This window comes from Nocardia exalbida NBRC 100660, assembly GCF_000308575.1.
Lineage (GTDB): Bacteria > Actinomycetota > Actinomycetes > Mycobacteriales > Mycobacteriaceae > Nocardia > Nocardia exalbida.
The window spans coordinates 57,672-107,636 of the sequence record NZ_BAFZ01000034.1 but is presented as its reverse complement, the minus strand read 5'-3'; the positions used below and the strand labels follow the sequence as shown (position 1 = coordinate 107,636).

Sequence of the window (49,965 nt, the reverse complement as noted above, 5' to 3'; positions counted from 1 at the left end):
CGCTGCGCGACCGCAGCAGGCACGGGAAGTTGTTCCTGCGTCCGGCGCCGCCCGCTGGCGCGAACGTGCCCGCGGGCGGCTACGCGAGCTCCTACGGTCAGCTACCGGCGAGCCCGCCGAAGTCCGTGCTGTGACGATGCGCGGGTGCCGCACGCCGGCACCCGCGCACGGTGCTCAGTCGAACGACGGATCTTCCGTCCGCGTGCGCTTCAGCTCGAAGAAGTGCGGGTAGGACGCCAGTGCCACGGCGCCGTCCCAGACTTTGCCCGCCTCCTCGCCGCGCGGGATCCGGGACAGGACCGGGCCGAAGAACGCGGTCCCGTTGATGTGGATGGTCGGGGTGCCGACATCCGGCCCCACCTTGTCCATGCCCGCGTGGTGGCTCTTGCGCAGCGCCTCGTCGTAGTCGGTGCTCTCGGCGGCCGCGGCCAGCTCGGCGGGCAGGCCCACCTCGGCGAGCGAGTCGGCGATCACCGCGGTGAGGGACTCCTCGCGGCTCTCGCGTTCGTACTCGGCACGCCGGTTGTGGATGCGCGTGCCCATGGCGGTGTACAGCGGCAACAGGACCTTGTCGCCGTGCTCCTGCGCCGCGGCGATCGCGACGCGGACCGGACCCCAGCCCGTGGCGAGCAATTCCTGGTACTGCGGGGGCACGTCCTTGCCCTCGTTCAGTACCGACAGGCTCATCACGTGGAAGCGGGCTTCGATGTCACGTACCTGCTCGACCTCGAGAATCCAGCGGGACGTGATCCAACACCACGGGCACAGCGGGTCGAACCAGAAATCGACGACGTCCTTGGTGGCTTTGTCGGTCACGGGCGGCTTCCTCTCGATCACATCTGGACGGACGGCGGACACACTCGGCCGCCCTACCGAGCAACCACGGCGGCTCGCGATTCGTTCCCATCCGCGGGGCCGTTTTCCCGAGCGCCGCGCACGGCTGCCAGTAGGGTTGGTCGGCAGGAGCTTGGTTCCCTTCGGAGAAGGAGTCCGCGATGAGTTCTGACCGGCGTTTCGTCATCGTCGGCGGCGGGCTGGGCGCGGCCAAGCTCGCGGAAACGTTGCGCGCCAAGGACTTCGACGGAACCGTGACGCTGATCGGGGCCGAGGAGCACTTGCCCTACGAACGGCCGCCGCTGTCGAAGGAGCACCTCGCGGGGAAGAAGTCGCTGCCCGAGTTCACCGTCGTTCCCGCGCAGTGGTACCGCGACCACCACGTCGAGGTCCGCCTCGGCACCACCGTCACCGGCCTCGACCCCGCGGCGAAGACGATCACCCTGCCCGACGATTCCACCCTGCCCTACGACAAGCTCGCCCTCGCCACCGGTTCGACGCCGCGGACGCTGCCGGTTCCCGGCGCCGACGCGCCCAACGTGTACACGTTGCGGACCATCGAGGATTCCGACACCTTGATCGAACTGTTCGGCAGCGCGCGCCGGATCGTCATCATCGGAGCGGGCTGGATCGGCCTGGAGGTCGCGGCGGCAGCGCGCTCGGCCGGGGTCGAGGTGACCATCGTCGAACGCGCCGACCTACCGCTGCTGGCGGTACTCGGCCCGGAGATGGCCCAGGTCTTCGCCGACCTGCACCGCGCCAACGGTGTCGATTTCCGGTTCGGCGCTCAGGTCGACGCGATCACCACCGAGGAGGCCATCGCCACCGACGTCGCCAACGGCGTCCGGCTCGCGGACGGCAGCACGATCGAAGCCGACGCGATACTGGTCGCCGTCGGCGCGCGCCCGAACGTCGATCTGGCCGCCGATGGCGGGCTCGCGGTGGACGACGGCGTGCTCGTCGACGAACGCCTGGCCGCCAGCGATCCGGATATCGTCGCGGTCGGTGACATCGCGGCGCAGCAGCACCCGGTCCTCGGCAGGCGGATCCGGGTGGAGCACTGGGCGAACGCACTCAACCAACCCGCGGTCGCCGCCGCGACCATGCTCGGCGAGCAGGCGGCCTACGACCGGCTGCCCTACTTCTTCACCGACCAGTACGACCTGGGCATGGAGTACACCGGGTTCGCCGCACCGGGTGAATACGCCAGGGTCGTCGTGCGCGGCGATACGACGGCGCGCGAGTTCGTGGCGTTCTGGCTGGACTCCGGCAACCGGGTGCTCGCCGGGATGAACGTGAACATCTGGGACGTGACCGACCGGATCAAGGAACTGATTCTCGCGGGCGATCCGGTCGACCCGGAGCGGCTGGCCGACACCACCACCGAGCTGTGACGTGGATCACCGACGAGTTGTGTCGAATCCGCGCGCGTGCCTCCGACCTGCTTGCGAGCGCCACCGGGGCGCTCCACGCGGCCGGAGGCCGGAAAAGAGGACACGAATCGTGAAGTACATGCTGCTGAAGACCTACGGACCTACCGCGTACTGCGACACACCGATCAACGAATGGTCCCCGGAAGAAATCCGAGCGCACATAGACTTCCAGCGCGCGCTGGGTGCGCAGCTGGCCGAGGCGGGCGAGCTGGTGGACGCGCAGGGGTTGGCCGGGCCGGACGAGGCACGGATCGTCAATTCCGACGGCCGGTCGGCGCCGGTGGTCACCGACGGGCCTTTCCCGGAGACCAAGGAGTTCCTGGCCGGGTACTGGATCGTCGACGTGGACAGCCCCGAACGGGCCTACGAGATCGCCGCGCAGGCCTCCGCCGCACCCGGTCCGGGCGGTAAACCGATCGGCGAGTACATCGAAGTTCGCGCGGTGATGGGCGCCCCCGCCACCGAGCAATGAGCGACCGGCGTGCGGTGCCCGACGACACACCGCTCCCGGCGAGCACCGAGGACCTGCTGCGCGCACTGGCGCCGCAGGTCCTCGGAACGCTCCTCCGCCGCTTCGGCGACTTCGACACCGCCGAGGACGCGTTACAGGAAGCGCTGCTGGCGGCCGCGACCCAGTGGCCGAAGGAGGGCTTGCCGGACAATCCACGGGCCTGGCTGATCCAGGTCGCGCAGCGCCGCATGGCCGACGCCGTGCGCGCGGAGGTGGCCCGGCGGCGCAGGGAGACCACCGCCTTCGACCGCGAGGTGACCGACGCCGTTCCGGTGGACCACGACGACACGCTCACCATGCTGTTCCTGTGCTGCCATCCGGCGCTGTCGCCCGCCGCCGCCATCGCGTTGACGCTGCGCGCGGTGGGTGGCCTGGGCACCGACCAGATCGCCCGCGCCTTCCTGCTGCCGGAAGCGACCATGGCGCAGCGGATCACCCGGGCGAAGAAGAAGCTGGCCACGGTCGAGCGGCCCTTCGCGCAGCCGGGTGACCGGCGGTGGCGGGAGCGGCTCGGCGCTGTCCTGCACGTGCTGTACCTGATCTTCAACGAAGGCCACACCAGCAGCTCGGGGCACACGTTGCAGCGGACGGACCTGTCCGACGAGGCGATCCGGCTCACCAGGGCGGTGCACCGGCTGCTGCCCGAAGACCCCGAGGTCACCGGCCTGCTCGCAGTGATGCTGCTGACCGACGCCCGGCGCGCGGCACGCACCGGCCCGCACGGCGAGCTCATCCCGCTGGCCGAGCAGGATCGCGCGCTGTGGAACCGGGCGCTGATCACCGAAGGAACGACTCTCGTCACCGGCACGCTCGCCGGCGGCCTGCGTGGCCCCTATCAGATCCAGGCGGCCATCGCGGTCCTGCACGCACAGGCCGCGCGTGCCGAGGACACCGAGTGGGCCAAGATCCTGGCGCTCTACGACCGGCTCGAACAGCTCTCGGACAATCCCATGGTCACGCTCAACCGGGCGGTGGCGACGGCGATGGTGGCGGGACCGCAAGCCGGTCTCACGCTGGCCGAGACCCTCGACGACCGGCTGCCGGGGACCCACCGGCTCGACGCCGTACGCGGCCACCTGCACGAGATGGCCGGTGCGGTGGACGCGGCCATCGCTTGCTACACCAAAGCCGCCGCCCGCACGACGAGCGTCCCCGAGCGCGACTACCTCACGATCCGCGCGGCACGGCTGCGCCAGGGAACGCGGGCGAATCTCGGCGGGTGAGGCGGATGTCGAGGCTTCGCACATCCACGGTCTGCGTCGTGCGATCCGGGCGGCTCGACATGCGAGCGATCCGAAGCCCACGAGCGGCGGCGACGGGGCGTTCCCCGCGTAACGGCTGCTCCGGCGACGCGCCCGGCATGACGGCCGAGCACGCTCGGCCGAGCACGACCGGGCAGACTACGCGTGTGGCAGGCAGACACAGTGCGGGAGTCCTTCTCTTCCGCCGGAACTCCGACGGCGCCGTCGAGGTGTTGCTCGGGCACATGGGTGGTCCGTTCTGGGCGCGAAAAGACCTGGGCGCATGGTCGATTCCGAAGGGCGAGTACGAACCGGAGACGGAGGACGCGCGAGCCGCCGCGAGCCGCGAGTTCACCGAGGAACTCGGACTTCCGGTCCCGGACGGCACGTGGCGGCCGCTGGGCGAGATGCGCTACAGCAACGGTAAGAAGGTTCTCACCGCTTGGGCCGTCGAAGGCGATCTCGACCCCGCCGCCGTGGCGCCGGGAACCTTCGAACTGGAATGGCCGCCGCGCTCCGGCCGGTTCGCGCAATTCCCGGAGATCGATCGCGCGGAATGGTTCGACACGGCCACCGCGCGCGACAAACTGGTGGCCGGCCAGCGGCCCTGTCTGGACCGGCTGGCCGAGTTGCTCACCGACTGAGCGTTACCGCGGCACGCCCGCCCAGGTCCGGCCGGTGATGAGTTCGTAGGCCTCGACATACTTCTCGCGCGTCGCCGCGACGACATCGGCCGGGATCTCCGGGCCGGGCGCCTCCTTGTTCCAGCCCGTGGAGGTGGACCAGTCACGAACGAACTGCTTGTCGAACGAACGTTGCGCGCGGCCCGGCTCCCACTCGTCGGCGGGCCAGAAACGCGAGGAATCGGACGTGAGCACTTCATCGCCGAGGGTGAGCACGTCACCGTCCCAGCCGAATTCGACCTTGGTGTCGGCGACGATGACACCCCGTTCGGCGGCGTGCGCGGCCCCGCGGGTGTAGAGGTGCAGGGTCAGCTCGCGCAGCCGCTCGGCGACCTCGCGCCCCTCCTGGTTCACCACGTCCGCGAAGGTGATCGGCTCGTCGTGCCCCTCGGACGCTTTGGTGGTCGGGGTGAAGATCGGCTCCGGCAGCTGGTCGCCCTCGCGCAGTCCGGGCGGCAGCGCGACCCCGGACACCGAGCCCGTCCGCCGGTATTCCACCAGGCCCGACCCGGTCAGGTAACCGCGCGCGATGCACTCCACCTGCACCATCTTCAACGGCTTGACCCGGATGCCGCGACCGGCGAACTCCGCGGGCACGTCGGTCGCGGAGACCACGTGATCGGGCACGTCGGTGAAGTACTCGAACCACCAGTTCGACAGCTGCGTCAGCAGTGCGCCCTTGTCCGGGATCGGGGTGGGCAGCACCACGTCGTACACCGACACCCGGTCGGAGGCGACCAGCAGCAGCGTGTCGCCGTCCTCGTACAGGTCACGCACCTTCCCGGCGTGCACATGCTTCAACGTCGAGCCTCCGAATCCGTGGTGGTGAACCTGTGCTGTACCAGGCACAATACCGCCGTCCCCGAGCACGGCCGCCGCGCCGCCCGGGTCGCACCGCCGTCCCGGCGCGCAGGAGGGCCCGATCATCGAGATTTGTCGGGAAAGTCCCGCGCGGCCCGCTACGCCGAGGTGGCATTGTGGGTGTCGCCCGTGCCAGTTCTTCGACCCCGAAGGAGCCTTATGTCCGCACCCAATCTCACTCGCGACCAAGCGATCGAACGCGCCGCGACAGTGTCGGTCGAGAACTACCGCGTCGAGCTGGACCTCACCGATGGCGCGGGCGAACCGGGCGAGCACACCTTCTTCTCCCGCAGCACCGTGACCTTCACCGCGACGCCGGGCGCGAGCACGTTCATCGACATCGTGGCGCGCGGCGTGCGCTCGGCGGTGCTCAACGGCACCGCGCTGGACGTCTCCGACTACGACGAGTCGACCGGGATCACGCTGACCGGCCTCGCCGAGCGCAACGAGCTGGTGGTGGAGGCCGACTGCGAGTACTCGCACACCGGCGAGGGCCTGCACCGGTTCGTCGATCCCGCCGACGAGGCCGTGTACCTGTACTCGCAGTTCGAAACCGCCGATGCCAAGCGCATGTTCGCCTGCTTCGACCAGCCGGACCTGAAAGCCACCTTCGACCTCGCCGTCACCGCACCGGAGGACTGGCAGGTCATCTCCAACGCCGCCGTCGTGCAGACGCTCGCGCCGGAGCCGGGCAAACACGTCTTCCGCACCACCCCGAAGATGAGCACCTACCTGGTCGCGCTCATCGCGGGCCCGTACGCGCAGTGGACCGACGTCTACACCGACGAGCACGGCAACATCCCGCTGGGCATCTACTGCCGCGCCTCGCTGGCCGAGTACATGGACGCCGAGCGGCTGTTCACCGAGACCAAGCAGGGTTTCGGCTTCTACCACCGCAACTTCGGCGTGCCGTACGCGTTCGGCAAGTACGACCAGCTGTTCGTCCCCGAGTTCAACGCGGGCGCGATGGAGAACGCGGGCGCGGTGACCTTCCTGGAGGACTACGTCTTCCGGTCCAAGGTCACCCGGGCGTCCTACGAGCGCCGCGCCGAGACCGTGCTGCACGAGATGGCGCACATGTGGTTCGGCGACCTGGTCACCATGAAGTGGTGGGACGATCTGTGGCTGAACGAGTCGTTCGCCACCTTCGCGTCGGTGCTGTGCCAGTCCGAGGCCACCGAATACGCCAGCGCGTGGACCACGTTCGCGAACGTGGAGAAGTCCTGGGCCTACCGGCAGGACCAGCTGCCCTCCACCCACCCGATCGCCGCGGACATCCCCGATCTCGCCGCGGTCGAGGTGAACTTCGACGGCATCACCTACGCCAAGGGCGCCAGCGTCCTCAAGCAGCTCGTCGCCTATGTCGGCCTGGAGCCGTTCCTGGCCGGTCTGCGCGCGTACTTCGCCGATCACGCCTACGGCAACGCCACCTTCGACGACCTGCTGTCGGCGTTGGAGAAGTCGTCCGGTCGCGATCTGTCCACGTGGGGCGCGCAGTGGCTCAAGACCACCGGGTTGAACATCCTGCGCCCGGACTTCGAGGCGGACGCCGAGGGGAAGTTCGGCTCCTTCGCGGTGGTGCAGGAAGGCGCGCAGCCCGGCGCCGGTGAGCGGCGCGTGCACCGCCTGGCCATCGGCGTGTACGACGACCAGGACGGAAAGCTGGTGCGCACGAAGCGCGTCGAGCTCGACCTCGACGCCGCCGAACGGACCGAGGTGCCCGAGCTGGTCGGCGTGCCGCGCGGCAAGTTCGTGCTGGTCAACGACGACGATCTCACCTACTGCTCGATCCGCCTCGATGCCGATTCGCTCGACGTGCTGGTCAACCGCATCGCCGACATCGCGGAGCCGCTGCCGCGCACGCTGGCCTGGTCGGCGGCCTGGGAGATGACCCGCCAGGCGGAGTTCCGCGCCCGCGATTTCGTGGCGCTGGTCGAGCGTGGCGTTGGCGCCGAGACCGAGATCGGCGTGGTGCAGCGGCTGCTGATGCAAGCCAACACCGCGCTGAGCAGTTACGCCGATCCCGAATGGGCCGCGGCCACGGGCTGGCCGGAATACGCCAACCGGCTGCTGGAGCTGGCCCGCGAAGCCGAGCCGGGCTCCGACCACCAGCTGGCCTTCGTCAACGCGCTGACCGGCGCGAAGCTGTCGGCCTGGCACACCGAGGTGCTGCGCGAACTGCTCGACGGTGATCCGGCGAAGGTCGGGCTGCCCGGCCTGGTCGTCGACACCGATCTGCGCTGGCGGCTTCTCGCCGCGCTCGCGGCGGCGGGCGAGGTCGACGCCGACGGGCTGGACACGCCGGTCATCGACCAAGAGCTGTCCAACGACCCGACCGCGGCGGGCAAGCGGCAGGCGGCCGCCGCGGCGACGGCGCGTCCGATCGCCGAGGTGAAGGAGCAGGCGTGGGCGACGGTGATGGGCGACGACTCGGTGCCCAACGTCACCGCCCGCTCGATCGTCGGCGGCTTCGCGCCCGCCGGACAGGGTGAGCTGCTCACGTCCTACGTGGAGCGATATTTCGCCGAGGTCCCCGGCGTCTGGGAGCGCCGCTCCAGTGAAGTCGCCCAGACCGTGGTGGTAGGCCTCTACCCGCACTGGGCGATCAGCGAGGACGCGGTGGCCGTCGCGGACAAGTTCCTCGCGGGCGACCACCCGCCGGCGCTGCGCCGCCTGGTCAGCGAAGGCAAGGCGGGCATCGAACGCTCGCTGCGCGCCCGCGCCTTCGACGCGCAGCCGTAGCCGGAACCGGCGCTCCACCCGATCGGGTGGAGCGCCGGACTACGACAGCGAAACTACCTGCCGATCGCGGCGGCCATCACGCGCACCGCGGAGACCACGCCATCGATCAGCTGGCCCTGCCGGAACGAGCTCAGCGCGGCGGTGACGCCGAGCTGGCAGACGCGATCGTTCGCACGGTCGGCGACCGCCTTGCCCGAGCGCACCTCGATCGCCTTCTCGTTGGGCGAGACGGCGATCAGCACCGAGTGCGCCGCCTCGGGCGTGCCGGGGAAGATCGCGTCCGCGGCCGCGGCCGGGTCCTCGCCCAGATCGCCGATGTAGACGTTGAAGCGCACCTTGGTCGCGCGAGTCGCCTCGGTCAGCACGTTGTCCATGGTGAGCCGCTCTTCATCGTTGAACGGCGCTTCCTTGAACACGTCGCCCGCCTCGTGCACGCCGGAGACGCGCCCGCTGGTGGTGATGGCGTATCCGTGCGGCAAATCGGCTTCGACCACCGCGGGCCACTTAGAACCTGCCACTTGCCCGTCCTCCGATCAGCTCCACCGCGGTGGACTCGATGGCCGCATGCTGTCCATGCGGCGTTTCCGGAAAGTGGTGACCCGAGCCGATCACCTCTTCAGTGGCACTCCACAGCACCGGCGGCTGGGTCCACTTCTGGCCGAGGGCGAAGTGGACCGGCTTCTCGCCAGGCAGCGGCTTACCGAGGAACGACAATCCGGCGATCACGCCGTAGATCACCAGCGGGATGCCGGCGAAGATCAGCACTGTCTCGAGAATGCTCACGGGTCAAAGGTAGACGATCCTCTGTAGTAGTTCTCCGTCCGGTCGCGCCGGAATGCCGTCCGAGTCGACGGCACCGCCGCCGAGCTGGGAGTTTCGCCGTGTCTCAGACCAACCAGGCCGCCGCGTTGGGCGGCAGCTGGCCGCCCTCGGCCTGCGCGCTGGCCAGCAGGACGTCTCCCGGCGGTAGCTGGATGGGCGCGTCCGAGGCGTTGAGCACGCAGACCAGTCCGCCCGGTCGGCGGAACGCGAGACAGCCCGGCGGGCTGCCGTACCACTCGACCCGGTCCCCGGCGAACTCCGGACGCAGCGAGCGCAGCTCGATACCGAGGCGGTACAGCGACAGGGTGGACCCCAGCTCCTCGAGCTGAGCCTCCACGGTCAGCGGCGCCCAGTCCGGCGGCATGGGCAGCCACGGCGTTCCGGTGGTGAACCCGTACGGCGGCGAGGCGCCCTCCCACGGCAGCGGCACCCGGCAGCCGTCCCGGCCGCGCTGGGTGTGCCCGGAGCGCTCCCACACCGGATCCTGCAACACATCGTCCGGCAGGTCGTCGACGTTGGGCAGCCCCAGCTCGGAGCCGTTGTAGATGAACACCGCACCGGGCAGCGCCAGTTCCAGCAGGATCATCGCCCGAGCGCGCGCGACGCCGAGCGCGCCGCCGCCGTACCGGGTGACCTCGCGCTCGATGTCGTGGTTGGACAGCGTCCAGGTGGGGACGGCGAAGACCGGGGCGACGGCGGCGAGCGAGTTGTCGATCGCGTCGCGCACCGCCTCGGCGTCGAACGACGATTCCGCGAGGCGGAAGTTGAACGCCAGGTGCAGTTCGTCGGGGCGTACGTACTCGCCGAAGCGGGTGTTGTCGTTCACCCACACTTCACCGATGGTCACCGCGTCGGGGTATTCCTCGACCACCTTGCGGATCCGGCGGTGGATGTCGTGGACGGCGGGGTTGTTGAACCGCGGGTCGCTGTCGTCGTGCGCCAGCAGGGCCGAGACGGACAACTGGGGCATGTCGGGCAGACCGTCCGGCTTGGCCATGCCGTGCGCGACGTCGATCCGGAACCCGTCCACCCCCCGGTCGAGCCAGAACCGCAGCGTCTGCTCGAAATCGGCGGCGACCTCGGCATTCGACCAGTTCAGGTCCGGCTGTTCCCGGGCGAAGATGTGCAGGTACCACTGGCCGGGCGTGCCGTCGGGCTCGGTGATCCTCGTCCAGGCCGGGCCACCGAAGATGCTCGGCCAGTTGTTGGGCGGCTCGGCGCCGCCGGGTCCACGGCCGTCGCGGAAGATGTACCGGTCGCGTTCCGGGCTGCCGGGAGCCGCGGCCAGTGCCGCGCGGAACCACGGATGCCGGTCGCTGGTGTGGTTGGGCACCAGGTCCATGGTCACCCTGATCCGGCGGGCGTGCGCCTCGGCGATCAGCGCGTCCATCGCGGCGAGTCCGCCGAAGAGCTGATCGATGTCACGCGGGTCGGCAACGTCATAGCCACCGTCGGCCATCGGCGAACGCATCACGGGGCAGATCCACAGCGCGTCGACCCCGAGCAGTTCGAGATAGCCCAGTTTGTCCCGGACTCCCCCGAGATCGCCGACCCCGTCTCCGCTCGAGTCCGCGAAAGATCTCGGATAAACCTGGTAGAACACGGCCGACCGCCACCACGACTGAGTGGTGGGATCCACCGGCGCCGTTACGGCTGGTGCATCACTCACATCCGCAATAGTGCCAAAGTTTCGACGCGAAAGCCTTCAGGCGAAATGAGCTTTCGAATCGCGGGCAAATGTTCAGCAGCGACCTGCGCCGAGGCGAAAAACCCTGCTCTACACCGTCTCTCAGGCGCAATGCCTCCGTCACCCTGCGTTCACCAGCGAATCCGTCGTCACCACAACGCGGTAGAAAACACACTGCCGCCCCAGGGCGAACGCATTGTCAGAACGGGGCGTTCACCAAGGAGTTGGCGGCCATCTCCAAGTAGTCCAGCAGCGCCTTGCGATGCTCGTCATCCAGGGTTTCGGGCTCGATCTCGGCGACCGCGATGCGCATACACCGCAGCCATGCGTCCCGCTCGATGGGTCCGATGGTGAACGGCATGTGCCGCATGCGCAGGCGAGGGTGGCCGCGCTCGTCGGAGTAGGTGCGCGGACCGCCCCAGTACTGCTCGAGGAACATTCGCAAGCGTCGCTCCGCCGGGCCGAGATCCTCCTCCGGATACAGCGGGCGCAGCACCTCGTCGGCGGCCACCTCGCGGTAGAACGTCGCGACGAGCCGCTGGAACGTCCCCGCCCCACCGACCGCCTCGTAGAACGACGTCGCCGTCTGCTCGCCCGAAGTCATAGACCCTCTCGATTCACCGGATGCGCCGCTGTCCATTGTGCCCGCGCGCGGGGACTGCCGCCGCACTGCCCTCGCGCTGCCGCTCGGCAACCGGAACATCGCGCTGAAATGGCACTTCAGCCACAGTTAACCGGACATTGTTGAAAATCACCGTGCAATGCCCGACATTCCATGGTCAACTGGGTGACAGTCTCTGCTTTGCAGATACCACATGATCCTGCCAATCATGAAATCGAGGTCGAGATGAAGCAGCGGCACAGCGCCCGATCACACGAGGCGCGAGCGCACCGACAACTCCAGCCCGCCGACGTCCACAATCGTGGGTCGGGGGCTACTCCGCTGCACATCGTGTCCGACCATCATCCGGGTGGACATCGTGGCCATCACGACCACGGACCCCGCCCCACCGCCCCGCCCACCGAGGGCACGAACTGGCTCAAGACCAGGGTGTTGCTGTTGAACGCCACCTACGAGCCGCTCACCGCTCTGTCCGCGCGCCGCGCGATCGTCCTGCTCATCTGCGACAAGGCCGACGCCATTCATCACAGTGACGAAGGGCCGGTAGTCCACTCCGCCGAGACGGCGGTGGCCATCCCCTCCGTGATCCGCCTGCGCAGCTACGTCCACGTCCCGTACCGCGCCCGGGTGCCGATGACCCGCGCCGCCCTCATGCACCGCGATCGCTACCGCTGCGGTTACTGCGGCGGCAAGGCCGAGACCATCGATCACGTCATCCCGCGCAGCCGCGGCGGGGAGCATTCCTGGGAGAACTGCGTCGCCAGCTGCGCGCCGTGCAACCACCGCAAAGCCGACAAGCTGCTCAGCGAGCTGGGCTGGACGCTGCGAGCCCCGCTGGTCTCGCCGAAGGGCCCGCACTGGCGCCTGCTGTCCACCACCGCCGAACTCGACCCCGTGTGGTTGCAGTATCTCGGCGAAGGCGCCGCCTGACCGATCAGGTGTATTCCACCACCAGCGTCGCCCAGGTCGGCGAGGCCAGCGCCTCGAAAACGTGCGGCCGGTCACCCGGGTACGCGATGTAGTCGCCCGGGTGTAGTTCGACGGGCGCGTCGACCGGTCCGACGAGCGCGCGCCCCTCGGCGAGCAGTACATGTTCGACCACACCGGCGATGTGCGGATCCGATCGGCGCGCATGCCCCGGCTCCGCGGTGATGCGAAACAGATCGCGGCGGGAATTGGCCGGCCCCGCCGCCAGCAGGGTCGCCCGGTATTCGGATTGCTCGGCCGCGACGACCGGGCCCTCACCGGCACGAATCACGTGCACGCTCGGGCGCGGCGGGTCGAGCAGTCGGGAGAACGGCATATCCAGGGTGACGCACAGCGCCCACAGGGTTTCCAGGCTCGGATTCCCGGTGCCCGATTCCAACTGTGACAACGTGGATTTCGCGATACCCGCCCGGCCGGCGACCTCGCTCAGCGACAACCCGGCCCGAGTGCGCTCGCGGCGCAGCGCGGCGGCGATCACCGCCTGGGGTGTGGTCGTCGCGTCCCGCTCGGTCATACCCGCTCCGTTGTCCTGCGTCGCCTGTGGCGCTACGTCTTCGGTCTCACTTCGCTCCGTGGTCGTGCGAATAGCGACAGAAAACCATATTGACGGAACCGGGCGCCATGTTCACTATAAACAACATGCGTTCGATATGGCGAACACTCGATCGAGATGTGATGACGGGCATCGGGGCGGTGTGTCTCGCCGTCGGCGTGATGGGGGTCTCCTATGGGGCGACCGCGGTCGCGGCGGGCCTGCCGATCTGGCTTCCGATCCTGCTCGGGTGCGTGGTGCTCGCCGGAAGCTCGGAATTCCTCTTCATCGGCATCGTCGCCGCCGGGGGCAGTCCGATCGCGGCGGTGCTAGCGGGTTTGCTGGTGAACGCCAGGCATGTGCCGTACGGACTGTCGGTCCCCGACGCGGTGGGCACGGGCTGGCGCAGGTCACTGGGCGTCCATCTGCTGAACGACGAGTCGGTCGCCATGACCATCGCGCAGCCCGACGCGCGGCGCAGGCGGGCGGCCTACTGGCTCACCGGCGCGGGGGTACTGCTCGCCTGGCCCGGCGGCGCGGCCATCGGGGCGTTGATCGGATCGGTGGTCCCGGACACATCGGCGTTCGGGCTCGACGCGGTGTTTCCCGCAGTCCTGCTCGCGCTGGTGCTGCCGGCTCTGCGGGATCGCACCACCCTCGCCGCGGTGGGTGCGGGCACGGCGATCGCACTGGCCTGCGCTCCGTTCCTGCCCACCGGACTGCCGGTCCTCCTCGCCCTCTGTGGGGTGCTGGTCGTGGTGCGGGGGAAACCTGAGCCGTCGGCCGCGCGGGGAGCCGCGTGATGCTGGCCACCGGAATCATCGCCCTCGCCGCGGGCACCTACGCGTTTCGCTGGGCCGGGCCCGCGCTGCGCGAGCGGGTGCGCATTCCGGCGCGCGCGGTGCGCATGCTGGAAATCGGCGCCGTCGTACTGCTGGCCGCGGTGGTGGCCGTGACCACCCTGCCGATCGGCACCGCGAGCCTCGGATTCGCCGTGCCCGCAGGCGTTCTCGTCGGCGGAGTGTTGGCCTGGTACCAACGCCCCATCCTGCTGGTCATGCTCGCCGCCGCCGCGACGGCGGCGCTCCTTCGCTCGTTCGGCGTCCCCTGACGGGCCCGAACACGCTTCCTGCCACCTTTTTTCGCGAGGGGCGGCGCCGTCCCCTCCTGCCGACGGCGCCGCCCATACCATCGATCGTTCCCGAGCGTCCACGTGCTACCGGGTCCGCCTCGCGCACAGGAATAGCACCGCGTACGGCACAACCGAGCTCGATGATGACCGTCCGGAACGAATTCGATTCTCGCGAAAGGCCGGTCCGGCGCACGACGATCCGTCGTCAGCGGATCGTGCGCGCGACCGACGGCAGCACGACCGCCCAGCGGCACCAGCGGGCGACCCACCCTCGAAGCGGGCCAACGGCGCCGCGACACCCCGCGCGGGCAACCGTCGATACGCGCGACCGCGGGCAGCACACCGCCCACCGGCACCAGCGGGCGATCCACGCCCCCGAGGCGGGCCGACGGCGCCGCGAAACCGCCACATTGTAGAGCGAAAGTACTGCAAGGCAGCACACTCGGGGGTCCGGGAAGCGTTTTCGGTCCCCGAGAACCCTCGCGCGTCGGTAGCCACTCTCGCACCACTCTCCCGCTGCCCCGGGCCGCGCGCATCGACGGGACGCGGCCTCTACGCGGAAGCAGCGAGCTGGAAGCGCGCTCGACGACACGGACGTGGACATTCGAGCAGCGCAACGGTGTCCGGCCCACAGCGGTTTCCGCGCGCGGCACGCTCAATGCGGCAGCAGGGGAATCCCTCCGCCGAGCCGCCGAGCCACGGAGCCGTAGCGGGCGTCGAGCCGCAGCCAAGTCCTGGTCGCCCGGACGCGCACGATCTCGGTGGGCGGGATACGACGGGCGTCGGCCTTCTCCCCCGAATGCGGGATGAAGTCCATGGCCGTGAGGGCGAAGACGACCCGCATCGGCACCTCCACCCGGACGCCCCCGCCGGACACGGTCAGCACCGCCTGATCGAGCAACGAGGCGGGCGGTCCGTGACTGCTGCCGTGTTCCTTCGCCAGCTGCGCACCCTGCTCGGCGAGTTCCACCAAGGTGCGCGCGGGCACGTCGTCGACGTGCGCGAAACCGTCGGTGGGCGGCAGCGCGCCACGCCACGCGGAATCCATCGAGAATCCCAGGTCGATCGGACCGCCGCTCGCCGAACCGGCCAGCACGAGATCGGCGCCGACGGTCACGTCGTCGACACCGAGCTCGGCGACCACCGTGCGCATGGCCAGCGCCTCGAAACCCGTCGCCACCCAGGCCGAGACATACTTCTCCCCGCGGCGGCGCAAGCGCACCACCGCCGCCGGGTCCAGCCGCACGGCCCTGGTCAGAAACGTCGCGAGGTTCTCTCGCTCCGCCGGATCCGGCACACGCAGCACTCGTTGTTCCGCTCTCACGGCAGCTCCGCCGTCAGCACTCGACGATCATCGACGCGCGGCCACTCACTCCATCCATTCGGACAGGTAATCACGCTCGGCGTCGGTGAGCCTGCGCAATCGCTGGGCCCGCATGTCGAACGCCGCGATCTGCGTGGACGCGACCACGGCCGCGGGCGAATCGGGCTGCGCGCCCGCCGCCCGCACCTCGTAACCGATGGTGAAGTCGACCGCGCGCAACTGCTCGATCCACATGGCGATATCCAGCGGCGTGTCCTCGTGCCGCAGCTGGCCGCGGTAGCGGACCCGCAGGTCGGCGAGTACGCATCCCTCGCGCAGCGGCGCGGTCGGACGACCGTCCTCGAACAGCCACGGAATCCGCGCCTCCTCCAGCAACGTCACCATCCGGGCATGGTTGACGTGCTGGAACACGTCCATGTCCGACCACCTGACGTCCACCTTGGCGTGGAAACGCCTGGGCAGCACGAGGCTGCCCGCCGCTTTCCCAATTCCGCTCACCGAACTCGTCAACGTGGTACCTCCGATTGAGCGCCCACCCCGCTCACCATGCTCCGCACTTGCCGCGCTGCAACCGACAACGTGGCGAGATCGTGGGTTCCGGACTCGAACAATTCCGACAGCGCCGCCCTGGCTCGGCCGAGGCGGGACTGATTCTTCGACTCCCAGTATGCAATCTTCTCATCCGCCGTCTCCTCGGGGTCGCCGCCGGAGAGCACGTCGAGGGTGAGCGAGCGCAGCGACCCGTACATGTCGTCGCGCAGCGCGAGCCGCGCCAGCGCGTGCCAGCGGTCGCCGCGTTCGAGGTGGCTGACCGCCTGCAACAGCCAGTCGATCTTGAGGTGATCGTTGAGCGCGTAGTACAGCGAGCCGACCTCGTCGCCGTCCCGGTCGGTGATGTCGGCGATGTCCACGATGTCCAGCAGCGGGAACAGGTGGAGCAGGCCGAAGACCTCGGTGGCCAGATCGGTCGGCGCGCCGCGGGCGATCAGCTCGGCGGACCGGTCGGTGAGGGTCGACACGTGATGTCCGCGCAGCCATCCCGGCACCTTCGGGGCCAGCTCGCGCACGTCGGCGCGGTACCGGCTGATTTCCGAGCCCACCGCGATCGGCTGCGGCCGGTTGCTCAGCAGCCAGCGCGACGCCCGGTCCAGCGTGCGCTTCGTCTCCAGTTCGAGCAGGTCGCGCACCGACGTGGGCGCGTCGCAGGCGCGGATTCGCGTCCACGTCTTGTGCAGGTCGAAGATCCCGCTGGCGGCGGCGAAAGCGCGCACCGCGTCGGTGGTGGTGGCGCCGGCCTCCTCGTTCAACCGGTGCGCGTAGGTGATGCCGCCGTAGTCCACCATCTCGTTGGCGATCATGGTGGTGACGATCTCCCGGCGCAGCCGGTGCCGCTTGATCGCCGCCCCGAAGCGGTCGCGCAGCGGTGTCGGGAAGTAATCCGGCAGCCGCATGGCGAAGTACTGGCTGTCGGGCAGGTCGGAATCGAGCAGATCGGCCTTGAGCGAAAGCTTCACGTGCGCCATCAGATTGGCCAGCTCCGGCGATGCCAGCCCGGAGCCTTCTTCCAGCCTGCGCTTCATCTCCTGATCCGAGGGCAGCGCCTCGAGTTCGCGATCCAGGCCGCGACGCTCTTCGAGATCCTCGATGAGCCGCATCTGCACGCTCAGCATCTGCGACGCCTCGGTGCGCGAGATACCCATGAGGAAGTTCTGCGCCACGTTGTCCCGCAGGACCATCTGCGCGACCTCGTCGGTCATCGAGGCCAGCAGCGGATTGCGGTCGTCCGGCGGCAGCTGACCGCCGGAGACGACGGCATCGAGCAGGATCTTGATGTTGACCTCGTGGTCGGAGCAGTCCACACCCGCCGAGTTGTCCAAGGCGTCGGTGTTCATCTTGCCGCCGCTGCGGCAGAACTCGATGCGGCCCAGCGCCGTCGCACCGAGGTTGCCGCCCTCGCCGATCACCTTGACCCGCAACTTGTTCCCGTTGACGCGCACCGGGTCGTTGGACTTGTCGCCCACTTCGGCGTTGGTCTCGGTGCTCGCCTTGATGTAGGTGCCGATCCCGCCGTTCCACAGCAGATCGACCGGTGCGAGCAGGATGGCGCGGACCAGATCCGGCGGCGACAGCGAGACGACGTCATCGCCGAGGCCCAGCGCCGCCCTGGCCTGCGGGCTGATCGGCACGGCCTTCACGGTGCGGTCCCACACACCTCCGCCGGAACTGATCAGCGACGTGTCGTAATCCGCCCACGACGACCTCGGCAACGCGAACATCCGCTGCCGCTCCCGGTAGGAACGCGCCGCGTCCGGATCGGGATCGAGGAAGATGTGCCGGTGGTCGAACGCCGCCACCAGGCGAATGTGCTCGGACAACAGCATCCCGTTACCGAAGACGTCGCCGCTCATGTCACCGACGCCGACCACGGTGAAGTCCTGGGTCTGCGTATCGATGTCCATCTCGCGGAAGTGCCGCTTCACGCTCTCCCACGCGCCCTTGGCGGTGATGCCCATCGCCTTGTGGTCATAACCCGCGGATCCACCGGAGGCGAACGCGTCGCCCAACCAGAAGCCGTAACTCTGGGCCACATCGTTGGCGATGTCGGAGAACGTCGCGGTGCCCTTGTCGGCCGCCACCACCAGGTACGTGTCGTCACCATCGCGCCGCACGACTCGGGCAGGGGGCAGCACCTCCCCGCTCGCGCGGTCCACATTGTCGGTGACATCCAGCAGGCCGGAGATGAACGTGCGATAGCAGGCCACGCCCTCGGAACCCAGCGCCTGCCGGTCCGCGACCGGATCGCCCGTGGCCGCCGGCGGTTGCTTCACCACGAAGCCGCCCTTCGCACCGACCGGCACGATCACCGCGTTCTTCACCGCCTGCGCCTTCACCAAGCCCAGAATCTCGGTGCGGAAGTCCTCGAGCCGGTCCGACCACCGCAATCCGCCACGCGCCACCGGACCGAACCGCAGGTGCACGCCTTCCACCCGAGGCGAGTACACGAAGATCTCGAACTGCGGCTTCGGCCTGGGCAATTCGGCGATCTCCCGCGGTTCCACCTTCACCGAGACGTATTCGCGCGGCTTGCCCTCCGCGTCGGTCACGTAGTAATTGGTGCGCAGCGTCGCCTTGATCAGGCCGAGGATCGCGCGCAGGATGCGGTCCGCGTCCAGGCTGACCACCTCGTCGATCCGGCCGCGCACCTGCGTCTCCAGTTCCGCGGCGTGCTCGGCGGAGACGGTGTCGGGATCGAAGCGCGCCGCGAACAGGTCGACGAACAGGCGCGCGATATCCGGATAGGTGAGCAGCACACGGCAGATATTGGCCTGGCTGTACGGAAAACCCGCCTGCTGCAAATACTTCGCGTAGGTGCGCAGGATCGAGACGGCCCGCCACGGCAGCCGGGCGCGCAGCACGAGTTCGTTCAGGCCGTCCGCCTCCGCGCGGCCATACCACATCGCCTCGAAGGCTTCCACGAACCGCTCCCGCAGCCCGCGCACCTCCGCCTCCAGCACGTCGGCGCGCTTGGAGGACTCCAGCAGTTCCGCGTCCAGATCCCGATCGAGCGAACTGCGCAGCAGCTCCGCGCGGGCGAGCAGGCCGAAGTCGTAGATCCACCGCTCACCGCCTTCGGCGCCGTCGGCGGCCTCCAGCTCGATCTGGTAGGGCCGCTCGTCGACCACCTCGACCCCGAGGCTCTGCAACAGCGGAAGCACCTGGCTCAACGAGATCCCGCTGCCACCGATGTAGAACGTGAAGCGCCATGAACCCGGTGCCGAACCCGGCTTGCGGTACAGGTATTGGTCGATACCGCCGTCGCGCAGCCGCTCCAGGCGCACGATGTCCCGCAGCGCGCGGGGCGCGGCGAAATCCTGCTTGTAGCCCTCGGGAAAGGCTTCCGCGTACTGCTGCACCACGGCGGGGTCGAGCACCGTCGACGTGCTCACCTCGTCGTTCAGGCGGTCGTCCCAGGTACGAGTCGCCTCGGCGAGCAGGTTCTGCAGACGCAGCCGGTTGGGCTCGGAAGTGTCGGCGACGGGCGGCGTCCGCCGCGGGGCGCCGTGCTCGGCTTCCGGCATGCGCACCGTGAAATACACGCGCGCCAAATCGCTTTCGCCCACTCGCGCGGAGTAGTCGATGGATACCCCACCCAGTTCGCGGACCAGGATCTCCTGCATCTCCAGCCGCGCCCTGGTGGTGTATCGGTCCCGGGGCAGGTAGACCAGGCAGGCGACATAGCGGCCGTAGGTGTCCGCGCGCAGGAAAAGGCGCACCTGGCGGCGCAAGCCCACGCTCAGTACGGCGGTGGCGGTGCGGCGCAGCGTCTCGCCGTCGGCGGAGAACAGCTCGGTGCGGGGGAACGACTGGATCACCTCGAGCATCGCCTGACCGGAGAACGATTCCAGGTCGAATCCGCTCTCCTCGATCGCCGTGCGCACTCGGCGCTCGATCACCGGGATGTCCAGGACGTTCTCGTGCACGGCGGTGACCGTGAAGACGCCGATGAACAAGTGCTCACCGACCACCGCTCCGTTCGCGTCGAAGTCGGCGACGCTGACGAAGTACGGGTACACCGCACGATGCACGGTAGCCGGAACCAGCCCCTGCGTGAGGGTCAGCAGCGGACGGTCGCCGCCGTTGACCGGCACGTGGAAGTCGGTGCCCACGTCCGGACGCAGTACGCCGAGGCAGGTGGCGGGCAGGACAGTGGTCATCTCCCTGCCCTGGTCGGTGCTCAGCCGGTAGCGCGCGTATCCGAGAAGGGTGAAATTCCCCCCGGCCAGCCAGCGCAGCAGGTTGGCGGTGTCGGTCAGTTCGGCCGGTTCGAACGGCGCCGTCCCGGATCGCGCGGCCCGCTCCAGGTCGTCGGCCAGCTTGCTCTGCGCTTCCTTGATGGCCTCGGTGTCACCGATCACCTGCCGCACGTCGTCCACCACATCCGGCATCGCGGATTCGACCTTGGCCAGCAGCGCCGCACTGGTCGACGGGTGCAATTGCACGTGCATCCAGGATTCGCGCAGGCCGGCCGCGCCGGTGCCGTCCACCTCGTGCGCGGCGGCATGCGTCAGCCGGCCCTGCTCGTCCCGCTCCACCTCGAAGATCGGGTGGATGATCTCGCTGACGCTCACACCGATCCGGCTCAGCGACGAGCTGATCGACTCGACCAGCAGCGGCATGTCGTCGGTGACGATCTGCACCGCCGCACCGATTCCGGAAGCGTCATCCGGGTGATAAACCCGGACCAGCGCGCGACCCGGGCGACGAGTCACGGCCAACTCCAAATGCCTGCGAAAGATCTGGGTGATGCCGGTGATCGCACAGTCCACATCGCCCGCGTCGACGTGGCGGAAGTACGCTTCCTCGAGCGTCGCGAGTTCGCCGCGCAGTGACTGCGGCAAACCCGCGGCCCACGCCGCGCTGGACAATTCGGACGAGACGGTCATTTTTCGCCAACTCCCTCGGATATCGGTTCCGTAACAAAGTGACGCCGGTCCGAGAGTAACTGTGCGCCGAGGACGCGTGGGTGAATTCCCTTTCGACATGCAGGAGTTCACCGCGACCGCGCAGTTCGCCGCTCGTGTGCCGAGATCGCACGCGATGACCTCGGGCACAGCACAGAATCGGACCCGCGAACGTCAGGTGAGCGCTACAGGTCGTATCCGCGGCGGCAGCGGCGCCGCACCGGTACCTCGGGTCAGCTCGGCCACCGCGCCGGCGACCGAAGCCGCCGATTGCTCGAACTGCGCCTGCGCATTCACATCTCCACCCTAGCGAGCTACGCGCGGGTAGGTGTCACTCCTGTTTCCGCGTTCGGGGACAAAGCCTTTTCGCGCCGTCCGACCGGGAGCGTTCGACGCCCGCTACCCGGCTCTACTATCCGGCCTCGCCGCCTCCCACGGCGCACCAGCAAACGCTGGGCAGCAGCAGAAACCGCCGCCCGGCCTCCGCGCGTTCTCCCGCGGTGACAGCGGATCACGCACGACGAAATCGACTCGCCGCCATCCGGTCCGAGCGCCGCCCGCATCGAACGGTGGCGGACAGCCGTGGTCGGGCCACCGGATCGCCCGGCAAGAGGGAAAGCGAACCCGCCCGAGGTTGCGCACGAATCTTTCGCCGCTCCGGGCAGGGTGGGTGCGTCCTACGTGGTGCACCCACCCGCCGTGACGAAATCAGCCGCGGGTCAGCTTGCGGTGCGTCACCCGATGCGGGCGGGCCGCGTCCGGGCCGAGCCGCTCGACCTTGTTGGCCTCGTAGGCTTCGAAGTTGCCCTCGAACCAGAACCACTTGGCCTCGTTGTCGGAGTCGCCCTCCCACGCGAGGATGTGGGTGCAGGTGCGGTCGAGGAACCAGCGGTCGTGCGAGATGACCACGGCACAGCCGGGGAACATCTCGAGCGCGTGCTCCAGCGAACCCAGGGTCTCCACGTCGAGGTCGTTGGTCGGCTCGTCCAGCAGGATCAGGTTGCCGCCCTGCTTGAGGGTCATCGCCAGATTCAGCCGGTTGCGCTCACCACCGGACAGGACGCCCGCCGGCTTCTGCTGGTCGGGGCCTTTGAAGCCGAACGCGCTCACATAGGCGCGCGACGGCATCTCCTGCTGGCCGACCTCGATGTAGTCCAGCCCGTCGGAGACCACCTGCCAGACCGTCTTCTTCGGGTCGATGCCCGCGCGGTTCTGGTCGACGTAGCTCAGCTTGACCGTATCGCCGACCTTCACCTCGCCGCTGTCCGGCTGCTCGAGCCCGACGATGGTCTTGAACAGCGTGGTCTTGCCGACGCCGTTCGGCCCGATCACGCCGACGATGCCGTTGCGCGGAAGGGTGAACGACAGGTCCTTGATCAGCTGGCGGTCGCCGAAGCCCTTGTCCAGGTGCTCGACCTCCACCACGACGTTGCCCAGACGGGGGCCCGCGGGGATCTGGATCTCCTCGAAGTCCAGCTTCCGCATCTTCTCGGCCTCGGCCGCCATCTCCTCGTACCGGCCGAGACGGGCCTTGTTCTTGGCCTGCCTGGCCTTCGCGCCGGAACGCACCCAGGCGAGTTCTTCCTTGAGCCGCTTCTGCAGCTTCTGGTCCTTCTTGCCCTGCACCTCGAGCCGCTCGGCCTTCTTCTCCAGGTAGGTGGAGTAGTTGCCCTCGTAGGGGTAGGCGCGGCCGCGGTCCAGCTCGAGGATCCACTGGGCGACGTTGTCCAGGAAGTACCGGTCGTGGGTGACCGCGAGCACGGCGCCCTGGTACTGCGCCAGGTGCTGCTCGAGCCAGTTCACGCTCTCGGCGTCCAAGTGGTTGGTCGGCTCGTCCAGCAGCAGCAGGTCGGGCTTGCTCAGCAGCAGCTTGCACAGCGCCACCCGGCGGCGCTCACCACCGGAGAGGTTGGTGACCGGCTCGTCCGGCGGCGGGCAGCGCAGCGCGTCCATCGCCTGCTCGAGCTGGGAGTCCAGATCCCACGCGTCGGCGTGATCCAGATCCTCCTGGAGCTTGCCCATCTCCTCCATGAGTTCGTCGGAGTAGTCGGTGGCCATCAGCTCGGCGATCTCGTTGAAGCGATCCAGCTTCACCTTGATCTCACCCATGCCCTCCTCGACGTTGCCGCGGACGGTCTTCTCCTCGTTGAGCGGCGGTTCCTGCTGCAGGATGCCGACGGTAGCGCCCGTGGCGAGGAAGGCGTCTCCGTTGTTCGGCTGGTCCAGTCCGGCCATGATCTTCAGCACGCTGGATTTACCTGCGCCGTTCGGGCCGACGACGCCGATCTTGGCGCCCGGAAGGAAGTTCAAGGTGACATCGTCGAGCACGACTTTGTCGCCGTGCGCCTTGCGAACCTTCTTCATCTGGTAAATGAACTCAGCCATAAGTGTGAAGCCTATCGGTGCGTGAGATGAGGGGACGAAGCAGAGCTACCTGCCGCCGGGACGAAACCGGTCGTGCGATCAAGCGTCGACAGGCTCGGGTGCGCTGCTGCGTGGCGGTGCCGAACCGGCGGCTGCGACATTCTCCCCCGGCGCATCGCCGTCCGGTACCCGAGCTTCAGCGCTCGGCACCTCGGAAGTATTCCGCGACGGCAGGTCGGACAACCGCGTCGGCCGCGCCACACAGCGGGACAGGTCCGGTCCGACCACGGTAGCGCGCATCTCCAGGTCCCGTCGTTCCACGCCGTCCTTGCTGCGGTACTCGTGGGAGCGCAGGTGGCCGTAGGCGATGACCGGATCGCCGCGCCGCAGGGACGCGTCGACCCCCGCCACCAGCCTGCGCCAGCAGCTGACCGTGAGGTACAAGGTGCCGTTGTCCACCCATTGCCCCGACGCGTGATCCAGTCGGCGCGAATTGCTCGCCAGCCGGAAGGTGACCACCTGTTCGCCGTTGGCGAGGTCGCGCTTGACCGGATGAGTGGCGATCGTTCCGATCACGGTCGCATGAGCCTCGTACATGATTACGCCCCTTCACATTCGGATCCGGGCCTGCCCGGAATCTCCTCCCCCTCCAGGAGGCTCTTCCAGGGTGCGCCGATCCGCGGGCGTCGAGCGAGCCGATCCGGCAATGTGCACAACTTCCCAAGTTGTGAAGATTGGGCGTTTCACGCAGGCGAGATCAGAACACCGCCACGTCGGTGTTGGCACCGCAGAGCACGATGACCGGACGCTCGTCCGGCTCGGGAACATAGGCTCCGCTGTGCACCGCGGCCAGCGCCGCAGCGCCGGTCAGTTCCACCAGGATGCGGAATTCGCGCCACAGATACTCGCGGGCCGCGCTGATCGCGTCGTCGCTGACCAGCAGCGACCGCACACCGTGCCGGCGCGAGACGTCGAGGGCGATTTCGCCGATCCGCGTCGGGCCCAGCGCGTCGACGGTGAGCCCGGACCCGACGATGTCCACGGGATGGTCCGCCGTCAACGCCGCGCGCAGGATCGCGGTGCCCTCGGGCTCCACCCCGATGACCTGCTGACGGCGCCCGACCGCCGCTGCGATCCCGGCGACGAGTCCGCCGCCGCCCACCGCGGCCAGCACCGGCGGCCGACCGCGCACCTGCTCCTCGAGTTCCAGCCCGACCACACCGATGCCCGCGACCACCGCGGGCAGGTCGTACCCGTGCAGCAGCAGCGCGTCGCGTTCGGCGGCCAGCTCGGCCGCGTGCACCGAGGCCTCCGCATAGGTGGTGCCGTGCCAGAGCACATCGGCGCCGTGCGACCACATCGCGGCGACCTTGGTGTGCGGGGCGGTCTCCGGGACGACGACCGTGCACGACTTGCCCAGTCGCGCGGCGGCGAGCGCGGCCGCGATACCGGCGTTGCCACCGGAGGCGATCACGACCTGATCGGCCCCCTCGCCCGACTCCAGCAGCGCGTTGAGGCTGCCGCGGACCTTGAACGTCCCGCCGTGCTGGAGATGCTCGAGCTTCATCGTCACCGGCACCGGACCGGACGGGCTGGCCACGGACGTGTGGAAGACCGGCGTCTTGCGGATCTGCCCCGCCAGCCGCTTGCGCGCCGATCGCACGTGCGACCGTTCCACCCGCCCGACCGGTCTGTGTGGGGAGACCACGGTGGCGCGTTCACTCACTTACGCACTTCTCCATCTCGCTTGGCCAGTTCGGCGTACATCGCGTTGTATGCGGCGAGTGCGGCGTCGTTGTCGCGTTCGGCGGCTCGATCGGTGCGTTGCGCGAGCCGCTTGTCGCTGCGCGACCATTGGATCAGCAAGGCCAGCATCACCACCACCAGAGGGACCTCACCGCTCGCCCAGGCGAGGCTGCCGCCGGTGCGCTGGTCGCCGAGCAGATCGCCGTTCCAGCCGAGCCCGAGGCCGCGGTAGAACCAGCCGCCGAGCACCGTGGTCGTGCTCATCAGCGCGACGCCGAAGAACGCGTGGAACGGCAGCGAGCCGAACACCATGGCGAGCTTGGTCAGCGGTTCGACCCGCCTCGGCTTGGGATCGATGCCGATCACCACCCAGTAGAACAGGTAACCGCTGAGCAGGAAGTGCGTGTTCATCAGCAGATGCGCGGCGTGCGAGTCGGCGTAGGCGTCGAAGATGCCGCCCAGATACAGCGCGTAGAACCCCGCGACGAAGATCGCCGAGGCCACGATCGGGTGGGTCAGGAAACGCGACACCGGGTTGTGTACGGCGGCCAGCAGCCATTCCCGGGGGCCGGGCGCGCCGCCGCGGCCCGCCGGAGGCAACGCGCGCAACGCCAGCGTCACCGCGCCACCCAGCGCGAACAGGATCGGGGCGAGCATCGACAGCGCCATGTGCGCTCCCATATGCACGCTGAACATCGCGGGCGAGTACCGGCCGACGCCGGAGGAGGTGGCGACGAGCAGCACCACGCACCCGGACAGCCAGGCCAGCGTCCGCCCGGCAGGCCACGCGTCACCCCGCGCTCGCAGCCGCCGCACGCCCAGCAGATACAGCACCGCGAGCACGAGCGACAGCGTTCCGAAGATCAGATCGAACCGCCAGTCGAACATCATGCGGGCGATGCTGGGCGGCCCGGCCAGGTCGTAGCCCAGCTCCACTTCGACGGGGGTCGGAACGGAATCCGGGGGTGGCGGCGGCGTGCGGCCGAGCCCGACCGCGAGGCCGATGGTCGCGGCGAAGATCAGCACCTCGACGCCCGCGTAGCGGACCAGCGCCGAGCGGTCGCGGGGATCGGCGGCGAGGGCGGGCAAGGCGGCGCGGCGCTGGAGATAACCGAACGCGCCGAGCACCGCAAGCGCGGCGGCCTTGGCGAGCACCAGCCTGCCGTAGGTGCTGCTGAACAGCTCGTCCAGCGGCACCCGGACCCAGGAGTTGATCACGCCGCTGACCGCGATGACCGCGAACGCCACCGTGGCGGTCAGCGAGAAGCGCCGCGCCGCCAGGTCGGTGTACGTGCCGCCGCGCAAGGCATGCGCCAGCACCGCGAACAGGCCGCCGACCCAGACGGCGGACCCCACCAGGTGCAGGATCAGGCTGTTGGTCGCCACGTCGTGCGACCCGCCCGAGGACGAATGCCCGGTCAACGCCAGCGGCATCATGGTCGCGATCGCGCCGCCGAGCAGCACCGGAGTCCAGCCCCAGCGCAGCGCGAGCCGGCAGCCGACCGCGACGATCAGCGCGAAGACGACGGTCGTGCGCCAGGCCCCGGCCAGCTCGATCTGACCGATCGCCCGCCACAGACCGTCGGGCCGCAGCACCTCCCCGACCGGCCGGCCCGTGGTGTCCGAGACCGTGAGCGGCACGAGCAGCGCCGCGCAGCATGCCCAGACCACCGCGAAGTTCGATGCCCGGTGCACCGCGCGATATCCGCCGACGTCAAGCAGTCCGTTGTGCTGCGGCGGCACGAGGAAGGCCGCGAAGAGCAGCGAACCGACCGTCAGGGCCGCCGCCAGATCGGCGAGCGCCCGCACCGCGGGCAGGCCGTAGGTGGTCGCCACGCCCGGGTCGGGGATGCCGAGCAGACTCAGCGCCTGCGCCGCCGACAGCCCCACCACCAGTGCCGCGACCACGGCCGCGATGGCGCCGGCCAGCGCGGTGACCGTCGTGAACGTCGCCCCGGACCGGACAGCCTCGGCTTCGGGAGCGGCGGACGAGGTGGGGGCGGACGGCATACGACTGAGCGTAGTTCGGCGAGTAATCCGTGGCCCGGTCGGGTTTGTACCGATATCCTGACCGCGGATCACCACCGGCGCGTCACCTACTGTCTCGGGATGGCTGAAACGTTGCTAACGCTAAGAGTTTGACCACCTGGACGGTCGCTATAATCGACCCGCTGGACAGCACGGCCAATGTCGGCCATCGTGGAACCCGCTGCCTCCGTAGCTCAGTTGGATAGAGCAAGGGCCTTCTAATCCCTAGGTCGCAGGTTCGATTCCTGCCGGGGGCGCAGCACACTGGAGATCCGCAGCTATGCGGGTCTCCAGTGCTATTACCCAGGGAGCGCGAAGCTCAAACACTCGGGGATTCTCCTCCCGTGCATCTCGACCGCGGGCCATGTCCGCGGTCGACCCGAAGTTTTCGCGAGACTTGCGAGCCGGTTGCAGGGCCGGACACCGCACCATTGTCCGCCGCCGACCAGCGCGAGCGCCTGCCAAGCCTCAAATCTTCGCGGCCGAGGACGCGATGTCGTCGGCCGGCGGTGCCACGGCACCCAGGATCTCGGCGACCAGGCCGGGCGGGCACCCCGGCCGCGGTGAGCGAGGCCTCCAGGTCTCCCGCCACCAGACCGAAGGGGTGTCGCAGCACGATTACTCGCCTCACCGCCCCATCGGCACCGGTAAGACCTCCGCAACACGTCAACCGCAGACCGCCTCCATCGCTCCGGTCAACAGGCGAATGCCGTGATCGATCTCGTCGTCGGTGACCGTCAGGGGCGGCATGAGCTTGATCACCTCGTCCGCCGAGCCGGAGGTCTCCACGAGCAGGCCGCGGTCGAACGCGGCCTGGCCGACCTTCTCCGCCAGCGACGCGTCCTCGAAGACGACGCCGTGCACCAGGCCGCGGCCGCGCGCCGAGACCCCCTCGAACGCCTCGGCCAGCCCATCGAGCGCCCGTGCGATCCGCTCCCCCTTGGCGAGGGTCGCGAGTTCCAGCGCGGAATCCGACCAATAGTGCTCGAGCGCCACGCGACCGGTGACGAATGCCGCGTTGTTGCCACGGAAGGTGCCATTGTGCTCGCCGGGCGCCCACTGATCGAGTTCCGGTTTGAACAGCACCAACGCCATCGGCAGGCCGTAGCCGCCGATCGACTTCGACAACGTCACGATGTCGGGCGTGATCCCGGCGACCTCGAAGGAGAAGAACGGCCCGGTGCGGCCGCAGCCCATCTGGACGTCGTCGACGATCAGCAGGATGCCGCGGGCCGAACACAGCTCGGCCAGCCCGCGCAGCCATTCCACGCGGGCCACGTTGATGCCCCCTTCGCCCTGCACCGTCTCCACGATCACCGCGGCCGGTTTGTCCAGACCGGAGGACGGATCGTCCAGCGCCCTGCGCATCCAGAGCAGGTCGTCGGCGATGCCGAGGTATCCGTCGTAGGGCATGGGCATGGCATGCGCGAGCGGCACCCCCGCGCCGGACCGCTTGGCGGCGTTTCCGGTGACCGCGAGGGCGCCGAGCGACATGCCATGGAAGGCGTTGGTGAAACTCAGCACGGTCTGCCGCCCGGTGACCTTGCGGGCGAGCTTCAACGCGGCCTCGACCGCGTTCGCTCCGGTCGGCCCGGGAAACTGGACTTTCCAGTCCAGGCCGCGGGGGCCGAAGACGTTGTCGCGCAGCGCTTCCAGCAGCCGCCGCTTGGCGACGGTGGACATGTCCAGGCCGTGGGTGATGCCGTCGCCCGCGATGTAGTCCAGCAGCGCCCGCTTGAGCACGGGGTTGTTGTGGCCGTAGTTGAGCGATCCCGCCCCGGCGAAGAAATCCAGGTATTCCTTGCCGGTCTCATCGCGCAGCCACGCTCCGCTGGCGGTGTCGAAGACCGCGGGCCAGCAGCGACAGTACCCGCGCACGTTGGATTCGAGTGCCTCGAAAACAGTCATCTCGGTGACGGTCATCGGCGATCCTTACTCGTCGTGCGCGAGCGCTCCACAATCTGAAGTGACAGTGTTTCTAACATTCGCGACGCCTGGATGTGGGCCTTTTCCCCCAAACAGCGCAGGGGCCTTTCCCGGGCCCACCTGGGCCGGTAGGGTTGACTCCTTGTGCGCGGGAGACCGGAGGGGGGCGGACAGCGTGCCGTCGGGGGAACGATTTCGCAGCGCCGTCGCCCTCTACACATCGCTCATGGGCGCCGGATTCCGCAGACAGTGGCAATACAAAGCGGCGATGTTCGCGGGACTGTTCACCAACTGTGTATTCGGGTTCGTCCGCGCGGCCGTCCTGGCCGCGGCGGTGGACGCCGGCGGTGACTTCGGCGGGTACGACCGGGGCAGCATCGGCGCCTACGTATGGCTGTCACAGGGGCTGCTCGGCGCGTTGCAATTCATGGGATCCCTCGGACCACTGGATGATCGGGTGAAGAACGGTGACATCGCCATCGATTTCCTGCGTCCTGTCGATATCCAATGCGGTTATCTCGCGGACGATCTCGGGCGAGCGGCGTGCACCTTCTTGCCGCGCGGCATACCGAGCGTGCTGGTGGGCACGCTCACCTTTGGGCTGGTGATGCCGGTCTCGGCCGGCCCCTACCTGCTCGGCGCGGTGAGTGTCCTGTTGGCCGTGGTGATTTCGTTCCTGTGCCGGTTCATCGTGGTGCTGATCGGATTCTGGGTGGTGGAGACCCGCGGTATCCGGGTGCTGTACTACACCGGCGGGACCTTCCTGGCCGGGCTCTTCGTCCCGGTGCACATGTTCCCCGCGTGGCTGGGCGCGCTCGCGGCCGCCACGCCTTTCCCCTCGATCCTGCAGTCTCCGATCGACGTGCTCTCCGGCCGGACCACCGGTGCGCAAGCGCTTTCCGTCGTCGGCGTTCAGGTGTTCTGGGTGCTGGTGGCCGGGATCGCCGGGCGCGTGCTGCTGATCACCGGCCGGCGCAGACTGGAGGTGCAAGGTGGTTGAGGTCGCTGCCGCGCGCGCCGGGTCGTGGTCGACACCCTACGTCGCGGTGTTGCGCTCCAGGATCCGCGCGCAGCGCAGCTACCGATTGTCCTTCGTCAGTGAACTGCTGAGCGCCCTCCTGGTCGGCCTGGTCGAGTTGGCCGAGGTCTGGCTGATCTTCCGCGCCGCGCGCGTCCTCGGCGGACTGGATCTGGACGGCGCACTGCTGCTGTTCGGATTGAGCAACACGAGTTTCGCACTGTCCCAGGTGCTGTTCGGTCACCTCGACACGCTGCCGGTCCTGATCAGGATGGGCCAGCTCGACGCCTATCATCTGCGACCGCAACCACTGCTGCTGCAACTGATCACCAGCGATGTCTCGCTGCGCAGGTTCGCGCGCGCGTCCGTCTCGATCGTCGCGCTGGCGGCGGGCTTGGTGCGCAACGACATCGCCTGCGACGCGACCACGGTCGCGCTGCTCGCCCTCACGCTCGTCGGAGGTATCGCGCTGTTCGGCGGCGTGTTCGTCTGCGCCGCGGGGTTGCAGTTCTATCTGATCGACGGCTCCGAGCTCACCAACAGCTTCACCTATGGCGGCTCGTTCGCGGCGACGCAACCCGCGTCGGTGTTCCCCACCCCCATGCGATTGCTCTTCGGGTTCGCGATTCCGGTCGCGTTCACGGCCTACCTGCCCACCCTCGCCCTGCTGCGCCTGCCCGGCCCGCCGCTGCTGCCCGCCTGGCTGGCCTGGCTGACTCCGGTGGCGGCGCTGTGGGTCTGGCTGCTGGCGCTCGGTCTGTGGCGCTCGGGCACACGGCACTATCAGGGAGGCGGAGGATGAGAACGAGCCGGTGCCCCGGCCCGGAGGCGATCATCGATATGGAGGACCTCACCAGGCAGTTCACCCTGTATCGCAAGAACGGCCGCCGCTGGCGCAGGCGCCGTGAAACGCTCACCGCGGTCGACGGGATGACCGCCCGGATCGAGCGGGGCGCCGCCGTCGGTTACATCGGCGCCAACGGTGCGGGCAAGTCCACCACGATCAAGATGCTCACCGGCATCCTGGTGCCCACCTCCGGCACCGTGCGCACCTGCGGGCTGGACCCGGTGCGGCAGCGACGCGAACTGGCCGGCCGGATCGGGGTGGTGTTCGGCCAGCGCTCCCAGCTGTGGTGGGATCTGCCGCTGCGCGAATCGTTCTCGATCCTCGCCGCGATTCACCGATTGGCGCCGGGTACCGCGCGCGAGCGCGCACACGAACTGATCGAGCAACTGGAAATGGCCGACACCCTCGACACACCGGTGCGCCAGCTCTCGCTGGGCCAGCGCATGCGCGCGGAAGTCGCCGCGGCCCTGCTGCATTCGCCCGAGCTGGTGATCCTCGACGAGCCCACGATCGGCCTCGACGTGCTGTCGAAACAACGGTTACGCGAGTTCCTCCGGGCCGAGCGCGCCGAGCGCGGCACCACCCTGCTGCTCACCACGCACGACATGGGGGACATCGAAAGGCTCTGCGAACGCGTGCTCGTCGCCGACCACGGCCGCTTGGTGTACGACGGGTCGCTCACCGGCTTGGCGGCCACCGTCGGCGCGCGCCGGGTGCTGGTGGTGGACCTGGCCGAACCGGCGCCGGACTTCGACGATCTGCCCTCGGCCCAATTGCTGGGCACCGAAGCCGACGGCATGCGGCAACGGCTGGCCTTCGATCCGGAACAGATCACGGCCGCACAGCTGCTGGCCACGGTGTCGGAGCGCGCCGAAGTGCGGGACCTGTCGATCGAGGAGCCCGAGATCGAGGACGTGGTGCGGCGGATCTACGAATCCGCCCGCTGACGAACGGGCGGTTCCGGTGGGCCGGGTTCAGTCGGACTCACGAGCGCCCTGGTCGAGCCGGAAGGGCGGGTACTCGTCCCGCATCAAACCCGCGTATGCCTGCACGCGGATGATCCAGCGATTGATGCCCATCACGAAGTCGTAGAGGCCCCGCGGGTAACGCGCCGTGAACAGCAAGGCGACCAGCGCGACGATCAGCAGGATGCCCAGCAGCGAAATCGAGGCGCCGCCCCAGTCGTCCCCCTCGCCGCCCGCGAACGCGACGCCGCCGCTCACCACCGCGCCGACGATCAGGTAGTGCGGGATGGCCAGCAACCACCACTTCACCAATACCAGGCCGCGGTGCAACGTCTCCGGGTAGTCGATCTCCAGGTCGGCCGGGTAGTCCGCGTCAGCCCGCAAGCTGAACGGCGGGTACTTGTCGGTGCCGAGCACCGACAAGGAGTAGAAGGTCACCCGCCATCCCCAGCGCATGACGCCGACATTGAAGTCGAACAGGCCTCGCGGGTACTTGCCGGTGATCAGGATCGCGAAGAAGGCGACGACCGTGAGCACCGCGTAGGCGATGTGGAGGAAGAACAGCACGATGTAGTGCGGTATCGCCAGTAGCCACTTGACCAGCCACAACCACCGCGACAGCGCGGGATCCAGATCGCCACGCACGCGAATCGGGTCGGACGGGACGGCGGGCTTCTCGAGTTCCATGAGCAACGCTCCTTACGGTTGCTGTGATCCAAGCCACAACCAGTAGGTGTGCTGATTGTCCCGTATCCAGCCGTGCGGGAACGGCACCATCTGATACCGACACGCCAACGAATAGGGGCGGTCCGCACACGGCCGGGCCTGAGCCGCAATCGAATCGATCGAACCGCCACCAACACCGGCGGATCGCGCCCTGGCCGGACTTGTACCATCGGGACGTGACGTTCTGCGCGCTGCGACTACCGGTGACCCGGGTATTCGTGGCTCTCGCGTACACCGCCTGGATGGTCGCCATCGCGGTGCCCCAGTGTCACGTCTTCACCCACGCCGCCGCACCGCATGCGCATATCGAAGCGTCAGGCCCGGTCATGGCCTCCTCCGTCACCCAGGCTGTCCTCCTCGACCGCCATCAGCACGCCAACGAGCCGGATCGGCACGTTCCCGGCGACGCAGTGCTCGCCGCCCTGCCGCGCGCCATCTCACTGCTGGTGCTGCTGCTGGTCGCCTCGGTGCCGATGCTCCTGGCGGCGCCCGCGGCCGCCCTCGGCGGCGGCGTGCGCGCCCCGCCGATCGCATCCATCCCGGTGTGTCCGGGCAGAGACAAACTCACTCGATTCGGCATCGATCGGAACTGATCGGTCAGCGTCAGGCCGGAGCCTGCCGGGGCCCGGCCGGTGTTCGTGCGAAGTCCGCACTCACACCGTCGCTACCAGTAGCGACCGCACAGAATCGACGATTCCCCATGACTTCTGCACTGCAGAACCCGGCTGTGCCCGATCCCGCTCCGCGCGAGCCGCAGACGCGTCCCTCGACACCGCTCGCGAGCCCGGCGAGTCTCCTCACCACCGCCCAGCGCTGTCCGCGTCCGGACACCATGGTGGGCAACACGCCGGTCCTGTGGATCACCGAACCGCTGGGCGACACCACGCCACCGGAGGGCCGCGGCTTCTGGGCCAAGCTCGAAGGCGCCAATCCCGGCGGGATGAAGGACCGGCCCGCGCTGCACATGGTCGAGCGCGCCATCGCGCGCGGCGACCTCGCACCGGGCGCGCCGATCATCGAATCGACCAGCGGCACGCTCGGCCTGGGCCTCGCGCTGGCGGGCATGGTGTATCACCACCCGGTCACACTGGTCACCGACCCCGGCCTGGAACCACTCATGCACCGCATGCTCGCGGCCTACGGTGCGCGGATAGAACTGGTCGCCGAGCCGCACCCGACCGGCGGCTGGCAGCAGGCGCGCCGCGACCGCGTCGCCGAACTGCTGGCCCGGAACCCCCGGGCATGGTGCCCCGACCAGTACCGCAACCCCGACAACCGCGACGCCTACGAAACCCTGGCGCTCGAACTGGTCGCCCAGCTGGGCCGGATCGATGTCCTGGTCTGCTCGGTCGGCACGGGCGGCCATTCCGCCGGAATCGCGCGCACGCTGCGCCGATACTTCCCGCACCTGCGTTTGGTCGGCGTCGACGCCGTGGCGTCCACGATCTTCGGCCAGCCCGCGGGACGGCGGCTGATGCGTGGGCTGGGGTCGAGTATTCATCCGGGCAACGTCGACTATCCGGCGTTCGACGAGGTTCACTGGGTCGCGCCCGCGGAAGCGGTGTGGGCCTGCCGCAGGCTCGCCGCGACACACCATGCCAGCGGCGGCTGGAGCGTCGGCGCCGTTACCTTGGTCGCCGGTTGGCTGGCCCGCACCAGCGATCCGGCCACACGGATCGCCGCGATCTTCCCCGACGGCCCGCTGCGCTACTTCGACACCGTCTACAACGACGAGTATTGCCGCGCGCACGGCTTGCTCGGCGTCACGCCGCCCGCCGCACCCCTGTGCATCGCGCACCCGGCCGACGCCGTCGCCGACTCGTGGACGCGCTGCACGACGGTCGTCGATCCCCGCGGTGGCGCCGATGCGGAGCGGACGCGATGACCGAGCTGATCGCCACCTTCCGCGGCTTCAACCGCCCCAGCCGCATGCTGATGGTCAATCAGTTCGCCATCAACACCGGGTTCTACATGCTGATGCCCTACCTGGCCGGTTACCTGGCAGGCCCGCTCGGGCTGGCCGCGTGGGCGGTCGGGCTGGTTCTCGGCATCCGGAACTTCGCCCAGCAGGGCATGTTCCTGCTCGGCGGCACCCTGGCCGACCGACTCGGCTACAAACCGCTGATCGTGACCGGATGTCTGCTGCGCACAGGCGGTTTCGCGCTGCTGGCGGTCGCGGATACGCTCCCGGCGCTGCTGGTCGCGTCGGCCGCGACCGGTTTCGCGGGCGCGCTGTTCAATCCCGCGGTCCGCGCGTATCTGGCGGTGGACGCGGGGTCGCGCCGGGTGGAGGCGTTCGCCGTGTTCAACGTCTTCTATCAGGCGGGCATATTGCTCGGCCCGATCGTCGGGCTCGCGCTGATGGCCGTCGACTTCCGCGCGACCGCCACGGGCGCCGCGGTGGTGTTCGGCGCGCTGACGCTGGCCCAGTTACGCGCGCTCCCGCAGCACACGGCCGCGCCGAAAACCACCTCCGTGCTGGACGATTGGCGCGTCGTACTGGCCAACCGCCCGTTCCTGCTGTTCGCCTCGGCGATGATCAGTTCCTCGGTGCTGGCCTTCCAGGTCTACCTGGCGTTGCCCGTGCACGCCGCACGGATCGCGGGCGACTCGGCGACCGCGCTGATGACCGCGGTGTTCGTGCTGTCCGGGTTGATCGCGATCGCCGGGCAGCTGCGCATCACCCGCTGGTTCGGGCAGCGCTGGGGCCGCGCGCACAGCCTGGCACTGGGTATGGCGATTCTCGCGTCCGCGTTCGTACCGCTGGTGGTGATCCCGGGCACCGGCGCGGGCGTGTGGCCTGCGATCGGCGCGCTGCTGCTGACCGCCGTCGTCCTGGGAATCGGTGCGGCAGCGGTCTTTCCGTTCGAGATGGACACCGTGGTCGCACTGTCGGGCAACCACCTGGTGGCGACGCACTACGGCCTCTACAACACGATCGTCGGCGTCGGCATCCTGCTCGGGAATCTGGGCATCGGAACGCTGCTGGATGCCACGCGCGAGGCCGGTCTGAGCGCACTGGCGTGGGCGGCGCTGGTCGCCGTCGGCACGGTCGCGGCGGCGGCATTGTTCGCGCTCGCCCGTTCCGGACGGCTCGACGCACCGGTCCCGGTCGGCTGATCGAGCGGGCCGTCCCGGGTGCGTGCCGGCCGGGACGGCCTGGTCAGGCAGGTCCGTTCGACTGCGCCGAATAGAGGCTGACCTCGCCGTCCTCGCTGAGGAAGGCGTTGACCAGCATGGTGCGGTTGGCGCGCAGTTCCTCGTGATCCGGGGCGCTGGTGGTGATCGAGATCTGCGGGATGACCGCCCAGTTGACCACGTACCGCTCCGGCGGGCCGTCGTCATCGGACAGCCGGGCCAGACGGAAGACCGAGACGGTCTTGCGGACGATCAGATTGCGCACGACCTCGGCGATTCGCTCAGGGTCTTCCAGTGCGAACATGAAGCCGAATGTCAACTCGGGCGATGACACGTAGGCGGGCACGAAGACCGAGGTTAGCCGATCGGACGCGGATGCGCAGCGCTCGGGTCGAATCGGGTTGCTGCGCATGCGCTCGAACAATTCGCGAGCGCACAACCTCTGTGCAGAGCCGGTTGACCGATCCGTAACGGAACATAACGATTACCCGGCAGCTCCCGGATTCGCACACCAGAGTATTGCGTGGATTCGGCTATCGCGCTTTCCTGAAAGTGTCCCGATTACTCGGACGTCTTCTCTCGCATCGTCGCGGATTTCCCGGTTTCCCTGCCGTGCTGGTGGACCGTGGGACGACATCCGGATGCGGGACTGCGCCGGAGCCGAGGGGCGCCCCTCCCCGAAATCCCCCTCGGCCCTGGCGCATCCAAGATTCGCCGCAGCGCCGGAGGTATGCCATGCCCACCGAATACGCTCAGCGCGGCCTCGGAGCCGAGGAGCTGCCACCGGCCGCCGCACTGCTTCGAGCGATCCGCGAAGCCGGCGAGAACCAGCACCGGCACAGCGTGCTGCACGCCGCGCGCATGCTCGCCGACTGCCACGAGCGACGGCAGCCGGCGCTCGAGCGAGCACACGCGCCGGGGGCGTCCAGCGCGCGCGTCGCGGCATGCAGCAGGCAGCTGGAGGACATCGACGGCTGCCGCGCCGAATGGATCGGACGAATCGACGCCTGGGTCGCCGCCAACGTGCAGCACCGGGAGGGCGCCTCGCTGCATACCGAGACACTCGGGGCGGTGATCGATCGAATCGCGGCGAAATGGGTTGCGGCTCGTCACACTTTGGACGACGAGATCACGACTGGGCCGCATCCGGCGCAGGTAGACGGGGAAGCCCACCTGCGGTGGACGAGGCTGGCCGAACTGATCGACGGCTACCAGGATCTGATCACCGACGTCACCGAGCACCGGCGACGGCTGCCGGTGTGGTGATCAGCGCGGCTCGTCGACTCCCGGTTCGACGACTTCGGCGTCGAGGAACTCTTCCGTCCGGCTGACCGGCGGCTTCTCGACCGGGACCTCGGCCTCGTCGCCGAGATCGGTATCGAGGTCCCGCTGCGCCGCGGCGTCCCGGCGAGCCGCGGCCGCCGCCTCCCGCATCTCGATCGTGTCGGTGATCCACTCACCGATCTCCCGGGTGACCTCGGCGACGGTGCCCGTGATGATGCCGGCGATATTGCCGACATGCTTGGCGCCGGAGGAGGTCATTTCCTGAATGAGATCTTTGTTGCTTTCGAATTTCCCGATCATTCACACGCCCGCTTCGCTCGCCTGCCGCTGTCGCATCACGATAACACCGGGAGACGGCTCGCTCTCGACCCAGCGCGGCGGCAGTGCGAGTTTGAAAATCTTCTTCCACACCGAGCCGATCTGCTTACCGAGCGGGCCGGTGTTGTACGGCAAACCGTACTTTTCACACAATGCGCGCACAGTCGGCGCCATCTCCGGATAACGGCTCGCGGGCAGGTCCGGGAACAGGTGGTGTTCGATCTGGTGCGACAAATTGCCGGACATGAGGTGGAACAGTTTGCTGCCGCTGATGTTGGCCGAGCCGAGCATCTGCCGGATGTACCACTCGCCGCGGGTCTCCTCCGCGGTCTCCTCCTCGGTGAACGTCTGTACGCCGGTCGGGAAGTGACCGCAGAAGATGATGGCGAAGGCCCACACGTTGCGCACCAGGTTGGCGGTGACGTTACCGGCCAGGGTGTGGAAGAACAGCGGCCCGGTCAGGGCGGGGAACACCAGGTAGTCCTTGAGCACCTGCTTGCCCGCCTTGCGCCACTGGCCCAGGAGCAGCTTCTTGACCTCCGGCCACTTCTTCTTGCCCGCCAGGATGTTCTCGACCTCGAGGTCGTGGCCCATCACACCCCACTCGAACAGCATCATGAGCACGAAGGCGTACAGCGGCTGCCCGAGCCGCAGCACGTTCCACTCCTGGGCCTCGTCCATGCGCAGGATGGAGTAGCCGATGTCGCGGTCCTTGTTGTGGATGTTGGTGTAGGTGTGGTGCAGGTAGTTGTGCGAATGCTTCCACTGGTCGGCCGGGCAGACCGTGTCCCACTCGAACACACGGGAATTCAGGCCGGGCTCGCGCATCCAGTCGTACTGGCCGTGCATCACGTTGTGGCCGATCTCCATGTTGTCCAGGATCTTCGACACACTCAGCGCGGCCACCGCGGCCAGCCAGACCGGCGGAAGGAAGCCGAGATACATCAGGCCGCGCCCGGCGATCTCGAAGCCGCGCTGCGCCTTGATGATCGAGTACAGGTATTCCCGGTCGCGCTCGCCGAGGTCGGCGACGATCGCGGCGCGCAACTCGTCGAGTTCGCGGCCGAGTTCCTCGATCTGGTCCGGGCTCAGGACCAACGGTCCGTTGTCGGTTTCGGTCAGGATGGTCATGATCGGTTCCCCTTCTTCGATTAGATGTCGACCTCGACGTCGCCGACCGGCGCGCTGATGCACAGCTGGATCGGCTGGTCGGGGTCACTGTCGGTCTCGCCGGTGCGCAGATTGCGCGTGCAGCCGGAGCGGCGCACCGCGGTGCAGGAGAAACAGATCCCCATGCGGCAGCCGTACTCGGGGCTGAGCCCGGCGGATTCGGCCTGCTCGAGCAGCGAGGCGCCGTTGTTCCGCGCGCTCACGCCGCTGGCCGAGAAGCTCACGGTGCCCTGCGCGTCCGCGGCGTCGGCCGGGGCGAACGAGAGGGTGAACTCCTCGGTGTGCAGCCGGTCTTCCAGCTGCTCGGCCTGATAGATCGTGCGCACCGCGTCCATCAGCGACTGCGGGCCGCAGACATAGGTCTGGGCGTCGGCGAACCACGGCGCCACGCGCTCCAGTTCGTCGTAGTCGAAGTATCCGCTGTTCTTCGGTTGGTTCAGGTCCACCCACGGTGCGTCGGGGTCGACCCGCGCCAGGTCCGGCGCGCGATGCGGATACCGCAGCTCGATGCGGAAGTTCGGGTGCCGCTGCGCGATCGCGTCCAGTTCGGCTCGGTGCGGCAGCACCGCGGGTGACTTCGCGTAGTGCAGGAACACCACCTCGCCCGGATGATCCTCCGCGGCGAGCGTGCGCAGCATGGACAGCACCGGCGTGATGCCGCTGCCGCCGCTGATCAGCAATACGCGCTGTGGTCGCGGTTCGGGCAGCCGGAACACGCCGTCGGCGGGGGTCAGGTCCACCACCATGCCGGGGGCGGCGTGGCGGTAGAGGTACTGCGACACCAAGCCGTCCGGATGCGCCTTGACGGTCAGTTGGATAGTGCGATCCCGACCGCCTTCCGGGTTCACCGGCGAATAGCACCGCGTGTGCCGCACACCGTCGATGACCACGCCGATCTGGACGTACTGTCCGGCGACATGGCCCTTCCACTGCCGGGTCGGGCGCAGCGTGAGCGTGACCGAACCCGGCGCCGAGCGGCGCACGTGAGTGATTTCGGCCCGCATGTCCCGCACCGTGAGGGTGGGGCGGACCAGCTCCAGATACCGATCCAGCGGGTGTGGCGAGGTCAGGGTCTGCACCAGGTTGATGAGATCCACCATGAGTTACTCCGTGCCTTGTCGGGCTGACGACGTGCGACCGATATTCAGTGCACGTCTGTACACTAAACTAGTGTGACGGATGATGGGGGCTAGGTGTCAACCGGCGAAACATGTGACTCGAACTACATCTAGGGATAGGTCGAATGGTGCACGGATGTATGCTCACCGGGATGAATGAGCAGGCAGCTACCCGAGGCGAACGCAAGGAGCGGACCAGGCAGGCACTCCTGGACGGCACCCTCGCGCTGGCTGCCGAGCGCGGATTCGCCGCACTCAGCCTGCGGGAGATCGCCCGCTCGGCGGGGATCGTGCCCACGGCGTTCTACCGGCACTTCGCGTCGCTCGAGGACCTCGGCGCCACCCTGGTCGACGACGGCGTCACCGCGCTGCGCCTGGCGCTGCGTGAAGTTCGCCGCAACGCGGACGCGAGCCTTTCGGACACGGTGCGTTTCGTGTTCACTCAGGTGGGGCCTAAACGTGAGCTGTTCGGCTTCCTGACCAGGGAGCGCCACGGCGGGTCCGCGGCGCTACGCACGGCCATCGCCCGGGAGATCCAGCTGATCGTGCGCGAGCTGGTCGCCGACCTCTCCCGGATCCGCGCCCTCGACTCCTGGACGCCACGCGACCTGGAAATCGCCGCCGACCTCATGGTCACCACGGTGACCGACGGGATCGCCGCCTACGTGTCGGCCGCGCCGCGCGACGAGCAGACCATCATCGACCGCACCGTCCAGCAGATGCGGTTGATCGCGCTCGGCATGGGGAGTTGGCGTCCTCCGAAGCGGCGCTGATCCGGCGACGGACAGCCGTCGCGCTTCTCACTCGCCCGCCACGCTCACTCGGCGAGCCGCGACTCCTCGGCGTCGTCGCGCTCCGCTACGACCGGATCCGGCGGCCGCACCGGCAGCAGCACCGCGAGCCCTGCCGCGAGCACGACGAGCAGGCCCGCGATACCCGCGCGCTCGGTGTCGAACAGCCAGACGAACAAGCCGAACAGGCTCGGCGCGAGGAAGGACACCGCGCGCCCGGTGGTGGTGTACAAGCCGAAGAGCTGGCCTTCGCGGCCGGGCGGTGCGAGGCGGGTCAGGAACGAGCGCGCCGCCGCCTGCGCCGGTCCGACGAAAACGGTCAGCAGCAAGCCGAAGATCCAGAACATCAGCGGCCCGGACACCACGGCCAGGGCCAGTCCGCACACCAGCATGGCGGCCAGGGACACCACGATGACGATCTTCGGCCCGACCCGGTCGTCGAACCGCCCCGCGACGATCGCACCCAGCGCCGCAACGACATTGGCGGCTATGCCGAACAGCAGCACATCCGAGTCGGCGATGCCGTAGACCCGCACGGCGAGCACCGCCCCGAAGGTGAACACTCCGGCGAGGCCGTCCCGGAACACAGCGCTGGCCACCAGGAAGCCGACCGTGCGCCGGTCGGTGCGCCACAGCTCGCGCAGGTCGCGCCACAGCACCCGGTACGAGCCGAGGAATCCGGCGCTCGCCGCACCGGGATCGGCGTCGGTGCGCGGCAGTTCGGGGACCGCGAACAGAACCGGCAGCGCGAAGGCGGCGAACCAAACGGCGGCCAGCACGGCGACCAGGCGGATGTTGAGTCCGTCGTCGGTGGGCATGCCGAGCAGCCCGCGGTTGTCGCCCTCGCCGGAGATGAAGCCGAAGTAGCAGATGAGCAGCAGGAAGATGCCGCCGAAATAGCCCATCGCCCAGCCGAATCCGGAGACCCGGCCGACCGTCGCCGGCGTGGACACCTGGCGCAGCATCGCGTTGTACGGCACGTTCGCCAATTCGAAACAGGCCGACGCGAATGCCAGCAGGGCCAGACCGAGCCACAGATCGCGATAGTCGTCGTGCACGAAGAACATCAGCGTCATCGCGGCGATGGTCAGCGCGGTCAACGCACCGAGGGAGCGTTTGCGTTTCGCGGACGCGTCGAAGCGCTGTCCGCTGACCGGCGCGGTCAACGCCACGATCAGGCCCGCGATGCCAAGCGCCCACCCCAGCCACGCGCTGGCGGAGACACCGCCGGGTAGGTCGTCACCGACCTTGTCGGTGAGATACACGGAGAACACGAAGGTGAGGATCACGGCGTTGAATGCCGAAGACCCCCAGTCCCACAGCCCCCACGCCACCACCTGCCCGCGCCCGGCGGCCTGCCCTACTGTCGCCCGGGCGTTCACCTCGGTCATGCGCGCAGCATAATGCGCGCGGCCCTTCGAGGCCGGTGGAAGCGAGTTCCGGCCCGCGAACCCCCAGTCTGCTATGCACTTAGTTGCATAGTACCGAATGTCACGGCTATTCTCACCGCATGGCACTGGAGCACGCGTTGCTGGTATCGCTGACCGAGCGCGCCGGCTCGGGATACGAGTTGGCGCGGCGCTTCGACAAGTCCATCGGATACTTCTGGAGCGCGACCCACCAGCAGATCTATCGCGTCCTCAAACGGATGGAGGAGTCCGGCTGGATCGACGGCGAGTCGGTGGTCCAGGAGGGCAGGCCGGACAAGAAGGTGTACTCGGTGAGCGAGGCGGGCCGCGCCGAACTCACGCGCTGGATCGCCGAACCGAGCGACTCCGGTACCCCGCGCAACGAACTCGCGGTGAAGATCCGCGCCGCCGCCCACGGTGACATCACCGCGTTGCGGGCCGAAGTGGCCCGCCATCGCGACCAGCACGCCCAGCGACTCGAGCTGTACCGGCAGATCGAGAAACGTGACTTCCCCGCTTCCGACCGGCTCGGCGGGACGGCCCTGCACCAGTACCTCGTCCTGCGCGCGGGCATCCGCGTGGAGTCGGGGTTCGTCGAATGGTGCGACGAAGTACTGCACGCACTGCACCCGCGCGCGACAGCCCCGCACGCGGATTGACGGAGAAAGGCGACCGCACCGATGAGTTCCTTCCCCCATTTGTTCGAGCCGCTCGATCTCGGCTTCACCACCTTGCGCAACCGAGTGGTGATGGGGTCGATGCACACCGGGCTGGAGGATCGCGCCTGGGACACCCACAGGCTGGCCGCCTACTTCGCCGAGCGCGCACGCGGCGGCGCGGGCCTGATCATCACCGGCGGCTACGCGCCCAACCGCGCGGGCTGGCTACTGCCCTTCGGCGCCAAGCTGACCAACAAGACCGAGGCGTACCGGCATCGGACGATCACCGAAGCGGTGCACGCCGAAGGCGGCAAGATCGCCATTCAGATCCTGCACGCGGGTCGCTACTCCTACATGCCGGGCAGCGTGTCGGCATCGTCGATCAAGGCGCCGATCAATCCGTTCCGCCCGCGCGCGCTCTCGGCCAAAGGCATCGAGCGGACCATCGACGACTACGCCCGCTGCGCGAAGCTGGCCCAGTTCGCCGGTTACGACGGCTGCGAGATCATGGGTGGTGAAGGCTATTTCATCAACCAGTTCCTCGCACCGCGCACCAATAAGCGCACCGACGCGTGGGGCGGCTCACCGGAGAACCGGCGCCGGATCGCGGTGGAGATCGTGCGCCGCACCCGCGCCGCGGTCGGCCCGGACTTCATCATCGTGTTCCGGTTGTCCATGGCCGAGCTGGTGGAGAAGGGGCAGACCTTCGACGAGATCGTCGCGCTGGCCCAGGAACTCGAAGCCGCCGGGGCGAACATCCTCAACACCGACATCGGCTGGCACGAGGCGCGGGTGCCCACCATCGTGACCTCGGTGCCGCGTGCCGCCTTCGTGGAGTTCACCGCGAAGATCGCCGCGCGGGTGGGCATCCCGGTGTGCGCGTCCAACCGGATCAACATGCCCGAAGTGGCCGAGGAGATCCTGACCCGGGGTGACGCGCAGCTCGTTTCACTGGCCCGCCCGTTCCTCACCGATCCGGAGTGGGCGAACAAAGCCGCGCAGGATCGCGTCGACGAGATCAACACCTGCATCGCGTGCAACCAGGCCTGCCTGGACCACGCCTTCCAGCGCAAGACCGTGTCGTGTCTGCTCAACCCGCGCGCGGGCCACGAGACCGAACTGAAGTTGCTGCCGACCCGCCGCGGCAAACGCGTCGCCGTGGTCGGCGCGGGCCCGGCCGGGCTTTCGGCGGCGGTGAACCTCGCCGAACGCGGCCATCACGTCGAGCTGTTCGAAGCCGACGACAAGATCGGCGGCCAGTTCGACATCGCCCGCCGCATCCCCGGCAAAGAGGAATTCAGCGAGTCGATCCGCTACTACCACCGGATGCTCGAACTCACCGGCGTCACCGTGCACCTGAACAAGCGGGTCGGCGCCGACGAACTCATCGCCGGAGGCTACGACGAGGTGATACTCGCCACCGGTGTGCGGCCGCGGATCCCCGACATCCCCGGAATCGACCACCCCATGGTGCTGTCCTACGCCGAACTGGTCCGGGAGGAGAAGCCGGTCGGCAAGCGCGTCGCCGTGATCGGCGCGGGCGGCATCGGCTACGACGTCAGCGAATTCCTCACCGTCGAGGGCCATCCCACGCTCAAGCTGGACGAGTGGAAGGAAGAGTGGGGCGTCACCTCCGACGACGAGCAGGTCCGCGGACAGCTCACCGCGCCGAGGCCGGCTCCTGCGGCACGCGAAGTCGTTCTGCTGCAACGGAAGACGTCCGCGTTCGGCAAAGACCTCGGCAAGACCACCGGATGGGTGCACCGCGCCGCGCTGAAGGCCAAGGGCGTCGAACAGATCGGCGGCGTCAACTACGAACGCATCGACGACAACGGCCTGCACATCAGCTTCGGGGAGAAACGGCAACGGCCGCAACTGATCCCGGTCGACAACGTCGTCGTCTGCGCGGGCCAGGAGTCCGTGCGTGATCTGGAAGCCCCGCTGCGCGCCGCAGGCGTCAGCCTGCATCTCATCGGCGGCGCGGAGCTGGCCGCCGAACTGGACGCCAAACGAGCCATCGACCAGGGCACCCGGCTGGCCGCACGGCTCTGACCGGGCGCGGCGGCCGGGCCGCCGGACGCCCGGTCGCCGTTGCCGCGGCGTGGAATACCGCCTCGCCCGGGATCGCGCGGCAGCCTCCGTCGGCGTCCCCCCGCGCGGCATCGCCTAGGCTGCACGGGGTGAGCCTGCCCTCCCCCACCTCCGAGAACCGCGCGGTCGTCACCGGCGCCTCCTCCGGCATCGGCACCGCGCTCGCCGCCGACCTCGCCGCTCGCGGCTACTCGCTGATCCTCGTCGCCCGGCGCGAGGAGCTGCTCACCGAGCTCGCGCAGCGGCTGACCCTGGCCCACGGCATCACCGCCGAGGTGCGCGCCGTCGACTTGGCCGACCGCGACCAGCGCGGCGTGCTGGTGGAGGAACTGGCCGCCCGCGACATCGCCATCCTGTGCAACAACGCGGGCATCGCGACCTTCGGCGCGGTCGCCGAACTCGACCCGGCCTACGAGCGCGCGCAGATGGAACTCAACGCCGTCGCCGTGCACGATCTCACCCTGGCCGTGCTGCCCGGCATGCTGGCCCGGGGCGGTGGCGGCATCCTGATCAGCGGCTCGGCCGCGGGCAACATGCCGATCCCGAACAACACCACCTATGCCGCGAGCAAGGCGTTCGCCAACACCTTCTCCGAATCGCTGCGCGGTGAGCTGAAGGGCTCCGGCGTGCACGTCACGCTGCTGGCGCCCGGCCCGGTGCGCACCGAACTCCCGGACCCCGCCGACGCCTCCATCGTCGACCGGATGGTGCCCGACTTCATGTGGGTCTCCTCGGAGTACACCGCGAAGGTGTCCATCGACGCGCTCGCCCGCAACAAGATGCGCGTGGTCCCCGGCCTGATCAGCAAGGGCATGAGCGTGGCGGGCCAGTACGGCCCGCGCGCGGTCACCGCTCCCATCGCGGGCGCGTTCTACAAGAAGCTCGGCGGCTGACCTCGCTCAGCGGCGCCTGGTGCCGAACAGGCTGCGGGTGATCTGGCGGCCTGCCGCGCTCGCGGCCGAACGCAGGAAGCTGCGCACCGCGGGGTTTCTCATGATCCGCTCGGCGGCGGAGTCCTCCTCCTCGCGGGTCGCGGCACGGCCGGGCACGGGAGCGGGCTCCGCCTCCGGCGCCGCCGCGGCCATCTTCGCGGCGAGCAGTTCGTAGGCCGACTCCCGGTCGATGGTCTGGGCGTACTTCGAGGCCAGCGGGCTGGACAGCGCCCGCGATTTGATCGCGTCCGCACCGATGGTGTCCATCAGCGACCGGGGCGGCCGCAGCCTGGTCCAGGCCACCGGCGTCGGCGCGCCCTGCTCGGAGAGCACGGTCACGATCGCCTCACCGGTGCCGAGGGAGGTCAGCGCCTGCTCCAAGTCGTAGACGCCGGTTCTGGGGTAGGTGCGGACGGTCTTGGCCAACGCTTTCTGGTCGTCGGGGGTGAATGCGCGCAGGGCGTGCTGGATGCGCGCGCCGAGCTGGGAGAGCACCTGGTTCGGGATGTCGGTGGGCAACTGGGTGCAGAAGAACACGCCAACCCCCTTGGACCGGATCAGCTTGACGGTCTGCTCCACCTGCTCCAGGAACGCCTTCGAGGCGTCGGAGAACAGCAGATGCGCCTCGTCGAAGATGAAGACCAATGCGGGCTTGTCCACGTCGCCGACCTCGGGCAGCGTCTGGAACAGGTCGGCGAGCACCCACATCAGGAAGGTGGAGAACATCACCGGCCGCGCCGCCTGTGCGCCGAGCTCGAAGAGCGTGATCACCCCTTTTCCGTCCACCACCCGCACCAGGTCGGCCGGGTCGAGTTCGGGTTCGCCGAAGAACGTATCGCCGCCGTCGGCCTCCAGATTCACCAGTGCGCGCAGGATCACCCCCGCGGTGGCCGCGGAGACACCGCCGATACCCTTTAGATCCTCCTTGCCCTCGGGGCTGGTCAGATGTGTGATCACGGCGCGCAGGTCCTTCAGATCCAGCAGTGCGAGGCCGTTGCGGTCCGCCCAGTGGAAGATCAAGCCGAGGGTGGACTCCTGCGTGTCGTTCAGCTCGAGCACCTTGCTCAGCAGCACCGGGCCGAAGGAACTGATCGTCGCGCGGATCGGCAGCCCGGCTCCGGTGGTGCCCAGTGAGACGAACTCGGTCGGGAAGCCGGTCGGCGCCCAATCCGCGGCGGCAGTCTCCGCGATGCGTGTGGCGAGCCTGTCGCTCGATCGCCCCGGCTCGGCCAGACCCGACAAGTCGCCTTTGATGTCGGCCAGCACCACCGGAACACCGGCACTCGACAGCTGCTCCGCGATGCCCTGCAAGGTTTTCGTCTTCCCCGTACCGGTGGCACCGGCGACCAACCCGTGCCGGTTCACCATCGGCATCGGAATACGGACGCGGGCGGCGGGATCCACCGTTCCGTCGACCACGACGGTGCCCAGTTCCAGCGCGAGTCCTTCGAACGCGTAACCCGCGGCGATCTCTTGCGCGGCGGAGGCGTCTCTCCGCTCGCCGGACGGCTCGTCTCGCGCCACGGGCGAACCCGCTCCCGCCTCGGCGGCGACCGTCTGTTCGGCCAGCTCGCGTTCGGCGGCCTCCGCGGCAGCGGCCGCCTCGGCCGCGACCCGCGCCGCCTCGTCGGCCGCCTTGCGCGCCGCGGCCGCCTTCTCCTGAGGGGTGGTCATCGCACGTCCTCCGTCCTGGCTCGACTCGAACCGCTTCGCGCAGTATTTGCTGTCGCACCGAAAACGCCGGGTGCCGATCTGGAAGAAACTGTATCCCCGCCGGTCAGATTCATTGCCGCATCGGCGGCTGAACGGTTGCCGTGCCGTACCGCCTGCTCGGGACCTCGGCCCGGCTAATGTTGCACGGGTGTCCGACAAATACATCGTGTGGATGGATTGCGAGATGACCGGCCTGCGCTTGGACAGCGACAAGCTGATCGAGGTGGCCGCGCTCGTGACCGACAGCGATCTCAACATCCTCGGCGAGGGCGTGGATATCGTCATCCACGCCGACGACGACGCGCTGGCCGCGATGCCCGCGGTGGTCGCCGACATGCACGCGCGCTCCGGCCTGACCGAAGAGGTCCGCCGCTCCACCGTCACCCTGGAAGAGGCCGAGCAGCGGGTGCTCGACTACATCCGCCAGTACATCCCCACCCCCCGCACCGTGCCGCTGGCCGGTAACTCGATCGCCACCGACCGCGGTTTCATCGCCAGGGACATGCCCCTGCTCGACGCCCACCTGCACTACCGGATGGTGGATGTGAGTTCGATCAAGGAGCTGTGCCGCCGCTGGTATCCGCGCATCTACTTCGGCCAGCCGGAAAAGGGCCTGAGCCACCGTGCGCTGGCCGACATCCAGGAGTCGATCCGGGAACTGGAGTACTACCGGCGGACCGCGTTCGTCGCGCCGCCCGGCCCCTCCACCACCGAAATCGCCGCCATCGCCGCCGAGGTCTCCCAACTCGCTCCGGAGCGGGCCGAATCAGCCCAGGTCAACAGCTCGCCTGACGCCGATTAGGGAGTGGGCGGGTTGACACGCTAATATCTAGCCCGCCGGTTGTTCACCGGCGATGGTGAGCGTAGTTCAGTTGGTAGAGCACCAGGTTGTGATCCTGGCTGTCGCGGGTTCGAGTCCCGTCGCTCACCCCAAGAGCCCGGACGGCCCCGAGAAATCGGAGCCGTCCGGGTTTTTCTTTGCGTCTCATTCCGTTCCCCGGCGCACGCCCGCCACAATGTGAAACGAATATCGTCCAGAATCCTCCACGTCTCCGTAGACTGCGATCCACGTGGGAGGGTGTCGCTGGGGCGCCTCCCGGTTCGACCAGAAAGACACACCTCGTGATGCGTTCCGCGGTTATCGCAGCCTTCGTCGGCGCCACCCTCCTCACCGGATCCAGCGGAACCGCGGCCGCGGGCATCGGGCTTCCGCCGCTGCCCGCCTCCGGCTCGGCGTCGAGCGGATCGGCGGGCGGCCTGGCCACCACCGGCTCCGCGGGCAGCGGTTCGGCGGGCAGCAAACTGCTGTGCGCAGCGACCGGCAGCGCGGTCGCGATCCTGGGCGACGCCCAGCTGGGCTGCAACATGCTGCCGTGAACACAGCCCCGAAATGCCGAACGGGCCACCGGATTACGCTCCGGTGGCCCGTTCGGCGTCCTGCTTCTGCTCAGCGATTGTCGTCCGCGTTGCCCGCCTTCCAGACCGGCCAGGGGATGTTCCAGTCACCCAGGCCGTCCACGCCGGACAGGGTGCCGCCCACGGTGTTCTTCACGATCGTGATATCGCCGCGCTTGGCGTTCTGGAAGACCCATTGCGCGTTCGCCGGGCTGAGGTTCAGGCAGCCGTGACTGGTGTTGCTGTACCCCTGCGCACCCACCGACCACGGCGCCGAGTGGAAGAAGATGCCGCTGTAGGACAGTCGCGTCGCGAAGTCCACCGGCGTCTTGTACCCGTCCGGCGAGCTGACCGACACGCCGTAGGTCGAGGAGTCCATGATGATCTTCTCGTGCCGGTCGGCGACGATGTAGATGCCGTTGTCGGTGGGCGTGCTGTCCTTGCCCATCGAGGTCGGCATGGTGCGGATCACCTGGCCGTTCTGCTCGACGACCACCTGCTTGGTGTTGTCGTCGGCGGTGAAGACCACCGCGTCACCGATGGTGAAGAACGAGTGGATGTTGTCCTGGCCGTACAAGCCGTTACCGAGATCACGCCCATAGACGTTCACGTCGATGGTGACCTTCGTCCCGGGCGCCCAGAAATGCTCCGGCCGCCACCGCACCTCGCGATTGTTCACCCAGTAGAACGCGCCCTCCACCGGCGGCTCAGTAGTGATCTTGATGGCGGACTGCGCCGCCTTTCGGTCCGGAATGTTCTCATCGAACTGGACGGCCACCGGCTGACCGATACCGACCACCTCCCCCTCGCCGGGGACCAGGTACGGCTTGGTCTGGTTACCGGGCGAACTCGTGGTGAAGCTCAGCGTCGCGGTGTTCGCCCCGCCCAGGCCGATCGCGTCGGCCTTCAACCGGTAGGTCTTGCCGTATCCGAGCACCTCGGTGGTCTCCCACGACCGGCCGTCGGCGGCGAGCTTGCCCTCGATCGACTTGCCCTGCGGGCTGACCAAGGTCACACCGGTGAACTTGCCGTCCTCCACCTTGAACGTCATCGGGACGCCCGGCGAGACGCCGACCTCGCCGTCCTTCACCGGCGACAGCAGCTTGGGCTTGATCAATTCGGTGATGGGGTTGCGGTCGATGACCGCCTGCGCCGCATCCGTGGCGTCGGATGCCGAACATCCCGTCAGCGCCAAGGCGGCGACCGCGACAACGATCACCGGTCCCGCGACAGTGCGTAGGGACCACCGAGCGGCCGGCTTGCGCTTCTGCCGACCTCGACCAACACTCATTTCCAACCCCGTTTCAAAGTCTCGGTGCTCCAGGACACACCGATGGCTTCGGATACCGACCGCTACGTCGCGTCACCCCGCCGTGAACGCGGGCGATCGAAACCACAATCGGACATTCTGCCAGTGCGTAACGTCCAGGCCAATGTGAACACCTCGTCCGTCA

General features: G+C 68.6%; 45 protein-coding genes and 2 tRNA genes. 23 read left to right on the top strand and 24 right to left on the bottom strand.

Features of this window, described 5'->3' with window-relative positions; translation table 11 throughout:
* Nucleotides 1–174: 174 nt before the first annotated feature.
* Entirely contained in the window at nt 175–816 is a 642-nt protein-coding gene (locus ON29_RS07460; protein ID WP_040865409.1) for a mycothiol-dependent nitroreductase Rv2466c family protein, read from the bottom strand.
* A 179-nt stretch (nt 817–995) separates the two neighbouring features.
* Here ON29_RS07460 and ON29_RS07455 point away from each other — a divergent pair, with 179 nt between their 5' ends.
* The 4 genes from ON29_RS07455 (at nt 996) to ON29_RS07440 (ending at nt 4,663) form a co-directional block, all read left to right on the top strand.
* A complete protein-coding gene (locus ON29_RS07455) occupies nt 996–2,228 on the top strand; it encodes an NAD(P)/FAD-dependent oxidoreductase (RefSeq protein WP_040865408.1) in 1,233 nt (410 codons plus the stop codon).
* A gap of 109 nt (nt 2,229–2,337) precedes the next feature.
* Nucleotides 2,338–2,739: a YciI family protein gene (locus ON29_RS07450; RefSeq protein ID WP_174371789.1), complete on the top strand. Its 402-nt coding sequence runs from the start codon at nt 2,338–2,340 to the stop codon at nt 2,737–2,739.
* Nucleotides 2,736–4,001, top strand: coding sequence for an RNA polymerase sigma factor (locus tag ON29_RS07445; RefSeq protein ID WP_051174961.1), 1,266 nt, complete (start codon nt 2,736–2,738; stop codon nt 3,999–4,001). Before ON29_RS07450 ends, ON29_RS07445 begins: the two co-directional genes overlap by 4 nt.
* Before the next feature lie 185 nt (nt 4,002–4,186).
* Nucleotides 4,187–4,663 carry an NUDIX hydrolase gene (locus ON29_RS07440; protein ID WP_040865407.1) on the top strand — a complete coding sequence of 159 codons (477 nt, stop codon included), beginning with the start codon at nt 4,187–4,189 and terminating at the stop codon, nt 4,661–4,663.
* A gap of 3 nt (nt 4,664–4,666) precedes the next feature.
* On the opposite strand, the gene ON29_RS07435 is transcribed toward ON29_RS07440, so the two are convergent.
* On the bottom strand, nt 4,667–5,503 hold the full coding sequence (locus tag ON29_RS07435; RefSeq protein ID WP_040865406.1) for a phosphoribosylaminoimidazolesuccinocarboxamide synthase: 837 nt from the start codon (nt 5,501–5,503) through the stop codon (nt 4,667–4,669).
* Nucleotides 5,504–5,722: 219 nt separating this feature from the next.
* Between ON29_RS07435 and pepN the strand changes: the two genes are divergently transcribed.
* Nucleotides 5,723–8,305 carry an aminopeptidase N gene (gene pepN / locus ON29_RS07430; protein ID WP_040865405.1) on the top strand — a complete coding sequence of 861 codons (2,583 nt, stop codon included), beginning with the start codon at nt 5,723–5,725 and terminating at the stop codon, nt 8,303–8,305.
* 53 nt (nt 8,306–8,358) lie between these two features.
* Here pepN and ON29_RS07425 read toward each other — a convergent pair whose 3' ends face one another.
* From ON29_RS07425 to ON29_RS07410, 4 genes are all read right to left on the bottom strand, one after another.
* Nucleotides 8,359–8,823, bottom strand: a complete 465-nt coding sequence (locus ON29_RS07425; RefSeq protein WP_040865404.1) for a DUF5130 domain-containing protein — start codon at nt 8,821–8,823, stop codon at nt 8,359–8,361.
* Entirely contained in the window at nt 8,810–9,088 is a 279-nt protein-coding gene (ctaJ, locus tag ON29_RS07420) for an aa3-type cytochrome oxidase subunit CtaJ (RefSeq protein WP_040865403.1), read from the bottom strand. The genes ON29_RS07425 and ctaJ overlap by 14 nt, the downstream gene beginning before the upstream one ends.
* A 103-nt stretch (nt 9,089–9,191) precedes the next feature.
* A complete protein-coding gene (locus ON29_RS07415; RefSeq protein WP_051174960.1) occupies nt 9,192–10,796 on the bottom strand; it encodes a glycoside hydrolase family 13 protein in 1,605 nt (534 codons plus the stop codon).
* Nucleotides 10,797–11,013: 217 nt separating this feature from the next.
* Nucleotides 11,014–11,418, bottom strand: a complete 405-nt coding sequence (locus ON29_RS07410; RefSeq protein ID WP_040865401.1) for a globin — start codon at nt 11,416–11,418, stop codon at nt 11,014–11,016.
* 243 nt (nt 11,419–11,661) lie between these two features.
* Here ON29_RS07410 and ON29_RS07405 point away from each other — a divergent pair, with 243 nt between their 5' ends.
* Complete coding sequence (locus ON29_RS07405; protein WP_174371788.1) at nt 11,662–12,366, top strand: HNH endonuclease; 705 nt, start codon at nt 11,662–11,664, stop codon at nt 12,364–12,366.
* A gap of 4 nt (nt 12,367–12,370) precedes the next feature.
* On the opposite strand, the gene ON29_RS07400 is transcribed toward ON29_RS07405, so the two are convergent.
* Nucleotides 12,371–12,937, bottom strand: coding sequence for a helix-turn-helix domain-containing protein (locus ON29_RS07400; protein ID WP_040865399.1), 567 nt, complete (start codon nt 12,935–12,937; stop codon nt 12,371–12,373).
* Nucleotides 12,938–13,062: 125 nt separating this feature from the next.
* Here ON29_RS07400 and ON29_RS07395 point away from each other — a divergent pair, with 125 nt between their 5' ends.
* Both ON29_RS07395 and ON29_RS07390 read left to right on the top strand, forming a co-directional pair.
* Entirely contained in the window at nt 13,063–13,758 is a 696-nt protein-coding gene (locus ON29_RS07395) for an AzlC family ABC transporter permease (RefSeq protein ID WP_040865398.1), read from the top strand.
* Nucleotides 13,758–14,066 carry an AzlD domain-containing protein gene (locus tag ON29_RS07390; RefSeq protein WP_040865397.1) on the top strand — a complete coding sequence of 103 codons (309 nt, stop codon included), beginning with the start codon at nt 13,758–13,760 and terminating at the stop codon, nt 14,064–14,066. Before ON29_RS07395 ends, ON29_RS07390 begins: the two co-directional genes overlap by 1 nt.
* Before the next feature lie 676 nt (nt 14,067–14,742).
* On the opposite strand, the gene ON29_RS07385 is transcribed toward ON29_RS07390, so the two are convergent.
* The 8 genes from ON29_RS07385 to ON29_RS07355 form a co-directional block, all read right to left on the bottom strand.
* The gene (locus ON29_RS07385; protein ID WP_040865396.1) at nt 14,743–15,411 is read right to left on the bottom strand and encodes a DUF8185 domain-containing protein; all 669 of its coding nucleotides are present in this window, start codon (nt 15,409–15,411) and stop codon (nt 14,743–14,745) included.
* A 45-nt stretch (nt 15,412–15,456) separates the two neighbouring features.
* A complete protein-coding gene (locus ON29_RS07380) occupies nt 15,457–15,909 on the bottom strand; it encodes an acyl-CoA thioesterase (RefSeq protein WP_281032518.1) in 453 nt (150 codons plus the stop codon).
* Between the two features lie 8 nt (nt 15,910–15,917).
* Complete coding sequence (locus ON29_RS07375; protein WP_040865394.1) at nt 15,918–20,855, bottom strand: NAD-glutamate dehydrogenase; 4,938 nt, start codon at nt 20,853–20,855, stop codon at nt 15,918–15,920.
* 192 nt (nt 20,856–21,047) lie between these two features.
* Nucleotides 21,048–21,170, bottom strand: a complete 123-nt coding sequence (locus ON29_RS37445) for a hypothetical protein (protein WP_281032517.1) — start codon at nt 21,168–21,170, stop codon at nt 21,048–21,050.
* 411 nt (nt 21,171–21,581) lie between these two features.
* Nucleotides 21,582–23,258 carry an energy-dependent translational throttle protein EttA gene (gene ettA, locus ON29_RS07370; protein WP_040865393.1) on the bottom strand — a complete coding sequence of 559 codons (1,677 nt, stop codon included), beginning with the start codon at nt 23,256–23,258 and terminating at the stop codon, nt 21,582–21,584.
* Nucleotides 23,259–23,336: 78 nt separating this feature from the next.
* The gene (locus tag ON29_RS07365; protein WP_040865392.1) at nt 23,337–23,834 is read right to left on the bottom strand and encodes a single-stranded DNA-binding protein; all 498 of its coding nucleotides are present in this window, start codon (nt 23,832–23,834) and stop codon (nt 23,337–23,339) included.
* Between the two features lie 160 nt (nt 23,835–23,994).
* Nucleotides 23,995–24,963, bottom strand: coding sequence for a serine/threonine dehydratase (locus ON29_RS07360; protein WP_051174959.1), 969 nt, complete (start codon nt 24,961–24,963; stop codon nt 23,995–23,997).
* Complete coding sequence (locus ON29_RS07355; protein ID WP_040865391.1) at nt 24,960–26,993, bottom strand: bifunctional copper resistance protein CopD/cytochrome c oxidase assembly protein; 2,034 nt, start codon at nt 26,991–26,993, stop codon at nt 24,960–24,962. Before ON29_RS07355 ends, ON29_RS07360 begins: the two co-directional genes overlap by 4 nt.
* A gap of 201 nt (nt 26,994–27,194) precedes the next feature.
* On the opposite strand from ON29_RS07355, the gene ON29_RS07350 reads away from it, so the two are divergent.
* Nucleotides 27,195–27,268 (top strand) — tRNA-Arg (locus tag ON29_RS07350).
* 409 nt (nt 27,269–27,677) lie between these two features.
* On the opposite strand, the gene ectB is transcribed toward ON29_RS07350, so the two are convergent.
* Nucleotides 27,678–28,934: a diaminobutyrate--2-oxoglutarate transaminase gene (gene ectB, locus ON29_RS07345; RefSeq protein WP_040865390.1), complete on the bottom strand. Its 1,257-nt coding sequence runs from the start codon at nt 28,932–28,934 to the stop codon at nt 27,678–27,680.
* A 229-nt stretch (nt 28,935–29,163) separates the two neighbouring features.
* Here ectB and ON29_RS07340 point away from each other — a divergent pair, with 229 nt between their 5' ends.
* Genes ON29_RS07340 through ON29_RS07330 form a run of 3 tightly spaced genes read left to right on the top strand, consistent with a single transcriptional unit; the run spans nt 29,164 to nt 31,749 of the window.
* Nucleotides 29,164–29,937 carry an ABC transporter permease gene (locus tag ON29_RS07340; RefSeq protein ID WP_051174958.1) on the top strand — a complete coding sequence of 258 codons (774 nt, stop codon included), beginning with the start codon at nt 29,164–29,166 and terminating at the stop codon, nt 29,935–29,937.
* A complete protein-coding gene (locus ON29_RS07335; RefSeq protein WP_040865388.1) occupies nt 29,930–30,757 on the top strand; it encodes an ABC transporter permease in 828 nt (275 codons plus the stop codon). Before ON29_RS07340 ends, ON29_RS07335 begins: the two co-directional genes overlap by 8 nt.
* Nucleotides 30,754–31,749 (top strand): ABC transporter ATP-binding protein, encoded by a 996-nt coding sequence (locus tag ON29_RS07330; protein ID WP_040865387.1) that lies wholly within the window; start codon nt 30,754–30,756, stop codon nt 31,747–31,749. Before ON29_RS07335 ends, ON29_RS07330 begins: the two co-directional genes overlap by 4 nt.
* Nucleotides 31,750–31,776: 27 nt before the next feature.
* On the opposite strand, the gene ON29_RS07325 is transcribed toward ON29_RS07330, so the two are convergent.
* Nucleotides 31,777–32,454: a DUF4389 domain-containing protein gene (locus ON29_RS07325; protein ID WP_040865386.1), complete on the bottom strand. Its 678-nt coding sequence runs from the start codon at nt 32,452–32,454 to the stop codon at nt 31,777–31,779.
* Nucleotides 32,455–32,669: 215 nt separating this feature from the next.
* Between ON29_RS07325 and lpqS the strand changes: the two genes are divergently transcribed.
* The 3 genes from lpqS (at nt 32,670) to ON29_RS07310 (ending at nt 35,613) form a co-directional block, all read left to right on the top strand.
* Entirely contained in the window at nt 32,670–33,086 is a 417-nt protein-coding gene (gene lpqS / locus ON29_RS07320) for a putative copper homeostasis (lipo)protein LpqS (RefSeq protein ID WP_040865385.1), read from the top strand.
* A 239-nt stretch (nt 33,087–33,325) separates the two neighbouring features.
* The gene (locus tag ON29_RS07315; RefSeq protein ID WP_040865429.1) at nt 33,326–34,378 is read left to right on the top strand and encodes a PLP-dependent cysteine synthase family protein; all 1,053 of its coding nucleotides are present in this window, start codon (nt 33,326–33,328) and stop codon (nt 34,376–34,378) included.
* Nucleotides 34,375–35,613, top strand: a complete 1,239-nt coding sequence (locus tag ON29_RS07310) for an MFS transporter (protein ID WP_040865384.1) — start codon at nt 34,375–34,377, stop codon at nt 35,611–35,613. The genes ON29_RS07315 and ON29_RS07310 overlap by 4 nt, the downstream gene beginning before the upstream one ends.
* Before the next feature lie 43 nt (nt 35,614–35,656).
* Here the strand turns inward: ON29_RS07310 and ON29_RS07305 are convergent, their stop codons facing one another.
* Nucleotides 35,657–35,935: a hypothetical protein gene (locus ON29_RS07305; RefSeq protein WP_210750904.1), complete on the bottom strand. Its 279-nt coding sequence runs from the start codon at nt 35,933–35,935 to the stop codon at nt 35,657–35,659.
* 431 nt (nt 35,936–36,366) lie between these two features.
* Here ON29_RS07305 and ON29_RS07300 point away from each other — a divergent pair, with 431 nt between their 5' ends.
* A complete protein-coding gene (locus ON29_RS07300; RefSeq protein ID WP_040865383.1) occupies nt 36,367–36,897 on the top strand; it encodes a DUF4254 domain-containing protein in 531 nt (176 codons plus the stop codon).
* Here the strand turns inward: ON29_RS07300 and ON29_RS07295 are convergent, their stop codons facing one another.
* From ON29_RS07295 to ON29_RS07285, 3 genes are read right to left on the bottom strand one after another with little or no spacing between them, the layout of a single operon-like run.
* Nucleotides 36,898–37,173, bottom strand: a complete 276-nt coding sequence (locus tag ON29_RS07295; protein WP_245548852.1) for a hypothetical protein — start codon at nt 37,171–37,173, stop codon at nt 36,898–36,900.
* Nucleotides 37,174–37,215: 42 nt separating this feature from the next.
* Nucleotides 37,216–38,364, bottom strand: coding sequence for a fatty acid desaturase family protein (locus ON29_RS07290; RefSeq protein ID WP_051174957.1), 1,149 nt, complete (start codon nt 38,362–38,364; stop codon nt 37,216–37,218).
* Between the two features lie 20 nt (nt 38,365–38,384).
* Nucleotides 38,385–39,503 carry a ferredoxin reductase gene (locus ON29_RS07285; RefSeq protein ID WP_040865381.1) on the bottom strand — a complete coding sequence of 373 codons (1,119 nt, stop codon included), beginning with the start codon at nt 39,501–39,503 and terminating at the stop codon, nt 38,385–38,387.
* A 170-nt stretch (nt 39,504–39,673) separates the two neighbouring features.
* Between ON29_RS07285 and ON29_RS07280 the strand changes: the two genes are divergently transcribed.
* Entirely contained in the window at nt 39,674–40,294 is a 621-nt protein-coding gene (locus ON29_RS07280) for a TetR family transcriptional regulator (protein ID WP_040865426.1), read from the top strand.
* 44 nt (nt 40,295–40,338) lie between these two features.
* Here the strand turns inward: ON29_RS07280 and ON29_RS07275 are convergent, their stop codons facing one another.
* A complete protein-coding gene (locus ON29_RS07275; protein ID WP_040865380.1) occupies nt 40,339–41,703 on the bottom strand; it encodes an MFS transporter in 1,365 nt (454 codons plus the stop codon).
* A 119-nt stretch (nt 41,704–41,822) separates the two neighbouring features.
* Here ON29_RS07275 and ON29_RS07270 point away from each other — a divergent pair, with 119 nt between their 5' ends.
* The 3 genes from ON29_RS07270 to cmrA all read left to right on the top strand — a co-directional run bounded on the left by ON29_RS07270 (nt 41,823) and on the right by cmrA (nt 45,364).
* Entirely contained in the window at nt 41,823–42,380 is a 558-nt protein-coding gene (locus tag ON29_RS07270) for a PadR family transcriptional regulator (RefSeq protein WP_040865379.1), read from the top strand.
* 21 nt (nt 42,381–42,401) lie between these two features.
* Nucleotides 42,402–44,432, top strand: coding sequence for an NADPH-dependent 2,4-dienoyl-CoA reductase (locus tag ON29_RS07265; protein ID WP_040865378.1), 2,031 nt, complete (start codon nt 42,402–42,404; stop codon nt 44,430–44,432).
* A gap of 128 nt (nt 44,433–44,560) precedes the next feature.
* Complete coding sequence (cmrA, locus tag ON29_RS07260) at nt 44,561–45,364, top strand: mycolate reductase (RefSeq protein ID WP_040865377.1); 804 nt, start codon at nt 44,561–44,563, stop codon at nt 45,362–45,364.
* A 6-nt stretch (nt 45,365–45,370) separates the two neighbouring features.
* Here the strand turns inward: cmrA and ON29_RS07255 are convergent, their stop codons facing one another.
* The gene (locus tag ON29_RS07255; RefSeq protein ID WP_040865376.1) at nt 45,371–47,077 is read right to left on the bottom strand and encodes a helicase HerA-like domain-containing protein; all 1,707 of its coding nucleotides are present in this window, start codon (nt 47,075–47,077) and stop codon (nt 45,371–45,373) included.
* A 187-nt stretch (nt 47,078–47,264) separates the two neighbouring features.
* Between ON29_RS07255 and orn the strand changes: the two genes are divergently transcribed.
* The 3 genes from orn (at nt 47,265) to ON29_RS07240 (ending at nt 48,493) form a co-directional block, all read left to right on the top strand.
* Entirely contained in the window at nt 47,265–47,918 is a 654-nt protein-coding gene (gene orn / locus ON29_RS07250; protein ID WP_040865375.1) for an oligoribonuclease, read from the top strand.
* Nucleotides 47,919–47,973: 55 nt separating this feature from the next.
* Nucleotides 47,974–48,049 (top strand) — tRNA-His (locus ON29_RS07245).
* Between the two features lie 192 nt (nt 48,050–48,241).
* A complete protein-coding gene (locus ON29_RS07240; RefSeq protein ID WP_040865374.1) occupies nt 48,242–48,493 on the top strand; it encodes a hypothetical protein in 252 nt (83 codons plus the stop codon).
* A 70-nt stretch (nt 48,494–48,563) separates the two neighbouring features.
* Here ON29_RS07240 and ON29_RS07235 read toward each other — a convergent pair whose 3' ends face one another.
* Entirely contained in the window at nt 48,564–49,802 is a 1,239-nt protein-coding gene (locus tag ON29_RS07235; protein ID WP_040865373.1) for a L,D-transpeptidase, read from the bottom strand.
* Between the last annotated feature and the right edge of the window lie 163 nt (nt 49,803–49,965).

What these genes read in the sequence shown, in the direction of transcription:
- ON29_RS07455 (WP_040865408.1), top strand. Translation starts at nt 996, where the DNA reads ATGAGTTCTGACCGGCGTTTCGTCATCGTCGGCGGCGGGCTGGGCGCG.
- ON29_RS07445 (WP_051174961.1), top strand. Translation starts at nt 2,736, where the DNA reads ATGAGCGACCGGCGTGCGGTGCCCGACGACACACCGCTCCCGGCGAGC.
- pepN (WP_040865405.1), top strand. Translation starts at nt 5,723, where the DNA reads ATGTCCGCACCCAATCTCACTCGCGACCAAGCGATCGAACGCGCCGCG.
- ON29_RS07410 (WP_040865401.1), bottom strand. Translation starts at nt 11,418, where the DNA reads ATGACTTCGGGCGAGCAGACGGCGACGTCGTTCTACGAGGCGGTCGGT.
- ON29_RS07405 (WP_174371788.1), top strand. Translation starts at nt 11,662, where the DNA reads ATGAAGCAGCGGCACAGCGCCCGATCACACGAGGCGCGAGCGCACCGA.
- ON29_RS07400 (WP_040865399.1), bottom strand. Translation starts at nt 12,937, where the DNA reads ATGACCGAGCGGGACGCGACGACCACACCCCAGGCGGTGATCGCCGCC.
- ON29_RS07395 (WP_040865398.1), top strand. Translation starts at nt 13,063, where the DNA reads ATGCGTTCGATATGGCGAACACTCGATCGAGATGTGATGACGGGCATC.
- ON29_RS07390 (WP_040865397.1), top strand. Translation starts at nt 13,758, where the DNA reads ATGCTGGCCACCGGAATCATCGCCCTCGCCGCGGGCACCTACGCGTTT.
- ON29_RS07375 (WP_040865394.1), bottom strand. Translation starts at nt 20,855, where the DNA reads ATGACCGTCTCGTCCGAATTGTCCAGCGCGGCGTGGGCCGCGGGTTTG.
- ettA (WP_040865393.1), bottom strand. Translation starts at nt 23,258, where the DNA reads ATGGCTGAGTTCATTTACCAGATGAAGAAGGTTCGCAAGGCGCACGGC.
- ON29_RS07365 (WP_040865392.1), bottom strand. Translation starts at nt 23,834, where the DNA reads ATGTACGAGGCTCATGCGACCGTGATCGGAACGATCGCCACTCATCCG.
- ON29_RS07355 (WP_040865391.1), bottom strand. Translation starts at nt 26,993, where the DNA reads ATGCCGTCCGCCCCCACCTCGTCCGCCGCTCCCGAAGCCGAGGCTGTC.
- ectB (WP_040865390.1), bottom strand. Translation starts at nt 28,934, where the DNA reads ATGACCGTCACCGAGATGACTGTTTTCGAGGCACTCGAATCCAACGTG.
- ON29_RS07340 (WP_051174958.1), top strand. Translation starts at nt 29,164, where the DNA reads ATGGGCGCCGGATTCCGCAGACAGTGGCAATACAAAGCGGCGATGTTC.
- ON29_RS07330 (WP_040865387.1), top strand. Translation starts at nt 30,754, where the DNA reads ATGAGAACGAGCCGGTGCCCCGGCCCGGAGGCGATCATCGATATGGAG.
- ON29_RS07325 (WP_040865386.1), bottom strand. Translation starts at nt 32,454, where the DNA reads ATGGAACTCGAGAAGCCCGCCGTCCCGTCCGACCCGATTCGCGTGCGT.
- ON29_RS07315 (WP_040865429.1), top strand. Translation starts at nt 33,326, where the DNA reads ATGGTGGGCAACACGCCGGTCCTGTGGATCACCGAACCGCTGGGCGAC.
- ON29_RS07310 (WP_040865384.1), top strand. Translation starts at nt 34,375, where the DNA reads ATGACCGAGCTGATCGCCACCTTCCGCGGCTTCAACCGCCCCAGCCGC.
- ON29_RS07305 (WP_210750904.1), bottom strand. Translation starts at nt 35,935, where the DNA reads ATGTTCGCACTGGAAGACCCTGAGCGAATCGCCGAGGTCGTGCGCAAT.
- ON29_RS07300 (WP_040865383.1), top strand. Translation starts at nt 36,367, where the DNA reads ATGCCCACCGAATACGCTCAGCGCGGCCTCGGAGCCGAGGAGCTGCCA.
- ON29_RS07295 (WP_245548852.1), bottom strand. Translation starts at nt 37,173, where the DNA reads ATGACCTCCTCCGGCGCCAAGCATGTCGGCAATATCGCCGGCATCATC.
- ON29_RS07290 (WP_051174957.1), bottom strand. Translation starts at nt 38,364, where the DNA reads ATGACCATCCTGACCGAAACCGACAACGGACCGTTGGTCCTGAGCCCG.
- ON29_RS07285 (WP_040865381.1), bottom strand. Translation starts at nt 39,503, where the DNA reads ATGGTGGATCTCATCAACCTGGTGCAGACCCTGACCTCGCCACACCCG.
- ON29_RS07280 (WP_040865426.1), top strand. Translation starts at nt 39,674, where the DNA reads ATGAATGAGCAGGCAGCTACCCGAGGCGAACGCAAGGAGCGGACCAGG.
- ON29_RS07275 (WP_040865380.1), bottom strand. Translation starts at nt 41,703, where the DNA reads ATGACCGAGGTGAACGCCCGGGCGACAGTAGGGCAGGCCGCCGGGCGC.
- ON29_RS07270 (WP_040865379.1), top strand. Translation starts at nt 41,823, where the DNA reads ATGGCACTGGAGCACGCGTTGCTGGTATCGCTGACCGAGCGCGCCGGC.
- ON29_RS07265 (WP_040865378.1), top strand. Translation starts at nt 42,402, where the DNA reads ATGAGTTCCTTCCCCCATTTGTTCGAGCCGCTCGATCTCGGCTTCACC.
- ON29_RS07255 (WP_040865376.1), bottom strand. Translation starts at nt 47,077, where the DNA reads ATGACCACCCCTCAGGAGAAGGCGGCCGCGGCGCGCAAGGCGGCCGAC.
- ON29_RS07240 (WP_040865374.1), top strand. Translation starts at nt 48,242, where the DNA reads ATGCGTTCCGCGGTTATCGCAGCCTTCGTCGGCGCCACCCTCCTCACC.
- ON29_RS07235 (WP_040865373.1), bottom strand. Translation starts at nt 49,802, where the DNA reads ATGAGTGTTGGTCGAGGTCGGCAGAAGCGCAAGCCGGCCGCTCGGTGG.